Origin of the sequence: Acidisarcina sp. (genome assembly GCA_035539175.1) — a bacterium.
Classification (GTDB): domain Bacteria; phylum Acidobacteriota; class Terriglobia; order Terriglobales; family Acidobacteriaceae; genus JANXZS01.
This window is the reverse complement of record DATLIY010000010.1, coordinates 56918-114588: the sequence shown is the minus strand read 5'-3', so window position 1 is coordinate 114588 and position 57671 is coordinate 56918. Positions and strand designations below refer to the sequence as shown.

40 protein-coding genes and 1 tRNA gene (2 of these 41 running past the window's edge) are annotated in these 57671 nt (G+C 56.3%); 29 read left to right on the top strand and 12 right to left on the bottom strand.

Features of this window, described 5'->3' with window-relative positions; genetic code table 11:
- Positions 1 to 170, bottom strand: partial view of a DEAD/DEAH box helicase gene (locus VM554_14250; protein ID HVJ09536.1) — the 5' portion only. It extends 955 nt beyond the left edge of the window; the window shows 170 of its 1125 coding nt (coding positions 1–170); the start codon lies at positions 168 to 170; the stop codon falls past the left edge of the window.
- A gap of 569 nt (positions 171 to 739) precedes the next feature.
- Here VM554_14250 and VM554_14245 point away from each other — a divergent pair.
- The 4 genes from VM554_14245 (at position 740) to VM554_14230 (ending at position 8151) form a co-directional block, all read left to right on the top strand.
- Positions 740 to 2647, top strand: a complete 1908-nt coding sequence (locus tag VM554_14245; GenBank protein HVJ09535.1) for a CRTAC1 family protein — start codon at positions 740 to 742, stop codon at positions 2645 to 2647.
- A gap of 66 nt (positions 2648 to 2713) precedes the next feature.
- Positions 2714 to 3871 (top strand): Gfo/Idh/MocA family oxidoreductase, encoded by a 1158-nt coding sequence (locus VM554_14240; GenBank protein HVJ09534.1) that lies wholly within the window; start codon positions 2714 to 2716, stop codon positions 3869 to 3871.
- A gap of 184 nt (positions 3872 to 4055) precedes the next feature.
- Positions 4056 to 6413 (top strand): glycoside hydrolase family 31 protein, encoded by a 2358-nt coding sequence (locus tag VM554_14235; GenBank protein ID HVJ09533.1) that lies wholly within the window; start codon positions 4056 to 4058, stop codon positions 6411 to 6413.
- A 118-nt stretch (positions 6414 to 6531) separates the two neighbouring features.
- Positions 6532 to 8151 (top strand): SpoIIE family protein phosphatase, encoded by a 1620-nt coding sequence (locus tag VM554_14230; protein ID HVJ09532.1) that lies wholly within the window; start codon positions 6532 to 6534, stop codon positions 8149 to 8151.
- Positions 8152 to 8171: 20 nt separating this feature from the next.
- Here VM554_14230 and VM554_14225 read toward each other — a convergent pair whose 3' ends face one another.
- The 3 genes from VM554_14225 to VM554_14215 form a co-directional block, all read right to left on the bottom strand.
- Positions 8172 to 9953: a CRTAC1 family protein gene (locus VM554_14225; GenBank protein ID HVJ09531.1), complete on the bottom strand. Its 1782-nt coding sequence runs from the start codon at positions 9951 to 9953 to the stop codon at positions 8172 to 8174.
- 217 nt (positions 9954 to 10170) lie between these two features.
- Positions 10171 to 10506 (bottom strand): hypothetical protein, encoded by a 336-nt coding sequence (locus VM554_14220; GenBank protein ID HVJ09530.1) that lies wholly within the window; start codon positions 10504 to 10506, stop codon positions 10171 to 10173.
- 94 nt (positions 10507 to 10600) lie between these two features.
- On the bottom strand, positions 10601 to 12760 hold the full coding sequence (locus VM554_14215) for a patatin-like phospholipase family protein (GenBank protein HVJ09529.1): 2160 nt from the start codon (positions 12758 to 12760) through the stop codon (positions 10601 to 10603).
- Positions 12761 to 12965: 205 nt separating this feature from the next.
- On the opposite strand from VM554_14215, the gene VM554_14210 reads away from it, so the two are divergent.
- From VM554_14210 to VM554_14185, 6 genes are all read left to right on the top strand, one after another.
- Positions 12966 to 13511, top strand: a complete 546-nt coding sequence (locus VM554_14210; GenBank protein HVJ09528.1) for a DNA starvation/stationary phase protection protein — start codon at positions 12966 to 12968, stop codon at positions 13509 to 13511.
- Positions 13512 to 13913: 402 nt separating this feature from the next.
- Positions 13914 to 17282 carry a TonB-dependent receptor gene (locus VM554_14205; protein HVJ09527.1) on the top strand — a complete coding sequence of 1123 codons (3369 nt, stop codon included), beginning with the start codon at positions 13914 to 13916 and terminating at the stop codon, positions 17280 to 17282.
- 83 nt (positions 17283 to 17365) lie between these two features.
- On the top strand, positions 17366 to 18907 hold the full coding sequence (locus tag VM554_14200; GenBank protein HVJ09526.1) for a CehA/McbA family metallohydrolase: 1542 nt from the start codon (positions 17366 to 17368) through the stop codon (positions 18905 to 18907).
- Complete coding sequence (locus VM554_14195; GenBank protein HVJ09525.1) at positions 18904 to 19917, top strand: hypothetical protein; 1014 nt, start codon at positions 18904 to 18906, stop codon at positions 19915 to 19917. The genes VM554_14200 and VM554_14195 overlap by 4 nt, the downstream gene beginning before the upstream one ends.
- Before the next feature lie 165 nt (positions 19918 to 20082).
- Positions 20083 to 21063: a peroxiredoxin family protein gene (locus VM554_14190; protein HVJ09524.1), complete on the top strand. Its 981-nt coding sequence runs from the start codon at positions 20083 to 20085 to the stop codon at positions 21061 to 21063.
- Positions 21064 to 21145: 82 nt separating this feature from the next.
- The gene (locus VM554_14185) at positions 21146 to 21715 is read left to right on the top strand and encodes a carboxymuconolactone decarboxylase family protein (GenBank protein ID HVJ09523.1); all 570 of its coding nucleotides are present in this window, start codon (positions 21146 to 21148) and stop codon (positions 21713 to 21715) included.
- Between the two features lie 107 nt (positions 21716 to 21822).
- Here the strand turns inward: VM554_14185 and VM554_14180 are convergent.
- Positions 21823 to 21915: transfer RNA gene (locus VM554_14180), tRNA-Ser, on the bottom strand.
- Between the two features lie 183 nt (positions 21916 to 22098).
- Here VM554_14180 and VM554_14175 point away from each other — a divergent pair.
- Positions 22099 to 23457, top strand: a complete 1359-nt coding sequence (locus tag VM554_14175) for an APC family permease (protein HVJ09522.1) — start codon at positions 22099 to 22101, stop codon at positions 23455 to 23457.
- Positions 23458 to 23472: 15 nt separating this feature from the next.
- On the opposite strand, the gene VM554_14170 is transcribed toward VM554_14175, so the two are convergent.
- Positions 23473 to 24036: an inorganic diphosphatase gene (locus VM554_14170; GenBank protein HVJ09521.1), complete on the bottom strand. Its 564-nt coding sequence runs from the start codon at positions 24034 to 24036 to the stop codon at positions 23473 to 23475.
- 76 nt (positions 24037 to 24112) lie between these two features.
- Between VM554_14170 and purS the strand changes: the two genes are divergently transcribed.
- A complete protein-coding gene (gene purS / locus VM554_14165; GenBank protein ID HVJ09520.1) occupies positions 24113 to 24358 on the top strand; it encodes a phosphoribosylformylglycinamidine synthase subunit PurS in 246 nt (81 codons plus the stop codon).
- 77 nt (positions 24359 to 24435) lie between these two features.
- Positions 24436 to 26319: a glutamine--fructose-6-phosphate transaminase (isomerizing) gene (glmS, locus tag VM554_14160; protein HVJ09519.1), complete on the top strand. Its 1884-nt coding sequence runs from the start codon at positions 24436 to 24438 to the stop codon at positions 26317 to 26319.
- Between the two features lie 206 nt (positions 26320 to 26525).
- Here the strand turns inward: glmS and VM554_14155 are convergent, their stop codons facing one another.
- Positions 26526 to 27740 (bottom strand): hypothetical protein, encoded by a 1215-nt coding sequence (locus VM554_14155; protein ID HVJ09518.1) that lies wholly within the window; start codon positions 27738 to 27740, stop codon positions 26526 to 26528.
- Positions 27741 to 28240: 500 nt separating this feature from the next.
- Between VM554_14155 and VM554_14150 the strand changes: the two genes are divergently transcribed.
- Together VM554_14150 and VM554_14145 are read left to right on the top strand one after the other, a co-directional pair.
- Positions 28241 to 30448 carry a TonB-dependent receptor gene (locus VM554_14150; protein HVJ09517.1) on the top strand — a complete coding sequence of 736 codons (2208 nt, stop codon included), beginning with the start codon at positions 28241 to 28243 and terminating at the stop codon, positions 30446 to 30448.
- A 177-nt stretch (positions 30449 to 30625) separates the two neighbouring features.
- On the top strand, positions 30626 to 32218 hold the full coding sequence (locus VM554_14145) for a hypothetical protein (GenBank protein ID HVJ09516.1): 1593 nt from the start codon (positions 30626 to 30628) through the stop codon (positions 32216 to 32218).
- A 130-nt stretch (positions 32219 to 32348) separates the two neighbouring features.
- Here the strand turns inward: VM554_14145 and VM554_14140 are convergent, their stop codons facing one another.
- Positions 32349 to 35786: a TonB-dependent receptor gene (locus VM554_14140; protein HVJ09515.1), complete on the bottom strand. Its 3438-nt coding sequence runs from the start codon at positions 35784 to 35786 to the stop codon at positions 32349 to 32351.
- Between the two features lie 67 nt (positions 35787 to 35853).
- Entirely contained in the window at positions 35854 to 36537 is a 684-nt protein-coding gene (locus VM554_14135; GenBank protein ID HVJ09514.1) for a sugar transferase, read from the bottom strand.
- Positions 36538 to 36873: 336 nt separating this feature from the next.
- Here VM554_14135 and VM554_14130 point away from each other — a divergent pair, with 336 nt between their 5' ends.
- From VM554_14130 to VM554_14090, 9 genes are all read left to right on the top strand, one after another.
- Positions 36874 to 37923, top strand: coding sequence for a hypothetical protein (locus VM554_14130; protein HVJ09513.1), 1050 nt, complete (start codon positions 36874 to 36876; stop codon positions 37921 to 37923).
- 734 nt (positions 37924 to 38657) lie between these two features.
- Entirely contained in the window at positions 38658 to 39155 is a 498-nt protein-coding gene (locus tag VM554_14125) for a cytochrome c (GenBank protein ID HVJ09512.1), read from the top strand.
- A gap of 85 nt (positions 39156 to 39240) precedes the next feature.
- Positions 39241 to 40227 carry a hypothetical protein gene (locus tag VM554_14120; protein HVJ09511.1) on the top strand — a complete coding sequence of 329 codons (987 nt, stop codon included), beginning with the start codon at positions 39241 to 39243 and terminating at the stop codon, positions 40225 to 40227.
- Positions 40228 to 40233: 6 nt separating this feature from the next.
- Positions 40234 to 41559: a nucleotidyltransferase family protein gene (locus tag VM554_14115; GenBank protein HVJ09510.1), complete on the top strand. Its 1326-nt coding sequence runs from the start codon at positions 40234 to 40236 to the stop codon at positions 41557 to 41559.
- Entirely contained in the window at positions 41487 to 42677 is a 1191-nt protein-coding gene (locus tag VM554_14110) for an MFS transporter (GenBank protein HVJ09509.1), read from the top strand. The genes VM554_14115 and VM554_14110 overlap by 73 nt, the downstream gene beginning before the upstream one ends.
- Before the next feature lie 135 nt (positions 42678 to 42812).
- A complete protein-coding gene (locus VM554_14105; protein ID HVJ09508.1) occupies positions 42813 to 43511 on the top strand; it encodes a response regulator transcription factor in 699 nt (232 codons plus the stop codon).
- A 44-nt stretch (positions 43512 to 43555) separates the two neighbouring features.
- Positions 43556 to 45388, top strand: a complete 1833-nt coding sequence (locus tag VM554_14100) for an ATP-binding protein (protein HVJ09507.1) — start codon at positions 43556 to 43558, stop codon at positions 45386 to 45388.
- Between the two features lie 54 nt (positions 45389 to 45442).
- Complete coding sequence (locus tag VM554_14095; GenBank protein HVJ09506.1) at positions 45443 to 46966, top strand: hypothetical protein; 1524 nt, start codon at positions 45443 to 45445, stop codon at positions 46964 to 46966.
- Positions 46967 to 46970: 4 nt separating this feature from the next.
- The gene (locus VM554_14090; protein HVJ09505.1) at positions 46971 to 47705 is read left to right on the top strand and encodes a hypothetical protein; all 735 of its coding nucleotides are present in this window, start codon (positions 46971 to 46973) and stop codon (positions 47703 to 47705) included.
- 68 nt (positions 47706 to 47773) lie between these two features.
- On the opposite strand, the gene VM554_14085 is transcribed toward VM554_14090, so the two are convergent.
- Entirely contained in the window at positions 47774 to 48592 is an 819-nt protein-coding gene (locus tag VM554_14085) for a VOC family protein (protein HVJ09504.1), read from the bottom strand.
- Positions 48593 to 48717: 125 nt separating this feature from the next.
- On the opposite strand from VM554_14085, the gene VM554_14080 reads away from it, so the two are divergent.
- Positions 48718 to 49356 (top strand): TetR/AcrR family transcriptional regulator, encoded by a 639-nt coding sequence (locus VM554_14080; GenBank protein HVJ09503.1) that lies wholly within the window; start codon positions 48718 to 48720, stop codon positions 49354 to 49356.
- Between the two features lie 40 nt (positions 49357 to 49396).
- A complete protein-coding gene (locus VM554_14075) occupies positions 49397 to 50869 on the top strand; it encodes a TrpB-like pyridoxal phosphate-dependent enzyme (GenBank protein ID HVJ09502.1) in 1473 nt (490 codons plus the stop codon).
- Positions 50870 to 50981: 112 nt separating this feature from the next.
- On the opposite strand, the gene VM554_14070 is transcribed toward VM554_14075, so the two are convergent.
- Positions 50982 to 52037 carry a 3-deoxy-7-phosphoheptulonate synthase gene (locus VM554_14070; protein HVJ09501.1) on the bottom strand — a complete coding sequence of 352 codons (1056 nt, stop codon included), beginning with the start codon at positions 52035 to 52037 and terminating at the stop codon, positions 50982 to 50984.
- 343 nt (positions 52038 to 52380) lie between these two features.
- Here VM554_14070 and VM554_14065 point away from each other — a divergent pair, with 343 nt between their 5' ends.
- Positions 52381 to 53445 carry an aldo/keto reductase gene (locus VM554_14065; GenBank protein ID HVJ09500.1) on the top strand — a complete coding sequence of 355 codons (1065 nt, stop codon included), beginning with the start codon at positions 52381 to 52383 and terminating at the stop codon, positions 53443 to 53445.
- Positions 53446 to 53572: 127 nt separating this feature from the next.
- Here the strand turns inward: VM554_14065 and VM554_14060 are convergent, their stop codons facing one another.
- A complete protein-coding gene (locus VM554_14060; GenBank protein ID HVJ09499.1) occupies positions 53573 to 55597 on the bottom strand; it encodes a fused MFS/spermidine synthase in 2025 nt (674 codons plus the stop codon).
- Between the two features lie 147 nt (positions 55598 to 55744).
- On the opposite strand from VM554_14060, the gene VM554_14055 reads away from it, so the two are divergent.
- Together VM554_14055 and VM554_14050 are read left to right on the top strand one after the other, a co-directional pair.
- Entirely contained in the window at positions 55745 to 56971 is a 1227-nt protein-coding gene (locus tag VM554_14055; GenBank protein ID HVJ09498.1) for a DUF763 domain-containing protein, read from the top strand.
- 273 nt (positions 56972 to 57244) lie between these two features.
- Positions 57245 to 57671, top strand: partial view of a YceI family protein gene (locus VM554_14050; protein HVJ09497.1) — the 5' portion only. Its footprint extends 104 nt past the window's final position; the window shows 427 of its 531 coding nt (coding positions 1–427); the start codon lies at positions 57245 to 57247; the stop codon falls past the right edge of the window.

Sequence of the window (57671 nt, the reverse complement as noted above, 5' to 3'; positions counted from 1 at the left end):
AGAAAGCCGAGAGTCTTTCCCGTGCCCGTCTGGGCGGTGGCCAGCACATCCTTGCCCTCAAGCGCAGGGGGGATTGCTGCGGACTGAACTGGTGTTGGGGTTACAAAGTTGGCCATCGCGAGTTTTTTCTGCAGCGAGGCGGAAATCTGAAAATCTGTAAAAGCGGTCACTTTTTCCTTGGTCCCGTTACGCGCTGCCAATATTGGGAAAGGGCAGGGACGGGAAGAATGCGATCTCAGGAGTGGCTTCGTCCACTGTGAGAAGTCTGAAAGAATCGCATGGGTATCCGTAGTTGATTCCAACGGTCGACTCGAAGTTCACTGTCGAGTAACGGATCTGCCGTACGACGTCTCCGCGTAAAGCGTTACTGCTCTACGACAACGCTGCGCACAATTGCGAGCGGGAACGCTGAATGGGCTTGGGAGGGGTGTTAACGCAGACGGTCTTGGCTTTCCACAGCAAGAACGGCTCACAACCAAATCACTGAGCGCAAAAACAGAATACCATACTTCTTTCTTTCCATGGGTTTCGGCTTCATTGCGGGCTGGTTGGGTCGCAATGCCGGGATGCTTCGACTCTTTCAGGAAGATGTGGCAAAGGCTTTTATCTGCGTGGTTTAGCCCTGCTAGCCAAGGTACGCGGGAATTGGCAGCCAGCCCTTGGGCAGGACACGTACAATAGCGGAGTTCCAGATTTTTCCACATGAGGGGTTTCTGTCGCGTTGACATGCCTGCAACCAGTGAAGACGGGCCTCGCAGAGGTGTCCGTGGCTCCATTCCGGCGTATCGGGTTTCTTGTCCTTGCAGCAGCGGTTTTTCTATCCAGCGGGGTGGCCTTCGGCCAGGCGCAGATGCCCAAGCCAGACACTTCCGGCATGGGAAGCAATGCCTCTGCGGGAGCGCACTCTGCGGTATATGACGCGGAGCGGAGGCCAATTACCGCTGGCGGCTTTGTCGATTCCGGTCCCGTTTATTTTCACGACATCTCCAGGTCTTCTGGCCTGTCAACGTGGAAGTACACCATGGGGACTCCGGAAAAGAAGCTGATCATCGAGACCGATGGCTCCGGCGTGGGGCTGATCGATTATGACAACGATGGCTGGCTGGATATCTATCTGGTAAATGGGTCTACCTTCCCAGCCTATGAAGGCAAGGAACCGGCGCCGAAGGCCGCACTCTTTCACAATAATCACGATGGCACCTTTACCAACGTTGCCGAAAAGGCTGGCGTGACCAATGAACGCTGGGGGTTTGGCGTAGCGATTGCGGACTACGACAACGACGGCTGGCCGGATATCTTCGTCGCAAACTACGGCAAGAACAGGCTGTACCACAACAACCACAACGGGACCTTCACCGACGTTGCGGAAAAAGCGGGCGTTACGCTGGGAGGCTGGTCGTCCGGGGCTACCTTCGGCGATTATGACGGCGATGGCCGGCTGGATCTCTTTGTCGCCGGTTATGTGCACTACGACATGAACAATGCGCCTGTACCGGGATCGTCAGCAGTTGCTTTTCCCGCGTGCCAGTTTCGCGGCATTGATGTGATGTGCGGTCCGCGCGGGCTTAAAGGAGAACGCGATCACCTCTTCCACAACAACGGCGATGGCACTTTTACCGATGTCAGCGTGAAGGCAGGCGTCAGCGACCCACATGCTTACTATGGCTTTACGTCTATCTTTGTGGATCTCAACAATGACGGGAAAGTGGACTTATTAGTAGCTAATGATTCCACTCCGAACTATCTGTATCTCAACAAGGGCGACGGCACCTTTGAAGATGTGAGCTATGAGTCTGGATATGCCCTGAACCAGGATGGCCGGGAGACGGCAACCATGGGCATTGGGGTGGGCGATTGGCAGAACACCGGATGGGTGGGAATGGTAGACACTGACTTCTCCGATGACTGGAAGGTGGTCTACCGCAATGAGGGCGACGCAAACTTCAGCGATGTGAGCTACAAGGTGGGGATTGCTGACATTACCATCCCCTTCGTGGGCTGGGGAGCCGGACTCTTTGATTTTGATAACGATGGCTGGAAGGATATGTTTCTCGTCAATGGTCACGTTTATCCCAGCGTGGATAAGCAGGATTGGGGCACAACCTTCGCGGAGCGTCCGTTATTCTTCCGGAATATCAAGGGGCAGAAATTTGAGTACGTGCCGCCAGTTAAGGGGAGTGGGCTTGCCGTCGTTGTGCCGGGCAGAGGCGCGGCATTCGGAGATCTCTTTAACGATGGCAAGATCGATGCAGTGATCAGCGTGATGGATGGCACTCCGGTGCTGCTGAGGAATGTGAAGGACGATCCGAATCACTGGGTCGAGCTTAAACTGATTGGCGGGCCTAAGAGTCCTCGCGATGCCGTTGGCACGACTGTTTACCTGAAGGCAAATGGAATGCGCCAAAGGGAAGATGTTATGAGTGGCGGCAGCTATATTTCTTCCAACGATCAGCGGCCCCATTTCGGCATTGGCGAGGCGACCGCCGTAGACGAGGTCGAAATCCGCTGGCCAAGCCATGTTGTCGAGAAGCTGAAGCTACCTTCGGTGGACCGGATCTTTACCATTGAAGAGGGAAAGGGCATTATCGGCGAGACGTGTGCCAAATGCGCTTCCGCAAGCAATAAGACAAAGACCGCGACCAGGTAATCCTATAATTCAGTAACTGTGACAGTGTCGAATCTGATTTTTGCTGTGTAAGTGAGGATGGGTATCATGCAGAGTTCTCTTCGTTCGCAGCTTCCTTCCTGCAGGCAATTGGTCCTGGGCTTGCTGATGGGCATCGTGCTTTTCAGCTTTCAGCGCGCATCCTGCCAAACGGCGCCCGTTACGGGACGCCCTGTCAAGGTTGCCGTCGTAGGCTTGGTCCATGATCATATTGCCGGATTCCTTCCTCAGCTACCTCGCCATCATGATGTGGAACTGGTTGGCATCGTCGAGACAAACTCTGCGCTGATAGCGAAGTATGAGCGCAATTTCCACCTGGATCCGCGGCTCATATTCTCCAGCATTGACGCCATGATCACGCAGCAGCATCCAGATGCGATTCTTGTCTACACCTCGATCGCGGATCACAGAAAAGTGATCGAAGCGGCGGCGCGTAATGGCGTCAACGTTATGGTTGAGAAGCCGCTGGCTACGAACCTCGCCGATGCAATCGCGATCCGGCGCACCGCGAGGGAGCACCACATCCAGGTCCTCGTGAATTATGAGACGACATGGTATGCGAGCAACCGTGAGGCCTTCGAGCAACTCCATCACGGCAGACTGGGAGATGTGCGCCGGGTGGTGATCCATGACGGGCACAAGGGACCGAAAGAGATAGGCGTAAGCCCGGAGTTTCTCAAGTGGCTGACGGATCCTCAACAAAATGGCGCGGGTGCACTCTTCGATTTCGGCTGCTATGGCGCGGATTTGATGACCTGGCTGATGGGGGGTCATGCGCCCCTCAGCGTAACTGCCATCACGCAAACGGATAAGCCGGAGGTTTATCCGCACGTCGATGATGAGGCAACCGTGATTCTGAAGTATCCGAAGGCGCAGGCCGTCATCCAGGCCTCGTGGAATTGGCCGTTCGACCGCAAGGATATGGAAGTATACGGAGCGACGGGGTATGCGATGACAGTTGGTCCGGACCGCATGAGACTGCGTTTTGCCGGGGAAGCTCAGGAATCGCAATCGGCGGCGCCTCCGCTTGCCTCGCCGCAGGATAACTCGCTCGATTATCTGGTCGCCGTTCTTCGTGGACAGGTAAATCCAAACGGCAGTTTGACCGGGCTGGATACGAATCTTGTGGTGATGCAGATTCTGGATGCTGCCCGCGAGTCGGCGCGTACAGGGAAGACAATCCAGTTGACGCCGCTTCCTGAGTGATACCAAAGGGAAGCGATAGCCAGGCTGTCTATTGCCGGGTCTAGAGGGTTGGCGAGGCGGCATCCATTGGCCTTGACAGGCATCGGGTAGAGATTCACAATAACTCACCGGATAAATCGTTTTATTAGACGATCTATCCCCGAATGCTTCTCCAATCCAGTAAGTCAATCGTGGAGTCTCGACTATGCCACGCCCCACTCTGAGCCTGAAGATCCTTGCCGTAACCATTCTGCTCACCCTCCTGGCTCCCGCCTGGGCGCAGTGGACACCCGCCAACCCAGTCCTGGATTTTGCGAAGCAGTCGGACGGCGTTCTGATTACGCAGGCGGCGGGCGCGTTGCGTCTTCAGGTTTGCTCCGACGGCATTCTCCACCTGACGTACGCTCCACGAGTCGGAGCAGCACAACACCCGGATTTGGTCGTCATCAAGAAGGATTGGAAGCCTGGCGAGTTTGAGGTCAGCTCAGACGACAAGCAGATTACGCTTGCGACGAAGAAACTCAAGGCCGTAATCGTGCGCGCAGACGGCACGATCACCTATCAGGATGCAAGCGGTAAGAAGCTGACCAACGATGCCTACCGCTCTCTGACTCCGGTTACGGTGAATGGCGAGAACACGCTGCATGCTGAGACGTTCTTCGATATTTATGGATCACATGAGGCGTTCTATGGGCTGGGGCAGCACCAGGCAGGGGTCTGGAACTATCGCGGCGAGGAGGTCGATCTATCGCAAGAGAACACGAACATTGCGATTCCGCTGCTGGTTTCAACCAATGGATATGGAATCTTCTGGAACAATCCATCGCGCAGCCGGATGAACAATCGCTTCGTGCACAAGCTCTATCTAAGCTCTGAAGTTGCGGATCAGATTGACTACTATTTCTTCTATGGCCCGGAGTTTGACAGTATCGTTGCAGACTATCGCGAACTGACAGGAAGCGTCCCTATGTTTGGCCGGTGGGCCTATGGCTTCTGGCAGTGCAAGAATAAGTACACGTCGCAGGAGCAGATCCTTTCCGTTGCCTCGAAGTATCGCGACTTACATATTCCCGTCGACAACATAGTGCAGGACTGGTTCTGGTGGACCACCATGGGCGAGCCTGCGTTCAACAGGAACTATCCCGATCCGAGCGCGATGGTTCAGGAACTGCATCGGCAAAATTTTCACCTGATGATTTCCGTGTGGCCATTTTTTGAGAAAGGAGATCCAGAGACTGCGCAGTATAAGTACATGGATGAACACAATTGGTTTCTCGCACGGACGCAGGTTGGCGGCTTCCATCCTGCAGGCATGGCGTTGTACGATGCGACCAATCCAGAGGCACGGGCTTACTTCTGGAGCCTGATGAATAAGAATCTACTGTCGCGGGGCATCGATGCCTGGTGGCTGGATACCGATGAGCCGGAAACAGAAAATCGCGAGGCGAATCTTCTGGAGACGAATCAGACTTTTCTGGGTAATGGAGCCCGTTATGCGAACCTCTTTCCGCTGCTCCATACCCAGGGCGTTCATGACGGACAGCGCGCAGCGACCGATCAAAAGCGCGTCTTTATACTTTCGCGATCCGCCTTTGCGGGTGCGCAGCGCAACGGCATAACTGCGTGGTCGGGAGATGTGCTTTCAGACTTCGTAACCTATCGCCGCCAAATCTCTGCCGGCCTGAACTACGCAGTTTCCGGGATGCCTTACTGGACGACCGATATTGGTGGGTTTATCTCCGGAGGCGATCTGAAGGACCCACACTTCCGAGAGCTGTTTCTTCGCTGGTTTCAGTTCGGAACCTTTTCCCCTATCTTTCGCGTTCATGGAACCCGCAACCCGGATGAGAACGAGCTATGGTCCTATGGACCTGATGCACAGAAGATTCTCGTCAGTTACGACACGCTGCGGTATCGGATGATGCCGTATATTTACTCTCTGGCGTGGATGACGGCCAGCCAGAACTATACCCCGATGCGCCCCCTGGTTATGGACTTTCGCACGGACGTGAAGGCGCAGAACATAGGGGACCAGTTTCTGTATGGTCCGGCGATCCTCGTCAATCCGGTAACCGAAGAGGGGGCTACTTCGCGCAGCGTTTATCTGCCACAGGCCACGTGGTTTGATTTCTGGACAGGGGAACGAGTAGAGGGCGGGAGGACTTTGCAGGCCAGTGCGCCGCTGGACCGTCTTCCGCTTTACGTTCGCGCAGGGTCGATTCTTCCTCTCGGACCAGAGATGGAGTACTCCACGCAAAAGCCGGCGGATCCTATTGAGCTGAGGATTTACGCTGGTGCGAACGGAAGCTTTACGCTCTATGAAGATGAGAACGATAACTACAATTATGAGAAAGGATTAGGCGCAACGATTCCCCTGCAGTGGAGCGACTTCTCGCATACGCTGCGTATTGGGGAGCGCCATGGCAGCTTTCCCGGGATGCTAGCGTCTCGCACCTTTCACGTCGTTTTGGTTGGCCCAAATCACGGTGCAGGGATTGCCGCTTCCCCCTCAGCAGATAAGGTTGTAAGCTACGCGGGGAAGGCGATCGAGGTAATTCTCTAGATTTGAGTTACGAATCAACCCGGAAGCCTGCGTGGCCTTCAGGTTTCCAGCCGGGCAACAGCATATTTTCATTCTCGCAGTTCACGCGATCGCCTCAGCGATTAAGATCGTGCGTATCATGAGCGAAGTACCCAGTACGCTGCTGTTGTTGGTGGAAGGCTCCTCTAAGACAGAAGCCATCATCCATCACTCGCCATTTACCATTGGCCGTCTTCCGGATCGGGATATCGTACTTTCCTACCCCTACATCTCGCGCACTCATGCGGAGATTGTCTATGAGAATGGCCACTTCGATCTGGTGGATTGCGGGAGCCGCAGCGGTACTTATGTCAATGGAAGACGCGTGGAGCGCCAGACCCTCACTCCCGACGACGTGATTCATATCGGCTCGCTGGAGGGCCCGGTTTTACGCTTCGGGCCGGGACAAGGCTCCCGCTCTACTTTGCGGAACCTGCTGCAGCAGATGGGGCAGGAATCGCGGCCGGAGTCGCAACTGGAGAAGCTGAGCTGGTTCCTCGAGGCAGCACGCAAGCTGAACGGCGTGGGTGCAATTCACGAGATCCTGGTCTCGTTGATCGAGACCACGCTCCAGCTTACCCAGGTGGAGCGTGGCTATGTATTTCTGAAAGACTCCGCCGGGCATCTGCGCCTGTCCGTCGGAAGGAACATGAACGCGGAACCCCTGGAAGAAGATTCGACCATCTCGCATTCTGCGATTCAGCGGGCGATCGAAAGCGCCTCCGAATACATCGTGACCGATACGCTCTCGGAGGGGGCTGGGTTGCCATCCCAAAGCATCGTCGCCCAGAGCCTCCGAACCGTGATCTGCATTCCGCTTCGCAGGAGGTCGACGAACCAGGAGGCTCCAGAGCGTGAAATTCTGGGCATGCTCTACCTAGACAGCCGACAGCAGCGGGGCAGCCTCACGCGCATCGACAGCGATTTGCTGAAGAACATTGCTACCGAGGCGGCGGTGCTGGTGGAGAATGCTTCCTTGGCAAGTGCGGAAGAGGCGGCCCGGCGGTACCGCGAGGAGCTGAATATTGCAGCTGAGATCCAGCGTGGGCTGATGGTTGTGCGCATGCCGGAGCTCCCCTATGCCCGCGTCCACGCCGACAGCATACCCTGCAAAGAGATTGGCGGGGATTTTTACGATATTCTCGCGGTGGATGGCGGTCTCTACGTTATCGTCGCGGATATATCGGGCAAGGGAGTCTCTGCTGCTCTGCTGGCCTCCACTCTGCAAGGGCTGGTGCATGCGCAGATCCTTGCGGGGCAGCCTCTATCGAACATCGCCATGTTTGCCAACCGCTACATTTGCGATAAAAACATTCAAAAATATGCGACTCTCGTCCTGCTGAAGCTGACGCCTCACGGCTCTCTGGAATACCTCAATTGCGGCCACGTGAAGCCGTTCCTGCACCGTTCCGGCGAGGTCCTGTCCTTGCCCCATGGCAATCTGCCAGTCGGTTTGATGCCCGCGGCGGTCTATAGTTCGGAGATTGTTCGCATGAGCCCGGGGGATCGCGTTCTGCTGGTTACAGATGGCGTGACAGAAGCGGAGGATCCTGGAGGGGAGTTTTACGGAGACGAGCGGTTTCAATCCTCGGTGATGGCCGGGTCCAATATTGGGGAGCTGTTTCATCAGGTGCAGTCCTTCATGGCCGGAGCCCCGGCTTCGGACGACTGCACGATCCTTGAAGTCTGCTACGGCGATTGTTCCCCGGAGGATGCATGAGGGCTTTTCAGCAGGGGCCTTTAACTTGCTGCGTGCGCTGACGCCTTCGGTGCGGCGGGCTCCGAGGGACACGCCTTCCCACCGCACATCTCGGCGGTGATGCCTTTTCCCTCGGTGACGGTGAGGATCCGGTCCAGAGCCGTTGGCTTGATCTTCTCTACGGCTCCGCTGGGCCAGTGAATCTCAACGCTCTCGATCGCCGCAGCATCGCCCAGGCCAAAGTGAACCCGCATATCGTTGGAAGAGAGATAGCTCCCACCGCTGAGGACATCTCCGCGCTGGCGGATACCTCCCGCGGTCAGGTAAACAGTGGATCCAACAGCGTCTCGCGGACTCTTAGGCCCGCCGATAAGTTTCAGGTCGATCCAGTGGTGATGGTCTGTATTCACGTTGCGTAGGAGAACTGGGACCTGATCCATGTTGGCGATCACAACGTCGATTTTGCCATCGTTAAATAGATCGCCAAAGGCCGCCCCTCGTCCGACGCTTACCGTGGCCAACCCCGTTCCTTCTACTGGAGGAATCAGCTCGAACTTCCCATCCTTTGAGTTGTGAAAGAGCAGCGGCCGCTGACCATACGTGGTGCCCCATTCGGGATGCTTGTCTACTTCAGGGTAGACGTGACCATTCGCAATCAGCAGATCCTTCCATCCATCGTTGTCGTAGTCGAGGAATCCATCCGCAAAGCCGACAAAGGGAATCGTGGTTGCTCCAACGCCAACGTTATAGCTGACGTCGGTGAAGGTTCCTCCTCCATCGTTCCGAAATACCACGTCGTAGTCGTCCGAGAAGGTGGTGCTTACCAGGTCCAGGTGTCCGTTGTTTTCGTAATCCCCGGCAGCAATTCCCATATTCGCTACTTCGCGGCCATCTCCATTCAGCGCATAGCCGCTTATATAGCTCTGGTCGTCAAAGGTTCCATCGCCTTTGTTGATGTAGAGGTAGTTGGGTGAAGTATCGTTGGCAACCACAAGGTCCGGCTTGCCGTCGCCATTGACATCGACAAATAGAGCCCCCAACCCATAGAAGCGATCCGGGTCGCTGACTCCCGCCTCTTTGCTGACATCGGTGAAGGTGCCATCGCCATTGTTGTGGAAGAGATGATCCCGCTCTCCAGTGAGTCCGCGAGGGCCGCACATCACAGGTGTGCCGCGGAAGGAGCAGTTTGCATAGCCAACCGCTTTGCTCCCGCCGATCGGCAGGTTTTTCAAGTCGAATTGCAGGTAGCCTGCGACGAAGAGGTCCAGCCGGCCATCGCCATCGTAGTCGCCGAAGGTAGCGCCGGTGGACCAGGTGCCGACAGTGACTCCCGCCTTTTCCGCTACATCGGTGAATGTTCCGTCATGGTTGTTGTGGTAAAGACGATTCTTACCGTAATTCGTGACGTAGAGATCGGGCCAGCCGTCGTTGTCGTAATCTCCAACCACAACGCCGTAGCCCCAGCGATCATTCGTTACGCCCGCTTTGGCAGCGACATTCGTGAAAGTGCCATCGTGATTGTTACGAAATAGCGCGGCCTTCGGTGGTTCTTCCTTGCCATCGAGTGCCTGAAACGTCGATCCGTTGACGAAGTAGATGTCGAGCCAGCCATCGTTATCATAGTCAAGTAACGCTACGCCGGGGCCTTTGGCTTCCAGGATGAAGCGTTTTTCCGGTGTGCCGTTCTTATGGCGCCAGGTGGTCAGTCCGGCCTTTTCCGCCGTATTCATAAAAACTACTGGACCAGTCTTTACGAATCCTCCGGCAGTTATGGGTCGTTTTTCGGAGTCGAACACGGCCTCAAAGGTTCCACCTGTAGCCATGCCGCCGCCAGTCCCTGCAGGTTTCTGGGGAGCCTGGGTCCATCCATGGACGGGGAATAAGGAAAGGAAGCAAAGAGCCAGACTGGAAAGCGAAGCTCGACCAGGCACGAATGAAGTCCCCTCGCTGCTAAGTGTACTGTATCGCGTACCTGCTCTCAGGCCGCTATGCCGCGCTGGTGAATCGAAGTCCCGAGGCGGACTTTCCGGACGGATACAGTTACTGCGCCCGTATCCTTTCCTTCAGGCTCTTCGCCAGCTTTTCGATCTCGTCCGCCTTCTTGATAACCGCAAGTGACAGAATATCTTTGTTGCTTTTGGATACCTCCAGCTTCAATTCCTGCGCGAGTTGCAATAGCCGGTTTGTGTCGGCCTGGATCTGGGCTTGACGCAGATCTTTCTCCGGCGCTGCCGCAGTTGCTTGCGCTGCGGGATTGGCGTCATGCTTATCGCCGACTGGCTCTTGCGCAGCCGCGGCCTGTGCCCCGACTACCAGGAGGACGAGGACCGCAAATATCGCGAACCACGGCCGCATCTTGCAACTCAAACTTCGCATCTCCCTTTCCTCCTTGAAATTATAGGAGGATCGGCCGGATCTCCCAAGCAGCGCAAGGACAGCCGATCGGCCGAAAAACGCAGACGCCGTGGCACTACTTCGATGTGCTGCATGGATCGATCCCCGTGGCAGGCCGTGTCGTATCTCCCGCAAGGAAGCGCGTAACGCGTTCCCAGTTCCGTTTCCTGGTGAGCTCGCCCTGCCAGGCTTCCGTAATCGCATCCTTTTGCTTGGGGCTAAGATGCCACGAGAGAGGCGGATACGGATCGCAGAATTGGAAGACGGTATGCTCAATCACAACTTGCCGGGACTGATTGGCTGCCCAAAGCCGAGTCAACAGGTCGGACTCCACCTGGTTGTGTGCGAATTGCGCCGAGTAGCGCACGTTGAGCATCGCGTCCAAAGGTGCCAGCGCCTGATAGAACCATCCGCGAGGTTTTGGGCTGGCGAGGCCGCGATTGGGAGCGCCACGAATCTCAAGAAACATGACCCTCTGGATAGGGTTATCCGGCGCGGCCAGCGCGCTGTCCAGCCATTCCACCAGTGCGGAAACCCCATAGTTGTCGTAGTAGCCCCCGTCTGCAATGTGCAGGTGTGGCGCGGGTAGATCTGCGCGTGCCGCTGGAGAGATGAACGGATAGGAGGCGGAAAGGCGTGCGGCGGTGACAACCTTCACGTCCTCTCCTGCGGCAAAGTTCTCGCTATAGAGATCCTGGTATCCGGCGGGAAATGCCTTCGCTTCGCCGGTGGGTTTGTCCGTGGTGGAGAGCTGCAGGCGCTCGCCAGTCTCCACCACGGTCGCATTGAATATGATCGCCGGACGCCAGCCCTCGCGCACCCCCGCCCGCCAGGCGGAGAGCGGCTGGGCAAGACTGCTATTGCGCGTCAGTGCATTTTCAAAGGCCATTCCACGATCCAGCTTTCTCCAGGAAAAGGGGATCACGGTGCGCCAGAGATCGGGGTAAGCCAGTCCCCATGCAATGTCGTCAAGGCTTGAAGCTTCCGCGCGTTGGCGAATCGGCGCCAGATCTGCCGGAAGCGTGTGTGTCCCGGGATCATATCCATCGACGAAGTACATGGCACCGACGCTTCCGCCGGATACGCCGCTGATCAGGCGCAAAGATCCGGCGAAATCATGGCACCCGCGCGCCGCCTCCTGTCGGCACTTCTCCTCCAGTCCGGTGAGCACCTGCGCGGTCCAGGCCGCGGATTGGATGCCGCCTCCGTTGGCTGCTACAACGATCACGCTCGTCCTGTTCCCAGCCCGAAGTGCGGTTGCAGGTGGCAGCGGTTGGGTCTCGCTTGCGATCCGGGCAATCACGGGAAAGAAATGGTCGGAGGAAGAGAATTGCGCGGTGACCAGGAACAGGACGAACAACGGCAGGAGCACGGGCATTCGATAGCGGTCGAAGAAGAAGCTTAAGCCCGTGAGGCCAAAACATAAGATGGTGAGCAGCAGCAAAAGATAACCGAGCGTTGGAATGAGCGGTGGATTCCCGATGTTGATCCACTTCCCGATTCCGATGGCGATATAGAGGGTGAAAAAGCCTACGCCCGAGCCTAACGCCAGAGCGTGCCCCGGCAACAGCACACGGCCACAACGCCAGCCGGGCAGGCGATGTGGATCGTGATAGATCTGGCCTTCTAATTTGCTTGCGGGTACGCTTCGCCAATCCAGAGCCAGCACTTTTGGCGCGTTGGCTGGTGAAACCGTGTACCCCGCACCCAGCCTCGCCAAAGCTGGAACTCGATCGGCGATACCGGCGAACAGATCCACGATCCTTAGCGCGCGATACAGCAGATAGACGGCGATGCTGACTCCAAGCAATCCGCTCGAAAGAAACACAACCATCGACGGACGAGATTGCGACGTGGTCCAGAAGATGGCGCCAGCGATTGCCGGTAGTGCGAGCAGGCTGAAGCAGAAGACATGCAGTGGACGGGGAGGGAAACCAATGTGCAACCGCGGAACCTTAAATCGACGCGCTGCATAGAGGACGATGAGCCAACTGGTAACCATGATGGCCCAGGCGGTCGTAAGGGCAGGGATCGTGATGCCCCAGAGGTCGGCCTGCTGCAGATCGAAGAGGTTTGCCAGGAGGGGCTTTGCGCTGGTGTCGAGAGCAACGAGCGGCAGCAGGAGCAGAGCGGCAGCCGTCAGCAGTGGCACCCGCAGCAGGTAGAGATAGGGAGAAAGCTCAGCCAGTCGCTTCAGTCGTCCTATCAGCCGTGCTAGCGTCAGGCGGAAGCTCACGATTAGGCATTGTATCGCTTCTTTCTCGCCGCAATCGGTTTCAGGCCACTCTATCCCCTAATTCACCATCCCAACTTCTGTCCGCATGTTTGGTCAATTTTCTTCCTCAGATCCTGCATGGCGCGGAGCGTAAAGAGTATGTTACATATCGTGCACGCCTGACAGGGCGATGCTGAACCTCCCTTATAAACCAAGGAGCGAAGTCATGAAGAAATCAACTGCGACGACGCAAGACCTCGAGCGCAAACAGCGTGCTCCGTTAGCCACGCCAACTGATCTGGATGCAGCAGCAACCAGAGATATCGCCGGCACCATGAATGCTATTCTCGCGGATGTATTCGCTCTTTACCTCAAGACGAAAAACTTCCACTGGCACATGAGTGGACCCCACTTCCGTGACTATCATCTGCTGCTCGACGAACAGGCCGACCAGATCTTTAACATGACCGATCCTATTGCCGAGCGCGTGCGTAAACTGGGTGGGAACACAATCACGTCCATCGGTCACATCTCTCGCCTGCAACGTGTTCTGGATAATGATGCCGAGTACGTGGAGCCGGAGGACATGCTTGCTGAACTGCGGGAGGACAGCAAAGCTCTTGCTGCACGCCTGCGCGAGGCTCACGGCGTCTGCGATGATCATGAGGATGTCGCCACCGCCAGCTTGCTCGAAGTCTGGATTGATGAGACGGAGCGGCGTACCTGGTTCCTGTTTGAAGCAAGCCGTCACGCGGACTCCACTGAGCATTGAGATCTAGAAGATCTGCAGGCTGCTTTCCGCCACCGTGCCGCGTATCTTCGGCACGGTGGCGACACCAATAAAATAGCCGCCCCTCATTGCTTTGAAGATGCGCGCGGACCGATTCAGCATTGCGCCGTCCCTGCAGCAGACACTGACAATCCTTCTATCTAAAAATACTGACAGTCAATCTATCGCATCGATTCTGTATCGAGGGAGAGTCTTTCCTTTCTTTTCTGTCTATAGGCCTTCCGTATTCACGCCTGGTTCAGTGTTCGTTTACACGGCAGCAACAATGGCCGGTTACTCTCCTGTTGAAAGACACTGTTAGCCAAGCCGCTGCTGGCGAACTAAGCCATCGCTCCCAATCAGCAGCCAGAACTCCAATTGAAAAACTGCCGGAGGCAATTTGTAATGATGCAATTATCCAAATTTCTGCGTATATCTTTGGCTGTGTTCCTGCTCTTTGCAGCGGGAATGCGCTCCAATGCGCAAATCAATACCGCCAGTCTGACCGGATTGGTAACGGACGCGAGCGGAGCAGTTGTTGCAAAGGTTCCCGTGACCGTTCAGGGACAGGCGACCGGGTTTACTCGCACCACTGAGACAGATAACGCTGGTTACTATACCTTCTCCAATCTCCCCATTGGACAGTACAGCATCAGTGTCAGCAAGGATGGCTTCGCCACTGTCTCCCAGCAGGTGCTGTTGCAGACTGCCGAGAAGGCCCGTCGCGACTTTGCTCTGCAGGTTAGTGGTTCGCAGCAGACTGTAACCGTCACCTCGGCTGGCAGCGATCTCTCCCCGGGCGATGCGTCGCTGGGCACCGTCATCAGCAGCGAGACCATCGAGCAGACGCCTCTCTACCTGCGCAATTGGGATGATCTTCTGCGAATCGTCCCCGGCGTCCAGATCTCTCGCTACACGCAGCAGAGCGGCGCTACCAGCGCAGGCCGCACGGGCGACTTCAACGTGCACGGCGTACACTCGCTGCAGAACAACTTCCTCCTCGACGGCATCGACAACAACACCATCTCTGAAAACGTGCAGGAGCTCTCGACGGAAGCGGCTCACCCCTCGGTGGACGTAATTCAGGAATTCAACATTATTACTAATCCCTATTCCGCGGAGTATGGACGGGCCCCCGGCGCTGCGGTTTCCGTTAGCACCAAGGGTGGAACCAATCAGATCCACGGCCTTGCGTATGAGTACCTCCGCAATCGCTACTTTGACGCCAACGATTTCTTCTCCAACCGCAACCATCTTAAGAAGCCGGAGAACAATCAAAACCAGTTCGGCGGCAACTTCGGCGGTCCCTTCCTTCATGACCGTCTCTTCGGTTTCTTCAACTACGAAGGCACTCGGATCAAGCAAGGTGTCTCGCGCATCGCGACTGTGCCGCTTCCCAATGAGCGAATCGGCGACTTCAGCACGGCAGCAGCGGCAGTCGCGGGTGTAGGCGCATATCCGATCATCTACGACCCCACTACCGGCCTTCCGTTTGCGAATAACCAGATCCCTTCGAGCCGCATCGATCCTGCGATCGCTGGCCTCATGGCGCTCTTCCCCCTCCCCAACGTGGCCGGCACCAAGAACAACAACTACGTCCGCAATGCGCTGGCGGTCGATAATACAAACAGCTATGACGGTCGTGTGGACTGGACTGCGTCCGCAGCCGATAACGTCTTCTTCCGCTATAGCTATTCGAACCGCTACCGATTCATCCCTGGCTATCTTGGTGGTATCGCGGATGGCACATCGACCTCTGCATGGGGCCGCCAGCATCTCAAGTCGCACAGCGCTGTCATCGGCTGGACGCACGTCTTTTCACCCAAGGTTGTGAACGATTTTCATCTTGGCTTCGTGCGCAACTACTCGGCGGCGCAGCAGGATCCGTTTGGCAAGAACGCTGCAAATCAGTATGTGCCCGGTATCCCCAACAATCCTGCAACCGCGGGAGGCGTACCCCTCACCTCATTCACCAATTTCGCATTCATCGGCTCTCCGGACTTTCTTCCCAAGTCGCAGGTGCCGCAGCAGTATGAGTGGGTAGATTCAGTTTCCCTCTCGTTGGGTGCGCATGCGCTGCGTATCGGCGGCACTCTCTTCGCGCCTATGCGTAATACCTTCCAGGATGAGCCCGGCACGCGCGGTGATCTTGGATTTACAGGCATCTTTACCTGCCAGCGCGGTGGCGCAAATAATCAGTGCCAGGGTAAGACCAACGTCACCAGCGGTCTTTCCTATGCGGACGGACTCCTGGGCTATGTGCAGTCTGCACAGCTTACCAATGTTCATTTTGTAGACCAGCGCCTCTGGATGGCCTCGGCATACGTTCAGGACGACTGGAAGGTTACGCCCAAGCTGACGCTGAACCTCGGCCTGCGCTACGACTTTGCTACGCCGGCGCTCGAAGGCCGCAACCAAATGGCAAACTTCGATCCAACGGCTAATGCTGGAGCCGGCGGCCTCGTCTTCGCTAAGAGCGGCTCGATGGAGAAGCGTGCACTGGTGGAGGTCAACAAGACTGACTTCGCCCCGCGTATCGGCATCGCCTATGCGGCGACTCCGACGACTGTGATCCGCGGCGGATACGGAATCTACTACTCTGCCTTTGAGCGTTTTGGCAGCGAAAACCAGCTCGCGTTGAATCCTCCGTTCCTCATCAACAAGTCACCAAGCGTCGCATCCAACGCCACAGCGCCGGTTTTCTTCGCGAAGAACGGGTTCCCCTCGAACTTCCTCGATCCATCCACGATCAACCTCAATCAGCTTCCGACGTACCACCTGCGTACTATGAATCCGCACGATCCAACACCGAACGTGCAGCAGTGGAGCTTCGGTTTGCAGCATCAATTCGCCACGAACTGGACCGGCGAGTTGAACTACGTGGGAACCAAGTCCACGCACCTTGATGTAATTCACGACCTGAATCAGCCAGCGATCACGAACCGTACCTCCAGTGGTGTCACGCCCTTCCCGAACTTCGGATACATCGAGTACACCAACTCGATCGGCTTCGGAAACTACAATGGGCTTGAGGCTACACTGACCCGTCGCTACAGCAACGGTCTCAGCCTGCATGCTGCATATACTTATTCGCGCAGCCTCGATAACACGCCGCAGGAGCTCGAGAGCAACTCCGGTGCGCCGCCGGATGGCAGCAACTTCTCCTCCTGGTATGGGCCCAGCGACTTCGACATTCCGCACCGTGTCGCTGTCAGCTACCTCTATGAGCTGCCCTTCGGCAAGGGCAAGAAGATGCTAACCAGCGGTCCGCTGTCCTATGTGGTGGGAGGCTGGCGCACTTCCGGTGTCTACACGTTTTACAGCGGCCACCCGTTCACGGTGAATTCCGGTGGCACACTGGCATCTGCTCTCGATAAAAATGGCCAGGCCACGGCGACTCCGATGCTGATCGGCACGCCGCACATGGTCAAGAACCCGAACTGCTGGTTCTTCGCTTCGCAGAACAAGCAATGCACTACGCTTGCGCCTGGTCTTACGGATGCCTATGCGCTTCCAGCCGTGGGCACATTTGGTAACAGTGGCCGTAACACTTTGCGCGGCCCTCACATCAACGTATTCGACGCTTCGCTGCTCAAGGAGTTTCCCATTGGGGAGCGGACCAATGTGGAGTTTCGCTGGGAGGTCTTCAACGTCACGAATACGCCGGAGTTCGGCCAGCCCAACAACAACCTGAGCAGTGGTGCCGTCGGCCAGATCACTACTCTTTCAGGAGATCCGCGCGTGATGCAGTTTGCGCTGCGGCTGTCCTTCTAACCTTCCGACTACCTGAAAGGGCCGCAGCGATGCGGCCTTTTCTATTCGTATCGCTGTTGTTTCCGGTATTCTCCTTGCAAACCATGAATGCTTCCCGTCGGCATATCTTGATACCGCTCTCTCTTCTGCTGCTTTTCTGCGCATCGTTTTTCTGTACTTCGGTTGCGCAGGCACAAGCCGCAACTTCCAAGCCAGACCTGGTGCTCAAGGGCGATGTAGTAGGCAAACAGAACAATACCTATGTTGTCGTTCCCTTTAAGGTTCCTTCTGGGACGCACCGCGTCACCCTCCACTTCTCCTATACGGGACGCGAAGAGCATGCGGTACTCGATCTGGGCATGCGGGATACGGTGGGCCTGCGCTGCTGGAGCGGTGGCAACAAGTCCGTGCTTACCGTCAGCCTCGCGGATGCCACGCCTTCCTGTCTCGCGGGGCCCATCACAGCGGGCACATGGTCCGTGTTGATTGGGGTTCCTAATATTCGTCCCCAGTCTACGGCACACTTTACCGCGGAGCTGTATTTCACCCGTACTGGTCTGGTAGCCGACGAACCGGCAATGCTGCGTGCGCCCATCCGCAGCGGGCCGGCATGGTATCGAGGCGACCTGCACATGCACACCGCGCACAGTGATGGCTCCTGCGCTAGCCAGAGCGGGGCGTCCGTGCCCTGCCCCGTATTTCTTACAGTGGAAGCAGCGGCGCGGCGCGGCCTTGACTTCATCGCGCTCACCGACCACAACACCACGACGCATTACGAAGCGATGCGCGAACTCGCGCCGTATTTTGACAAGCTACTGCTCATTCCCGGCCGCGAAATCACGACCTTTCACGGCCATGCCAACATCTTCGGGACTGAGGATTTCCTTGATTTTCGCCTTGGTTCACCTGCCGTGCCGGATATGAATACTCTGCTTCGCCGTTCGCAGGCTCTGGGTGCAGTCTTCTCAATCAATCACCCAGGAGCGCCTACCGGCGAACGCTGCATGGGGTGCGGCTGGAATCCATCGCCTCCCGCAGATATGCGCCTCGTCTCCGCGGTAGAAGCGGTCAACAGCGGCTCGGAGCAAGGCCCCTACTCCGGCATACCCTTCTGGGAGAAGCAGCTTGATTCCGGCTTCCGCCTCACCGCTATCGGTGGCAGCGACAACCACAATGCGCCGAAGCCTCTGGATCAGGTCGGCTCCATCGGCAGCCCAACCACTGTTGTTTATGCCGGAGATCTCAGTACTCCCGCCATTCTTGCCGCCATTCGCGCAGGTCACGTCTTCATCGATCTCACCGCATCGCGCGACAAGTTGCTGGAGGTCCGTGCCGGGAGCGGCGACTCAGTTGCTTCCATGGGAGACGAACTTGCGGCGAAGTCAGGTGCACAGGTTCACTTCGAGATCCACACGGTCCACGCTGAGGGAGGCGAACTGACCTTGCTCCAGGATGGATCTCCGCTCAAGGATGCGCAGTGGAAGCTCAGTGCAGCAGATACGACAAGCAGCTTTGACTGGACCAGTGACGACAAGCGCCATTGGATTCGCGCGGATGTTCATGGGCCCGATGGCAAGCTGTGGCTGCTCGGCAATCCCATCTATGTGAACTGGGAAGCAGCAACGAAATCAGGTGAGGCGCAATGAAGAAGATTCGCGGTAGCATCGTCGGCCGGCTTTTTGTTTCAGCCATCCTTTTTGCAGCCGCTGCAGTGTCTCTTCCCGCACAGAGCAGAAATGCGGCACACCCTGGTGCTCGCGTCCTGATGGATGCGCACAACTGCTATCCCTACTTCGAGTGGTGGAGCGATCGTATCGATCGCGCTCTTTCCGCCGGCACGCCGCTTGCGATTGAGCAGGACCTGCTCTGGCATGTCGATCGAAAGAGTGGTCGCGGCTGGTCGGTGGTCTCGCATGGCGCTCCTTCGCAAGGGAATGAGCCAACCCTTGAGAGCTACTTCTTCAACCGCGTCCGCCCCGTTGTAGAGAAGGCATTGGCGCATGGCGATTCCAGCAAGTGGCCGCTGATCACGCTCAATCTCGATCTGAAATCGGAAGAGCCGGAACATCTTGCGGCCATCTGGAAGATGCTGGAAGCGCATAAGGATTGGATCACCACAGCAGAGAAAACCGCGGATCTACATCAGATCTCTACTCTGACCGTGCGGCCCATCCTCGTCCTAACCGGCGACTCCGATGCGCAGCAGAAGGCTTTTTACGAGGATTTGCCCATCGGAACTCCGCTTCTGGTCTTCGGCGCAGTCCACACGAATACCAGCGATCCCATGGCCGCACCAGAGATTTTGGAGCCCGCAGCGGCAGACAACTACCGTCGCTGGTGGAACAATCCGTGGCGCGTTGTCGAAGCCGGGGGGCAAACCAAGGCTGGAGATTGGACCGCCGCCGATGACGCACGCCTCCGTGCCCTGGTGAAGCATGCCCACGATCACAATCTCTGGATTCGCTTCTATACGCTTGATGGCGCGACGAAGCAGGAGTTGAGCTGCAACGGCTGGTTCCACGACTATAACTTCGGATCCAAGGTGGCTGTTGTGCAGCGATGGCGCGCTGCTTATCGAGCAGGTGTCGATTACATCGCCAGCGATCAGTACGAGCAGCTCGGCCAATTCCTAAGGCAGTCCCAAAGTAAGCGGTGATGAGTCAATCATTTCTGTAACCTTTTTCTATCTGGGGCATCATTCAGGTACAGGAAGGTGGATTGGTGAATGCCTCGTGGGAGAGCAATTCCATTTTTCAAGGCAGGGATTGCATGCTGTCTTCTTGTCTTAACAGTCATTGCGCGCGCGCAGAATACAGAAACAGTGCCAGGCCTTACTGAAGGCCAACAGATTCCATCGATTTCCGCACCAGACCAGAATGGCTCTACCCAGACCTTTGCCAGCCTCAAAGGTCAGCACGGCCTTTTGCTGTTGTTTTCCCGCTCCGCGGATTGGTGTCCCTACTGCAAATTGCAGCTCGTGCAATTACGGCAGGCAAAACAGGAATTTGAAGCCAAGGGTATCCAAGTAGCCTCCATCACCTATGATTCGCAGGCGATCCTGAAGACCTTTGCAGATCGCAAAGGCATCACATATCCCATGCTGTCCGATCCGCAGTCGACAATCATTCGAGCCTTCGGCATCCTCAATCCAGACGGGAAGGGCTTTGCAACGGGTATTCCTTATCCGGGTATCTACTACATCACGCCTGACGGTGTGATCCGGAAGCGCTTTTTTGAGGCGCAGTATTCGGATCGTTTTACGCCAAACAATGCATATACGGTCCTCTTTGGCGGTAACGCGCCAACCGTGCAGCCCGCCATGATTCGTCATGGATCGCATGTAACCCTGCAAATTACGCAGTCCGACGCCGTCGTCGGTCCTGGCAGCAGAATAAAGCTACAAGTGAGGATCAGTCCGGCTCCAAAGGTGCATGTCTATGCCCCGGGTGCGGCAAAGCTTGGATATAAGGTTGTGAATCTGGCACTGGATCCGAGTCCGGGTTTTCATGAGATGCCAGCAACATATCCACCAGGAACGATCCTGGAGTTTCCGCAACTCAGAGAATCCGTACCCGTCTATAGCAAGCCTGCGGTCATCGGTCAGGATGTTGTAGTGGCCGCTACGAAAGAGTTCATCCGCTCCATTGGCCAGGGAAAGGAACTTGAGATCTCCGGAACTCTTTCCTACCAAGCCTGCGACGATCACCAGTGTTTCAATCCTGTCCGTGAGCCAGTGAAGTGGATGGTGAAAGTAGAGCCGCTAGACACGGCGCGGGCGCCAGAGGCGATTCGCCATAGATAAGGCGAGTTTTTTGTTTTTCCAATAACAACAGGCTAGGGAATCTATTATCCCTGGGGCCTGCGAATTCAAAGGAGTCTTAACTATGAGCGATACTGCACGTCTAGATCTTCCCGCACTGACCATCGATAGCGCCGAGGGCGCCGCAAAGGCGCTTCTTGTGAAAGCCAAAGCGGAGTCGGGATTTGTTCCCAATATGTACGCCAAGATGGCGAATGCGCCGGGCTTGCTGGAAACCTATTTGCTGGGGTACCAGCGCTTCCGTGAGGAAAGCGGCTTCACGCCAGCCGAGCAGGAGGTCGTGCTGCTGACGATCAGCCGCTTTCACGCCTGCACCTATTGCATGGCAGCACACAGCATGATCGCAGACAAGATGTCGAAGGTCCCTGCCGATGTACTGAAGGCTCTCCGCGACGGCAGCCCCCTTCCGGATGCGAAGTTGGCCATGCTATCGGAATTTACTCACATTATGGTGGAGCAGCGAGGAAAACCGACACCGGAGCAAATGAAGGTTTTCCTGAATGCCGGTTACAGCGAGCGTCAGGTGCTTGAGATCATCCTGGCAATTGCCGTGAAAACTCTGAGCAACTACAGCAACCACTTGTTCCATACTGAGGTGGATGCGGCGTTTCGCAAGTATACGTGGGAAGGCTAGAGACGCTTCCAAGGCAGACGTGAATCTACGACGTTAGTGGCACTCTGGACTGTGGTCAGCAATTTCCAAGGTTCTCGAATGCCCTTGGATGTTTCTGGAAGGAAGGCTGGCGGAGAGTGGGGGATTCGAACCCCCGATAGAGCTTTTGGCCCTATAACGGTTTAGCAAACCGCCGCCTTCAGCCACTCGGCCAACTCTCCGGTTCAGTCTCACCCGATTATATAGCAGCATCCTCGATGTGCCCCTGCGGCGGGCCTTCTTTTCTCGGATTTGCGCCTGCCCGGAAGCAGATCGCGTGCCTTTGCATCCCCGGGGAAGGGAAATGGCAGGTTGCGGGCAAATTCCTGGCGCGTTGCAGTACATTGCAAGAGATGCCCTCGACCTTGCCGCAGCATACACCCGCGAAGTTTGCCGCTCCTGCCAGGGGAGGCAAGCTGCGGCTTCTTCCCCTGGTAGCAGCCACCTACTTTATGGTCTCGGGTGGTCCTTATGGAATTGAAGACATCCTGGGCGGCGCGGGGTATCAGAGGGCCCTGGTAATTTTGCTGCTTCTGCCCTTTTTCTGGAGCCTGCCCACAGCATTGATGATCGGCGAGCTGGCAAGTGCAGTTCCCGCCGAGGGTGGTTTCTACGTCTGGGTGCGGCGGGCGCTGGGGCCTTTCTGGGGCTTTCAGGAGGCATGGCTCTCGCTGGCTGCCAGCGTGTTTGACATGGCAATCTACCCTACGCTCTTCGTGCTCTACCTGGGAAAGCTTGCGCCCACGTGGACGGCGGGAAGTCGCGGTACATTGTGGGGACTTCTGGTGGTCGTTGCCTGCAGCCTGTGGAATCTGCGGGGAGCGCGTGCGGTGGGTGACGGGGCTGTGGTGCTCTGCGTTCTGCTGCTCTCGCCGTTTGCCGTGCTGGTGGGGATGGGCTTCTGGAAAGGCATACACGGCGCGAGCGTCTGGCATCAGCAGCCAGCTTCCGCGGCGCTCAGCACGGCGATCCTGGTGGCCATGTGGAACTACATGGGGTGGGATAACGCATCGACTGTGGCGCAGGAGGTTGAGGATCCGCAACGAAACTATCCGCGTGCGATGCTGATGAGCGCGGCGGCAGTTGCACTGACCTACCTGTTGCCTCTGGCCGCGGTGGCTGCTGCGGGTATCCCGCCGGATCGGTTCTCCACTGGCTCGTGGGCTGATGCGGCGGCCACCATTGCTGGACCGTGGCTGGCGATCGCCATCGTGGCCGGCGGGCTGATCAACGGATTCGGCATGTTCAATGCGCTCATGCTCTCCTACACGCGCCTGCCGCTCGCTATGGCGGAGGATGGGATGCTGCCAAGGTGGCTCGGCATGCAAAATCGCCGCAGCGTGCCAGTGGCCGCGATCCTGGTATGCGCGGTGGGGTGGGCTCTCGCTCTCGGCTTCAGCTTTGAGAGGCTCATCTCCATTGATCTGATCCTGTACGGCGGCAGTCTCCTGCTGGAGTTTGTAGCCCTGATCGCATTGCGGGTAAGGGAGCCGGAGCTGCATCGACCGTTTAGTGCGGGGAGCTTCCCAGTCGCGTGCCTGCTTGGAGTTATGCCGGCAGTTCTCCTGCTGTTCGCTGTTTACAGCGCGCGCGGGGAGCGAATGGCGCACATGCCGGCATTGGTATTTGCGCTGCTGGTCGCCTGCGGCGGCCCGCTCGGCTACTGGGCTGCGCGAACGCGGCAAAGGCGGCAACCCGTATCGGGCTCGCCGCCTTTGGAGTGAAAGCAGAGATCCGCGCTACTTCTTTAACACGGCGTCGATCATCGGCGGTTTTGCGGCTTTGCCATCCTGAAATTGCTTCGCAGCATAGAGAACGCGGTCCCGTGCATAGGCGGCATTGTGCCAGCCCTTGACTTCAACCCGCTTGCCCTCCAGATCCTTGTAGATGGAGAAGAAGTGGGTGATCTCTTTCAGCATGTGGGGATAGATTTCAGAGTAGTTCCATACATCCGCATAGCGAGGATTGTTCTTGCCGACGGCGAGCACCTTTTCGTCCAGAACGCCCTGATCGAGCATCTCCAGCAGCCCGATGGGTCTCACCTCCATGACGCAGCCAGTGAAGCTGGGAGCATCAACCAGCACCAGAACATCCAGGGGGTCTCCGTCATCGCTCAGCGTGGAAGGGATAAAGCCATAGTCTCCGGGATAGTGCACCGGCGAATAGAGGTTGCGATCCAGCCGGAACACGTGGAGTTGCTTGTCGTACTCGTACTTGTTTATGCCTTCGGAAGGGATCTCGATGACGGTGTTGATGACTTCAGGTACCTTGTTGCCAATCGGCAATTCCAGATAATTAACCATTTCCATCCTGTCTTGTTGTGTCCGCTGACCGGTCCAAAGCCGGAAAATGACACCAGAGGTTATATAATCGGCCACGATGAAGGCTCATGTCTACGTTACGATGAAGCGGACCGTGCTTGACCCCCAGGGTCAAACGATCCAGAGTGCACTGAAGAAGATGCAATATAAGGGGATTGAGGACGTACGGCAAGGCAAATATTTCCTCATTACCCTGGATGCTTCGATGGATGCCGGGGCAGCCCGCGCGGAGATCGAACGGATTGCCGAAAATGTTTTGACCAACCCGGTGATCGAAGAATTCACCTATCGGCTGGAAGAGTAGGCAGCCAGTAGCGGGCTCCCGGCTCGCCGGTGGAATTCCTGGGATAACTTTTCACAACCGCCCGTACAATGAACCTCATGTGCGGAATTGTTGGGTACGTCGGTTCGAAGGAAGTTGTTCCCGTCATCATCGAGGGGTTGCGCCGCCTGGAGTATCGCGGCTATGACTCGGCAGGGATTGCTGTCGGCGTGGATTCCGAGGGCGCTCTTGAGGTTCGCCGCGCCCCGGGAAAGCTGCGCAATCTGGAAGAGGTCATTCGCCAGCACCCGATGCAGGGCACCTATGGCGTAGGGCATACCCGCTGGGCTACGCATGGCCGTCCTACCGAGGAGAATGCGCATCCCCATCGCGATTGCAGCGGCAGGATCGTGGTCGTCCACAACGGCATTGTGGAGAACTACATTGCGCTGAAGCGCGAGCTGATGGCCGAGGGCCACAGTTTTGTAACTGAGACTGATACAGAAGTGATTGCTCACCTGGTGGAGCAGGAGCTGAAGTCGGCAGTGGCCTCCGGCAAGAGCATGCTGCTGGAAGATGCGGTGCGCCGCGCCGTGCGCCGGCTGACCGGTGCCTTTGCCATCAGCATCATCTCCGCAGACGAGCCGGACAAGATCGTTGCCGCGCGGAACGGGCCGCCCGTTGTGATCGGCCTCGGGGAGGGGGAGAATTTTGTCGCCTCCGATGTTCCCGGAATCCTGCACCATACCCGCAATCTCTATTTCCTGGCCGACGGTGACATGGCGATTCTGACTCCGTCCGAGGTCCGGCTGACGGATTTCGATGGCAATCCTATCGAACGCCCGGTGAACCGGATTCAGTGGGACCCGATCCAGGCAGAGAAGGGCGGCTACAAGCACTTCATGCTGAAGGAGATCTGGGAGCAGCCGCGAGCGATCCGCGACACCACCCTGGGACGGATCTCGCTTGAGACGGGCAGGATCTTCCTCAACGAGATGAAGATCAGCGATGAGGATTTCCGCAAGACGACGAAGATCAATATCGCCGCCTGCGGCACGAGTTGGCACGCGGCGACGGCGGGTAAGTACATGATCGAACGTCTCGCCCGGGTTCCGGTGGATGTGGACTACGCCAGCGAGTATCGCTATCGCGATCCAATTCATGATCCGGCGGCGATCGGCATGCTGATTACGCAATCCGGCGAGACCGCGGACACGCTGGCCGCACAACGCGAGATGATTGCGAATGGGTCCAAGACAGTAGCCATCTGCAACGTGGTTGGAGCCATGGTGGCGCGGGAGGCTCACGGCAACATCTACACCCACGCGGGGCCGGAGATTGGCGTTGCCTCGACCAAGGCTTTTACCGCGCAGCTGACCGCACTCTTCCTCTTCGCCATGCATCTGGCGCAGGTCCGCGGAACGATTTCACCAGAGCAGAGCATTACGTTGGTGGAGGAGCTGAGCCGGGTCCCGGGCAAGATAGAAGAGGTTTTGCGCACATCCGATCCGCTGTGCGAAGAACTGGCTAAGACATTCTCCACGGCGAGAGACCTTCTCTACCTGGGGCGCGGCATCCACTACCCCATCGCGCTCGAAGGTGCGCTGAAACTGAAGGAGATCTCCTACATCCACGCGGAAGGCTATCCCGCTGGCGAGATGAAGCACGGGCCCAATGCGCTGATCGATGAGACGCTTCCGGTGGTGGTATTGGCCACTAGGGACGATCGTGACGAAGGCTCCAGCCTGCGTTATGAAAAGACGCTCTCGAATATCCAGGAAGTGACGGCGCGTTCCGGGCGGGTGATTGCAGTGGCGACCGAAGGCGACACGCGCATTGGTCAGCTTGTGGAGCGAGTGCTGTTCGTTCCACCCGCGCCGGAGTTGCTGCTTCCGGTCATCGAAGTAGTGCCGCTGCAGCTCCTGGCGTACCACATCGCAGTGCGACGCGGCTGCGACGTAGACCAACCCAGGAATCTGGCAAAATCCGTAACTGTGGAGTAGGCGGCAGGGTCTTGGCGTGGGTGGTGGTGGTGGTGGGGGGGGGCGCGGTGGATACCACCACCACCCACCACCGCAGTGAGTGGGGAATCCGAGGTTCTTGCACTTCGCCAACTGGCGTGAACGGAGATTTCCCAGGGGTAAATACCCGCGCCATCATTACCGGGGAGGAAACTGCTGGCGGGCTCTCCTCCCGTGCATATCCTGACTTACCAATAGTCAATAGCCACAATCCTGCTTGGCCCGGGATGTCCTTCGATCACCTGTGTCTCCACCACCGCCTCCAGATTCACAGTCTTCCGGTTGCGCGACGCATCTTGAAAGAGGGCTTTGAGAGACGCGGGATTTGCCAGAAGCTGTCCCGCCGCCTCGGTTCCTTCCCGGGATAGTCCCGCCGCCAGAACGACTGGCTGGTCTAGAGTGGTGTCGTGATATCTGGCGATCACCGCATAATCTTTCGCCAGGGAAGAAGGCGCCTGCGTGAACGACACAGACCACTTCCGGGTGGGGTCTGTGTGATCCACGATGGACATAATTGCGCCGTCGATTACGAATCCATAGCGCAAAGACCGCGTCAGGCGCATAGTCCAGGCGTTATCCAGGGCGCCGACCAAGACCACCGGCCCCTCGCGCAGCTCGGGAAAGCTCGTTTCCGAGGCCAGCGTGAGTCGGAAATCCTTGTGGCGATTTTCCAGGGCTCCACCGATGCGGATCAGCGTGGACACGCTTGACGTTCCCAGGTGCCCTGAGCGGCGCAGTTCGTCGTAGACGCTGGGGGGAGCCGGTATGTTCAGCGTTGTCGAAGCATCAGTATCCGGCGCTCCCACGCACAGAGTAACCCGGCCGTTGGAAGCCAGCATGGGCGCCCAAAACTGGTCTGTCACGGATGGCCGAAGATAGAAATAGCCTCCCAGGGCCAGAGCTACGGCTTCGACCAGGAGAATCCCCACAACGAAGCGCCAAAAGGAGGGCGGAGAGCCTGCTGCCTCCGGGGGCTTCGTCTCAATGGGCATAGGAGGCAGGGGTGGTTCGAGTGGGGCAGGGGTGCCCGGTGCTGGCTGGAAAAATGGGATGTAAGAACCAGCATTTAGCCCAATCACCAGCTCATATTGATGGGCGGGTTGCTGGTAATAAAGAGCAATCCGCTTGCGGACCTCGGCAGCACTGCGGCGGACTACCGGGTCCTGATTCGTGTCATAGTCCGGCTCACGATGAAAAACTTCTACACCGAGTAGCCGTTCTTTCAGCGTCTCTTCCCGTCCATCCAGCGTCTGCTCTACAAGAAAGCGTAAGAGATTTGGGTAGCGCTTGCTGCTGAGAAAATGCGGGCTGGCAAGTAATTTTGCCAGCTGGTCCCGGACCATTTGCCGTTCGGCATCTGTTTGTGGGCGCCACTCATTTTGGGGACGTTCCGGAACGGTCACGTACTCCATCCTTTCGACGCTCTCTGCAAGGCTGCACAATTTGACGTAACAATCGCTTGGTACGGTGCGACGTACCAAGCACTTGTTACGTCCGCTTTGTGGGCTATTTACAGCCACGATCTTACACTGTGGGCTATTGGTACGTCTTCGAAAGTACGCACCATACTACCGTAGCAATCTTGCCTGTCGTTCTTCGCGACACCTAAATTTCGCCACGATCAAAAAACAGCTTTGGATGTGGCGGCAAGCGGTTCCATGGGGCTCTGTACGAGTACTTTCGCAATGACGCCCTGGACGCTACGCCCTATCTCTTTGGCGCAGGATCGATCGTACGCAAACCTGAGGTACGCCAGAACCAGTATGGCGGCAGTATCAGTGGCCCGCTATGGAAGCAGAAGACCTTCTTTTTTGGCGATTATGAAGGATTCCGTCTCATCCAGGGCCGTCCGCCAACAGAGATGCTGGTGCCTACCCTGGCCCAGCAACAGGATCCGGCTTCGATGCTCCCTGCAGGCGCCACAATGGATCCGATTGGCTTGAAATACTTCAAGCTCTTTCCCAAGCCCAACCTCGGCAATGACATTTATATGACGGCTCCGGTGGGCAGCATCTTTGCGCACATCGCGGACCTGCGCATCGATCACAACATCACGTCGCGCGACCTGCTCTTTGCCCGCGTTGACTACAACAAGTCACACGACTACATCCCCAGCGCCTTCCCTGATGTGCATATGGATGGAATGGATATCAAGCCGGGTGGCCAGTCCTACACCATGGCCGGGGGCATGTGGGTAACGGCAATCAACTCCACGCTCAATTACACACACATCTTCAGTCCGCGGCTGGAAGCCAATTTCCTGGCAGGCTATACCTTCAACAACATTCATGGCAGCGATCTGAATCCGAATACCCCGATCAACCAAAATTGGGGACAACCCGGTGTCAACCTTCCCAGTGGTTCGCTTCCTGCGGGCGTGCCGCCGGAGCCCAATGGTCTGGGCATGATCCAGTTCGCTACCATAAACTCCTCGCTGGGCAACAGTGGTTACTTCCGTCCTCAACAGCAGACCAACAATACCTTCACCTACAAGGGCAGCGTGCATTGGACACACGGCAATAGCAATCTGGTTGCGGGTGCTTCCTTGATTCGCCGCCAGTGGACGAACTGGGGCTCGCAAGGCAGCCTCGGCAATTGGCTGGTGATGGGGCCTGCGGAGTTGTTGCAGGGAAAGTTCATCAGCGTTCAACGCGAAGTTGACATGATCTGGCCGCAGTACCGCACCTGGGAACCGTCCTTCTTTATCGAGGAGTCCTATAAGCTGCGCTCCAACCTGACGATCAACGCCGGCCTCCGGTACGACATCTTCACGCAACCGACCGCGGTCAAGAACCAACTGGCGAACATCAATCTATCTACCGGCAAAATCATGGTGGCGGGACGGGACGGCGTATCCAGCACAGCCAACGTGAGGAACGACTACTCCAGCATTGGACCTCGTGTTGGTTTCGAATGGGCAGTCAATCCCTCCACCACAATTCATGGCGGGTATGGCATTGTTTACTTCCCGCCTTACGAGGGAACTCAGTTTAAGGTTGCTCCGTTTGCCTACACCTTCGGCACATGCAACCCTGCAACCTGCGTCGATGGACAGGGAAAGCACTACAGCACCCTCTCGGATGGCCTGCCTACTGTCACTCGACCGAGTATCGATCCAGCCTCCGGCCTGGTCATGGGTGGCGGCCGTGCTGAGAACCTGAAGGATCTCGCCATGCAGCAGTACAACATCGGGTTCGATCGCAAGGTAGGAGCCAAGGATATGGTTCGCGTCTCCTATGTCGGTTCTCTGGGGCACCATCTCTCTCGTCAGTTCCCCGACGCGAATGGCCCCCTGCCGACTGCCGATCCAAATCCTCAGGTACACCGCCCGCTCTACAACGTCGCTCCGAATCTGACCACGGTGCAATATACCGACACTGAGGGCAGCTCGAACTACAACGCCATGCAAGCCGATTACTCGCATGCCATTGGCCACGGGTTAAGCGGCAACTTTACCTATACTCTGGCGCATGCACTGGACAATGCGCGCGAGTGGAATCGCGACTCCTCCGGCTTTGGCAGCGTGATGGCTCTCTCCAGCACCCGCGACTACGGCAACAGTAACTTTGACGTTCGGCAGCACATCGTCGGAACGTTGCACTACGCTTTGCCGCTCGGCAACGGTACCTCTGGTCTGCGCAGCACGATTGAGAAGAACTGGCAGTTCAACGTGATGAATGTGTGGGGAACTGGACTACCGTTCACGGTCCTGAACGCTGTCAACATCAGCCAAACCAATCCTGGATCGAATGCCACGGATCGCCCCAACCTGGTTCCCGGAGTCAGTCCCAATCCTGTCCACCAGGGCGTACACAACTTCTTCAACACTGCGGCCTTTGCCGCGCAACCAAAAGGAACCCTGGGCGACGAAAGAAGGAACCAGTACCAGGGACCGCATAGCCGTCACGTGGATGTCTCGCTCTTCAAGACCTTCAATCTCGCTAACGAAAAATCACTGCAGTTCCGCACGGAGTGCTTCAACCTGACCAACACGGCCAACTTCGCCGCACCGTCCGCTACGATGCCCTCGCACACCTTTGGACAGCTGACGCAGATGACTGTGGGCTATACACCGCGTGAGATTCAATTCGCGCTGCGCCTGCAGTTCTAGATCGCTGATAGCGGAGGAAGGGGAGACTACACCTTTTTTGTGAGAGTCATCCTCCCTCCGCTGTGCAGCACACGGGCTCCAAGATGCACGATGCAGTTATAGCGTGGGATCTATGCCATGCAGTAAGCTGCGACCGAACCATCAGAACCCCAGAAACAGTTTTGAAAGGAAAATAACATGATGAGGAAGAAAAACCTTGGGCTGCTGGCAAGTGCAGCCTTGGTGATGTTTGGAGCGGTGGCGTGTTTTGCGGCTCCTGCAGACGCGTCGGCTTCGCCCGTTACGCCCAAAACTATGCCGCGCGTTGGCACAATCGATCCGCGCTTCCAGTCGTACAACATCGAGATGGTCGAAGTTACCGGCGGGCGCTTCTGGCGGCCATATGCCAGCAAGGCAGAAGTGAAGCAGCCGGAGGCAAATCAGCCCTCCGGAATGGACCCGTCTCTCTTTGAATATCGTCAGCCGATCAATCTCTACAATGCCCGCCTGCGCAAACTGGCCGCAGCACTGGGACCTGTCTATGTGCGCGTCAGCGGCACCTGGGCAAACACTACCTTCTTTCAGAACTCGGATGATCCGGCGCCAAACACCCCGCCCGCGGGCTTCAAGAGCGTACTCACCCGGCAGCAGTGGAAGGGCGTAGTCGATTTTGCCAATGCTGTGAATGCGAAGATTGTCACCTCGGTTGCAGTCAGCCCGGGCACCCGCAACGCTGAAGGAGTGTGGACCCCGGACCAGGCGCAACAGATCTTTGCCTATACCAAGTCCATCGGCGGCAGCATTGCGGCAGCCGAATTCATGAACGAGCCGACCATGCCGGAGACGGGCGGGGCGCCGAAGGGGTATGACGCCGCAGCCTTTGGCCGCGATATCGTCGCATTTCGCGCCTTCGCAAAGCACGACGCTCCTGGCATGCTGGTACTTGGCCCCGGTGGAGTTGGCGAGGGGTCGGCGCTCGCGTCAATGGCAATCTTTACGGGTATCATGAAGACCGAAGATATTCTCTCGGTGACCGGCCCGGCATTCGATGGCTTTTCTTACCACACCTATGGCGGTGTTTCCGCCCGCTGTAAGTCAGTAGGACTAGCGGCAACAACTACTGCCGAAGCAGCGCTCTCCGATGAATGGCTCTCACGCGGAGAGAAAAGCGAACAGTTTTACGGCGCTCTCCGCGACCGCTTTGAGCCGGGAAAGCCCATGTGGAATACCGAGACTGCACAAACTGCCTGCGGTGGCGACCGCTGGGCCTCCACCTTCCTGGATAGCTTCCGCTACCTCAACCAGTTGGGCAGCCTGGCCAAACGCGGCGTCCAGGTCCACATGCACAACACGCTGGCCGCCAGCGACTACGGTCTGCTGGATGAGAAGACCTACGAGCCGCGCCCTAACTACTGGGCTGCTCTGCTGTGGAGCAAGTTCATGGGAACCACGGTACTCGATCCCGGAGCCTCTCCTGCGTCCAGCCTGCATCTCTACGCACAATGCCTGCCGAATCATCCCGGCGGCGTAACCCTTCTGGCCATCAATGCCAGCAAGGATGAAGCGCAGTCGCTTGGAATTGCAACAGCGGCTGAACGCTATACGCTCACTGCCAAGGACATGATGGATAAGCAGGTTGAATTGAATGGCCTTGAGCTGAAGCTGGGCGCAGACGATGCTTTGCCTGAACTGAAAGGTGAGGCACCACACTCGGGTAAGATCGTGTTCGCCCCTGCGAGCATTACCTTTCTCGCCCTGCCAGATGCGCACAACCCAAGCTGCCAGCAGTAACCTGCTAGGCAAGGTTAAGTAACCCAGAAAAGAAGACCGGGGAAAGCGGATACTTCCGCTTTCCATTTGCATAGAACAAGGCGGTGGGATGGCTGAACGCATTCCACCGCCTTGTTCTATGAGGTTAGAGTCAAAATGAATACTTCAATGCAAACTGGATAATTCGTGGGTTGTTCGTTGTGGAGGTGATTAGTCCGAAGGCGCCTCCTGAGGCGAGGTTGCTGATCGGGCCGCCAAAATTCGGCGTATTTGTAAGATTGAAGAATTCAGCGCGAAAATGCAGTGCACTCCAGTCTCTAATAGGGAATGTACGCTCCAATGCCAGATCGATATTTCTCTGAATCGGTGCTCTGAGGATTCCGACCCCGCAATTTCCGAATCCGGTGCCATCGCCGATGACGGGAGCTGAAGTAAACGCATCTGGATTCAAGTAACCATTAAGCCGCGTATATACCGATCCCTTAGTGGCTGGATTGAGCCCGGTGCATTCGGCACGCATGAAGCCGGCAAGATTCCCATACACACTCCCTGCATTCGTATCGATCACCGTGATGGGCGTTCCGGACTGAATTACAGCAATGGTTGACACCTGCCAGTGCGAGAGCGCGCCTCTCAATAGCAATGGGCCAGTGGAGAGGGAAGGAGGCGCGTAGAGAAGGCTGAGTACTGCACGTTGCGCTCGATCGAAGTCGCTAAGTCCTCGGGCCTGGCGCTGGTTTGTCTGGTCATTGGTCAGAAAGCCTAATTCGAAATTTGAGAGTCCTCCCGACCCGCTGAGGGTGTCGAGACTCTTGGACCATGTATAGCTCGCCAGAAACTGCAGGCCGTGTGAGAGACGCTTCGTCAGACTGGTCTGGAGCGAGTTGTAGTTTCCATCGAAGGTTGTCTGGCAGATGTAGGAGCCTGGCCCGATTCCACTAAACGGAAGTCGCTGAACAATATTCTCGTTCGTATTTGTAGTTTCTCCATTAATGGGTTTTTGCGTACTGGCAAGCAGCGCCTGATTAAACTCCAGGCACCCGGCTATATGAGTCGATTTTGAACCGACGTAGCCTATCTCCCACAGTGCGTCGCTCGTCAGTTCGAATTGAAGGTTCAGGTTGTACTGCTGCACGTATGGGTCCTTAAGTCGCGGGGAGATGGCGGCAAGGGACAATCCCCCGCCGGGCACTCTAGGAAGAAATATCGGGAAGCTTGCGCTTGAGGGGAGTGCAGGGTTGTATGGCTGTTGCAGGGTTGCGCTTCCATTTTGCACGCCCTGTAAAGACTGCTTGAAGGAGAATGGTGGCTGGCCGACTGTTTGCTCTGCCAGGTCTCCAGACATGCGGTCGTAGTAGATGCCATAGCCACCTCGCAGTACCAGCCTCGAATTGTTCCGTAAACGTGCAGCAAACCCGATGCGTGGCGATATATCGGTGTAGTCCGCTGCCCACATACCTGCGTGAGATGACTTGATGACGCCGGAAGGAAGAGGCCCATGATAATTGCCTGGTAGCACAAAACCGCTGAGCGTACCCTCTGGGGGCGCAGTTGGAGTGGCTATCGATGGATCGAATGTTGGCAAGCGGCCTTGTGTCTCAGATGGTGGCCCGAACACCTCATAGCGTATGCCAGCGTTGAGCGTAAACCAGGATTGCAGCTTGACGTCATCCTGAACAAATCCGGAAAAGTCGGTATAACGTTCGTCCTTGCGGAATATGCCGGACGATCCCGTAACGGAAAAAATATTACTGATTGTGCTGCCGTTCTGGCTCGCGCTTTCGCCAAGAAGAAAGTCAGGAAGACTCCGGATCTCGAGAAAGCCGTCGCTCACAAAGGGAACATTCACATCAACCTGATGGCGCTTCGCCTCCGCGCCGAGCCTTATGGTATGTCTTCCCCGGCTGAGTGATACATTATCCTGCCACACATATGTGTTTGTGTTCTGCCAGTAGAAGGGCTGCCCTGCAGTACCGATTGTGAAGAGCCCATCGATCGTAAGGCCTGGAGTCTCTGGCAAGCCGGAAGGAGTTGCCATTCCAACGTCAGATGCATTGATAGGCTGAGCAATTACCGCGTCGCCATCAAATCTCATGTAGCCGAACCGCATGACATTTACAAAGCTCGAGCTAAATACGTGCGTGTCCGAAAGAACAAACATGTGGTTCTGGTCCAGCTCATTTGTTCCCCAGCCAGGCACAGTAGCGCCAAAGGGTGAGAATGGCTCGCCAGTCGAAGCGCGTGAGTAAAAGAATCTCCCATCCAGTTGGTTCCTTGCCGATAGCGTCTGGTCTGCATTTAGAGTGAATTGGTCTTCGCGATAGTCTGCAGGTATCGAGTACGTGGATTCGCCGATCGGTAGTTGTTGTGGATCGTTCGGCAGATTTGTCTGCGGGTTGGGAATTGCAAATTTACCATCTTTGAATTTGAAGTTGAGAAAAGCTAGAGCAACTGGATTCATGTTGGAGCCATCGCAGGCGATCTGTTGACCGCCAGCAAAGGTCAAATAACCGGGGTTGCCAGGATTGTTCGCAGGACAAAATTTCGCACCGAGTCCAGATGCAGACCGATCCACGCCAATCTGGGGAAGAACTGCCGTAACAAGAGAGAGGCTGGAATCGCCGTTTCTCTGTATCGTTCCTTGATAGCCTGCGAAAAAGAACGCCTTGTTGCGGCGGATAGGACCGCCGACGGTAAATCCAAACTGGTTCTGCTTGACAACAGGACGAGGCTGACCGTTCCTCTTTGCGAAGAAGTCATTCGCATTCAATACATCATTGCGCAGAAATTCCCATAGGCTGCCGTGATATGTATCGGTGCCAGTTTTGCTGATGAAGTCCACATTAGCTCCGGTACCTCTTCCATATCCGGCATCATAGCCGCCCGTTTGCACCCTGAAATCTTCGACCGTGTCAGGGGCGGGTATGGCCGTCCCCACTTCGGATTGGTAGCCAGAAGCAGAGTTCTGCGACAGATTGTTCGCGTCTATTCCATTGAACTGAAAATTGTTGGCGGTAGTTTTTGCGCCATTCGCCGAAACATTCTGGTTATTCCTTCCCAATGCGGCCGCATTGGGAAGTTCAACAACAACACCGGGCGATAGAGCAAGAATTTGCGTGTAATTGCGATTGGCAAGCGGAAGAGCCTGGACAGTTCGATCGTCAACTGCGCTGCCCAAGGTGGAACTCTCTGTCTGCAGTAACTCCGGATTGGCTGTCACCTGCACTGTCTCGTCTGCTTTTCCGATCGTGAGCCTAAGCCCAATCGTTGTGCTTTCACCTGCCAATACACGTACCGAGTGGACCACCTTCCGCTCAAATCCAGGTGCTTCTGCTGACACGCGGTACACACCGGGAGGAAGCAGAGAAGCCCTAAACAGTCCTTCATTTGAAGTCACTACCGAGCGCAATGCCTGAGTCCCATCGTTGACGACCGATACTTGTGAGCTGGGGACTGCGCCATTGGAAGGATCGGTCACTGTGCCCACAATAGCGCCCGTTCCCGGACTCTGAGCGAACGAGGTGCAAATGGTTACTAGGCTGGCAGCAAGTATCCCAATACAAGAGCTCTTCGCCGAATCTGCAATCATCGTGATTCCGCCTTCCCAAACGGACAGAAGTTGCAACCGAGTATCTATGACTCGTTGGCTTGTTTTGTCATAGATATGTCATGGGATTGTCACTTGTATCGGCGATCTGTGCTCGCGCTGGCTCTTCCGATGCGAAGCCAATACAAGCGATGATGGTATGGATCATCAATGCAAGATCGCTGAAGAGCGTGGCATTTTCCATATACTCCCAATCAAGCCATGCCTTCAGCGGCTTTACCGTATTCTCATAGAACCCATCCAGCTCATGAGTAGGAATGAGCTGAAGCATCTCTTCCTCCCGGTGGAATGCCAGCGTTGCCGCGCCTGTAAGACCTGGGCGAAAAGGCATTTCCATGCCTACGTGATGCGGAAGCTTTGGACGAGGCCCTACCAGACTCATTTCACCCCTCAGCACGTTGTAGAACTGAGGCAGTTCATCCAACTTGTGCCGTCGGAGAAAGGCACCTAGCCTCGTAATGCGGGGATCGCCGCGAACAGTGATTGCAAGGTTGCCTTCCAGTGTCAGGCAGCTCTTCATCGTTCGAAACTTGAAGATGGTAAATAGCCTGCCATGCCTTCCGGCACGCTGTTGCGTAAATATAATGGAATCCTTCGTTGACAACTTCACCATTAGTGCCAGGAAAGGTATGAATGGAGCGAGTAGCAGGATGGCAACAAGTGACGCCATGACATCCAGAAATCGCTTCGCTCTTGAGATGCTCCAAGAGCCTTCCCGTGCAACAGTAGCCACCTTTGACTCCTTCGCTTCCAATGTCTCCGTAACAAATGAGCATCAGTATCGTTGACAAACGCCAAATGATTTGTCATTGAGTTGTCCTCTTTGTGTCATTTTGCCTTTTGCCTTGTCAGACCAGAGCCGATCACGATCTATCTCCGTACTGATTTCAAGTCTTCATATTTATTGCTAACCTGTACGGCTACTCATCTATTGCCGAATCGTGACAAAGCAATGACATCACAATGACAGATGCGAATTATGTTCTTCCTATACTCAGCTCTATTGCTTTGGAGATACCTAAAGCAATGAATCGGGCGCGCGCAGCCTCTTTAGGAATGCGGTATAGATATGTTGCACCAATTCCAACAGATCGCATTTTGTCTTGCGCTTGCTGCTGGAGCCTCTTTCACTCTATCTGCGCAGGAGATGGAGGACCATGCCGGACATGTGCCGCTGCTCTCCGGAGGAATGGGGTACGTCCACAGCGTTAATGGTGGAGTGACTTCGCTGGAGCCGCAGATCGATCCAGTCCTAGTTGTACCGTTCGGGCGACATGTGCTTCTTGAATCTCGCGTCGACTTCACTGGCTTCTTTCAACATCAGAACCGAACTTACGGCACATTTAAAGGGAAAGTCTTCAAGACTATAGAGTTCGCACAGTTCGACTGGCTAATGAATTCGTACGTAATTGTTACGGCTGGAAGATACCTTCTTCCCTTCGGGCTCTACAACGAGCGGTTACAACCGATCTGGATCAAAGACCTTCAGGATGCTCCAATCACTGCGACCATTGGTACACGTCCGACTGGAGCAGGAGATGGCCTCATGCTGCGCGGAGTGGCTGTGCAGATGCCATCCTACACCGTCCAATACACTGCCTATTTTTCTGCGCCTAGCAACATTGAGCAGTTAGTTTCCGGGCGTGCTGCCGGCGGAGATGGAAGCCTCTATTGGCCAAAGCCGCGTGTTGAAGCGGGTGTTTCCTATCAACGCGTCCTTCAGAACCATCAGATCAACAGCGTCGCCACGTATGTCTCCTGGCAGCCCAAGGCTATACATCTCGACTTGAAGGCAGAGTACGACTATAGCTACAACGGGAATGGATACTGGCTGGAGACCTCTTATCTTTTCGAGGGGCCTACGATACCGTCCTTTTTGCGGCACATTCAAGTGGTAGGGCGCATGCAGCAGGTTGTGCCGTTGCATGGTGGTGGCAACAGCCTGCCACGTACCAACACGCAACGCACCGATGTTGGTATCAACTACTACCTGCGCGACGACATCCGGATAGTCTCGAGCTACGGAAGAAGCTTTAGCGTGAGCCGAAATATAAATGTCTGGAACGTTGGACTAACCTACCGATTCAGTCTTCCACTCTGGCGGGAGGGGGAAAGATGAAATCCTGTCTCGCATGCATTGGTTCCCTGATTCTTCTCTGCGTAGTGGCTATGGCAGGTGGCTCGTCGAAGATTGGTGAATCACCGCGCCAGTCCGTCAAAGAAAAGCCATCCTCAACGCGAACTAACCCGTCGAATACAGGCGAACAGGTCTTTATCGCGAACTGCGGACGCTGTCACGCGCTCCCGATGAGCCTTGCACCGCGGGTCACTGGAACGGTGATTATGCACATGCGGGTTCGGGCACGCTTATCCCGCGAGGACGAGCAACTTCTTCTCCGGTACCTAGCACCATAACAACACTCTTGTTCCATAAGAGAGAACATTTATATGAGCGGGATATGTGAGATATAGAGGACTCCATAACACTATGAATTGTTCCTGGTTAATTCTTACGCTGAGCCTTTCAGGTGTTCTTGTCCATTTGCAAACATCGTCGGAGGTTCATGAAACAAGTCGCAGGATAGAGGTCCATGCACATCGTTTCGCCTTTGTGCCTGCGGAGATCACAGTAAAGAATGGAGAAACTGTCACGCTGGAGCTTATATCGGACGACGTCTCTCACAGCCTAACGATTAGAGAACTGGGCATCAATCAGACCATATCTAAGGGGCGCACATCCGAAGTGACATTTACTCCAGCCACTACGGGAGATTATCGCGGACAGTGTGGAAGGTTTTGCGGAAGCGGTCACGGATCGATGCTCTTTACTATCCACGTGAAGTAGGCAAAGGAATGCGACGACGTACTTTTAAACTCATCGCCATCAATATTATTTGTCTTACCCTGGGGGGCTGCCGTGTTTCAACGCCCGGAAAGCGTGAAATTCAGTTGATGCAGTGGATAAAACATCACCTGACCGTTGGCAACAGGCAAGTGAGAAACCCGATGAAGGATGATGCCGAATCACTGGAGATGGGCAAGCATGCGTTTGGGTTCTACTGCGTGGTATGTCATGGGGCGGATGGCCAGAATACAGGTGTTCCCTTCGCGGCAAGAATGTCTCCCCCAGTTCCTTCTCTAGCATCGCAGGAGGTTCAGAGCTACAGTGACGGCCAGTTGAAATGGGTTATCGAGAATGGAGTTTCGCCTTCTGGCATGCCGGCTTCGCGCGGAATTCTGAGTGATGAAGATATGTGGGCAATCGTACTTTATTTGCGGCATTTACCACCATCGGGTTCTCTGGGAGAGCCACGAATCTATACAGGCAACGACGACAGCACAGATAGATAAGAGCTTTTCCGAGAGAGATGAAGTCGCCGGGATTGAGGCAGGAACAGATGAAGGCGAGGGCTACATGCTCAATGCAAATGGAAAGATGGCAGAAGGCATCGTGACTAGAACTGACAGTGACCCGCTGTTAGCGAATGCGGCTCTGCCGCTGCGGATTCTATATTTCCCCCTCGGTTTTCCGATCGAAGTTGCCACTAATTCACCTGCGGTCATAGAGGCAGCCAGAGAAAGCTGGAGACGTTTTCAGTTCAAGTTTGCGCTGCCACCCCTTGTGCTCCAGATTGGAGTAACCGAGGACTCAGGCGATCATGAAATACCTCCGGCTCCGCTCTGCAGACTTCAGTGGAACCTGCTCTTGAATATCGCAGACAGTCGTAACTTCGTAGTGTGCAATCTCAAGGAAGGTCGTTCTTTTGGTTGGGTTACGAGATCAACCGCGTACTCGACTTTGTACTTGAGATATCACATGCTGGAGGCTGCAGGGTACTCGATGATTGCTTCTCTGCGTGCTGCCCCGCTCCATGCTGCGTGCGTGAGCTTGGAGGGCCGGGGGGTGCTGCTATGCGGTGACTCGGGCGCCGGAAAATCTTCTCTGGCATTCGCGTGTGTTCGTGCAGGATGGACATATACATCGGATGATGCAACTTATGTTCCTTTAAACCGTGATGATCGTATAGTCGTCGGGAATTCACATCAGATTCGTTTCCGAGTTACCGCTGCTGAACTCTTCCCGGAAATAGAAGGACGAACCGTTACTCCCCGTGCGGTCGGCAAGCCCTCCATCGAGGTTCCTATGGTCGAGCTTCCTGCGTTGGCTACGGCCGATTCCGCGTCAGTCGAGTACATCGTCTTCCTCAACCGGCGCGATGTGGGAAGCCCGAAACTCCTTCCTCTAGCCAAGGAGCGGCTGTTGCAGCGATTCATCCATGATCTGATCAAAACAGTCGATTCCTATTCTGCGCAGGAGGCTGCAATTCGGCGGGTGCTCGAGGCAGAGACGTTCGAGCTGCGCTACAAGGATTTGGATTGGGCCGTAGAGCGGCTTGAACTACTCGCAAACTCTGGGCGGTGAACCTCGATGAACACACAAAATATCTGCAACAGAATTCCGGTTTCGCGAGTCCAACCCGAGTTTATTGCTCTGATGGCTGCACTCCAGCTCAAAGGTGCAAGTACAACGGCACTGCAGGAGTTGACTGCGAATCAGTGGAGCCAACTGCTTGAAGTCGCAGATCTAGCACATCTAACCTTATTTCTTTCTGAAGTGCGAAGTGACGGCTTCCCGCAATGGGTAGCAGAACGGCTAAAGAGAAATGTGGCCGACAACGAAGCGCGGTTTGAACGTGTCAAGAGAACTTACGAAGAGGCTGCAGCAGCACTGGAGAGAGCACATATCGAATTTATGGTGCTCAAGGGATTCACTCAATCTCCAGATTATGTAAAGAATCCTCGCCTCCGAACTCAATCTGATCTTGATTTGTTTTGCCCATTGGAAGGGTTGGAACGCGCAAAGACTGCGCTGGAAGGCATCGGCTATGAAGCGGAGAGGTCCATGGAATATAGTCGCGCCGATCATCTCCCTGCGATGATTCGCCGTGGGTCTTGGGCGTGGCGAGGAAATCCGTTCGACCCGGATATGCCGCTTTCCATCGAGCTTCACTTTTGTCTATGGAATGAACCTATCTTGATGTTACCGGTTGCGGACGTTGAACTATTGTGGAATCGACGAGTAAGCAGGACATTGGAGGAGATCAAGTTTCCGGCGCTAAACAGAATCGATCACCTCGGCTATCTTGCTCTTCACATTCTGCGCAATATATTGGCAGGGGACTGGGTTGTTCACCACGTCTATGAATTGTCGCGGTTCCTTCATGAACACGCGAACGATGATGGCTTTTGGGACGAGTGGACGGCTACACACTCCAATTACCAGCGTTCACTTGAGGCCATTGCTTTTGCGCACGCGAAGGCATGGTTCCGCTGTGATGTTCATCAGAGTGTAGATGCAGAAATCCTCCAACTCTCTCCGGGCGTGGCGCAATGGCTGCGCTTGTTCTCCGGGTCTTCTCTTGAAGGGATGTTCCGACTGAACAGAGATTGGGTTTTGCTGCATGCGGCATTGCTGTCAACTGCAAAGGAAAAGCGAGCCGTTCTATTCCGGGCTATTGTCCCAAAGAAGATTCCCAGCAGAAGTTCGCCTGCAATTGGGTTAAGGCATAGGCGCACCAGAAAAATAAGCACGCGTCCTAATATTCAGTACATTTCCTATCTGGTATCCCGTACCGTGACGCAAGCATATCTGGTACCTGCAATGCTTTTTCACGGCTTCGAATGGTGGCTGTTGCAACGGCAACTTGGCAAGCGGTTCTGGACCTTTCTCGGAGCATCTTTTTTTTTGACCTAGGCCTGTCCATCTACTTCTTTCTGTTCAACCTGTTTCTCATGAGTCATGGCTATTCAGAGATGCGACTTGGTTTCTTAACGAGTGCAATGGCGGCGGGAAATTTAGCCGGTGCGATCCCGGCGGGTAGGTTGATTCAAAGATGTGGGCTTCGGCTTACTCTGCTTTCCTGTATCTTGCTTGCGGTTTCTATATTCTCCAGTCGCGCACTGTGGCTTGAATTCGAGGGGCAGCTTGTTCTCGCTTTTGTATCTGGAGTTGCGCTTTCTATCTGGGCGATTTGCATTGCTCCCGCTGTTGCGCAATTAACAGATGAGAGGCAGCGTCCATTTGCATTCAGCCTCTTTTTTTCTCTGGGGATCGGTGTTGGAGCGATGGCGGGGCTAGCGGGAGGCAGGCTGCCTGGAATATTTACTGGTTTTCCCGTCATATCTCGTGCCGTCGAGCCGGAGCGGATAGTCTTACTTTTCTCGTGCGGCATCGCAGCGCTGAGCTTGATACCTGCGGCGCAGCTTAAGTTTCCTCGTCCCAGTATTCCTGCCCAGAACAGACCCTTCTTTTCTCCTTTTCTCGCTCGGTTCCTGCCTGCGATTGCTGTATGGAGTCTGGTGACGGGTTCGTTTAGTCCCTTTGCGAATGTCTACTTTGCTCACCACTTGCATCTTCCCCTTCCTCAGGTTGGGACGATCTTTTCAGTTTCCCAATTGCTGCAGGTAGTGGCGGTCTTTAGCGCTCCACTTGTATTTCGGCGGTGGGGCCTGGTGCGCGGTATTGTGTACACGCAGTGCGCGACGGCTCTCTGTCTAGCCTTACTTGCTTTGACCCACACTCCGTTGCAAGCCATGGTCGTCTATGTTGGCTTCACCGCGTTTCAGTGGATGAATGAGCCGGGAACATATAGCTTGCTTATGAATCAAGTGGATGCGGATCAGCGCGGGTGGGCGGCGGCGTCCAACAGTCTGGTTATCTCTGCAATGCAGATGGTCGCGGCAGCCTGCGCGGGGCTGGGTTTCGCCAAATATGGATACCCTATATCATTGCGCGGTATAGCAGCCATCGCGGGGATTGCTGCTATTTTGTTCTGGGTTCTGCTTGTCCCAAAGCGAAAGGAGTCCCCCTGACTGGATGTAGCAAAAGAATCCTTGTCCCCGGTCTGTCGTCAAATGTCATCAGATTGTCATTTCCGTGCGCCCGGCTATTCATCCGGCGGGATAGGGTTGAGAATTATCACGAGCATGGAGGAGTCGCGCGAGTTGATGACTGATTCCAATCAGAGCACCGGCACGATCCTCGTGATTGAGGACGACCCGAGGATGCAAAAGGTCTTGAAGCGCCTTTTTGCCGCTGAGGGGTACGCGGTGGAGGAGGCGATGGATGGCGTGCGGGGAATCGACGTGTTTCGCGCGGCTACTCACTCCGCTGTGGTTTTGGACCTGATGTTGCCCGGGGTTCCCGGTCGCGAGGTGTGCAAACGCATCAAAGCCGCATCGCCGAATACGCCAGTGATCGTGGTAAGTGCGGTGGCCGAGGTTGCGGATAAGGTTCTACTGCTCGAACTGGGCGCTGATGATTATGTGACTAAGCCATTCAGTCCACGTGAGTTGCTTGCGCGACTTCAGGCCGCTGTCAGAAGAACCAGAAAGCCCGCGCGTGCCGCCGCCCTAACGTTTGGGAACTGCGAAATTGATTTTCTTCGAATGTCGGTTCGCAAATCGGGCCAGTACGTGGCGCTCACAGCGCATGAATTTAAGCTTCTTAAATTTTTTCTCGAGAATCCTGAACGTGTGATAGGTCGCGAAGAGCTGTTGAACGATGTGTGGGGATATAACTTCTATCCCACGACACGCACCGTGGACAACCAGATCCTTAAGTTGCGGCAAAAGCTCGAAATCGACCCGGCGAATCCTCTACACTTCATTACGGTTCACGGCGCCGGTTACAAATTCGTTCCCTGAGGAATTCCCGGCGTGGCAAAACTCCTCGCACTTAGGCGGGTTCCATGTCCCCAATAAGAATGCGGGTCATGCTGCTGGTGCCACTGTTGCTTGTCTCAGTTGGCCTGACGACTGCGAGCCTGCTCGTCGTGCGCTCGCGAATAGAGCGGCAAATGTCGGAAACACTCGCCTCCGATGTGACTCATTCCGTCGCTACCTTTCAGAATCTACAGCATCAGCGCCAGGAGATGCTGGCGCGCGAAGGTGCACTGCTCGCTGACCTGCCCAGCCTGAAGGCACTTATGACGACGCACGACCGCCGCACGATCGAAGACGGCGGACAAGAATTTTTCAAGGTGAGCGGCGCAGATCTCTTTGCCTTGACTACTTCTGAGGGAAAGGTACTTGCGCTCTATGAGGGTTCTGGCGGTCTGGAAAATGCAAACAGGTATTCTCCGGAAGATCTTGTTCGCTCGCGACGCACTGCACTGGAAAGCTCGCTACAGCTCGAAAACAACCCCCGCTTCGTGGTGATGGATGGAAGGCTCTTCGAGTTCACATTCAAACCACTGTACTTCGGCAATCGTGCCAACGGCCAGATTCTGGGCTATGTGATCATTGGATATTCCGTAGACCAGAGTCTGGCGCATGAAGTAAGCGAGGCTGCCGCGGCAGAAGCTACATTTCTGGCGCACGGCATCGTCGTTGCCAGTACGCTGGACTCAACGCAGGAAATACGGCTGTCAGCAACGTCACAGGAGCTACTACGGAGCCCAATGCGGGTGGTTGAGCTGTGGCTGGGCCCGGAGCATTTCAGTGCGGTGGCTGTCCAACTCGCTCCGGGCAACAGCGACGATATTCAACTAGTCGTGCTCAAATCGTTCCGGCAGCAGGATGAGCTTTCTCGCCGGCTCAACCATCTCTTTCTCGGGCTTGGAGCGGCGGCTTTGCTGGTTGGCGTCCTTCTTTCGTTATCCATCACGCGGACCGTAACGCGGCCGATCGAAGCGCTTGTCTCCGGCGTAAGGGCATTGGGTACAGGCGACTATAACTATCGCCTCCCACAGACCGGGGCACGTGAGGTTCACGAACTCAGCTCTGCCTTTGGGCGTATGCGTGATGAAATTCGCAGAACGCAACAAAAACTCATCGAGTCAGAACGGCTGGCAACTATTGGGCGGATGGCTAGCTCGGTTTCCCATGATCTCCGCCACTATCTCGCCGCTGTTTACGCCAATGCGGAGTTTCTAGCCTCGGCGGTCGACGAGGAGGAAAAGACGGAACTGTTTGGCGAGATCAGGCTTGCCGTCAACGGCATGACCGATCTGATTGAATCCCTGCTGATGTTTAGTCGCACCGGGAACGCGCTTCAGCTGACACAAGAGTCGGTACTCCTACTGGTGGAGAAAGCCGTGGCACTGGTGGGGACGCATCCCGAAGCGGCAACTGTCAGGATCAATGTTGAGGCAAAGAACGGCGACTCCTTCGATGCCTGGGTAGACGCGAAGAAGATGCAGCGTGCGATCTTCAACCTGGTTCTGAATGCGTGCCAGGCTGCGAATCGTGGCGGCCTTCCGCAAGGAGTCGTCACCATCACACTCGGTCAAGCAGGGGAGCAGCTATACATCCGCGTGGCCGACAATGGAAGCGGCGTTGCAATGGCAATTCGTGGTAATTTGTTTGAACCTTTTGTGAGCGAAGGCAAGGAAAATGGCGTTGGACTGGGTCTTACGCTTGCCCACAGAGTCGCGGAAGAACACGGTGGGGCAGTCGCTCTCGTAAAGAGCGATCCTGGTGAGACAGTCTTTCTGCTTTCGCTCAACAAGCGCGCTCCAGGTATTCCACAATCCAGCGTGTCATCCAGAGTTGCAAGCTCTGCGGGTGCTAGCAAGGGATGATCCTTTTTATTTATTGAAGGCCTGCATATCGGACCTTACGAAAGGGGGACGAATATGTTCACAGCGTTTTCGACAGGCGCCTGCCGCCGGCTCCCGCAGTTGGGTGTCCTCTTCGTTCTGTCATCGTTGCAACTTGCTGCTCAGATAGGAACGTTGAACGAGACGAACAGGAACGCGCAGATCGAACAGCGAATCGATGCGCTGATGGACGTCCTCAACGCAACCCGTCTGGAGTTGCAGGAGTCACGCGCGGAGATACGCGCCTTGCATCAAGAGCTACAGGCGATGAAGCGAAGCGAGTCTACCTCGGGAGTCGAGGCTGACGTTGGCTCGGGCCGGCCAGCGAACGAACTTGCAGATGCCGTCGCCAATCTCAAGGAGAATCAAGAAGTGGTGCAGGCCGAAGTTGCTCAGCATGAACAGAGCAAGGTTGAGGCACAATCGAAATATCCTATAAAAATCACCGGGCTTGTGCTTTTCCACTCATTTGTAAATAAGGGCGCGGTGGACAACGTTGATGTGCCAGTAATCGCGTTGCATAAGACGCCTGAGGTTGCTCATGGCAGTACAGGCGCCACCCTGCGACAAACCGTTCTAGGCTTCGATGCCAAAGGACCTGTTGTCTTCGGGGCCGAGAGCCACGCCGACGTGCGCGTTGACTTCTTTGGCAACCAGCAAGGATCTGGCTATTTGCCCAACGAGGGCAGGCTGCGCTTGCGCACGGCTCACGCCGAACTGGATTGGCGCAAAACACACTTGGTTGCGATGCTTGACAAGCCGCTTATCTCACCATTTTCGCCGACCTCCATGGCAGTAGTTGGCGTATCACCCCTGGCCGGGTCCGGGAACCTCTGGACTTGGCTCCCGCAACTCAAGTTGTCACAGGATATGAGTTGGGGAGAGCGGCACTTTGGCATCGAAGCAGGAGTTATGAACGTGGCCGACCCAGCTGACATCTATAACCCTTCGGCTAAGAGCGTGAGCGCGGCACAGCGGAGCCTCTACCCAGGATCGGAACTGTTGCTGTCTTACACCGGTAAGCCATTCGGCCGATCCGCTATCTTTGGTGTTGGCGGATATTGGGGCCCCCACGACTATGGCTACCGTCAAAGTACCAATGCCTGGGCGGTTACTACGGACTGGAGGCTGGCGTTACCCGCACGGCTGGAGTTGTCGGGTGAGTTCTATCGCGGTCGCGCACTAGGAGGACTAGGAGGAGGCGCCTACAAAGACGTGGTGTTGGTAAAGACGCTTTCAGACCCGTATGCACAGATCGATGGGTTGAACGCAATCGGCGGATGGAGCCAGATAAAATACCGCATGTCCGACAAGATTGAATGGAACACTGCCTACGGACAAGACGGTGGTTATGCAAGTCAGCTACGCTCTGCACAACTTGATTCTACGAATCCAAATGCCGCACTCGCACGCAATCAGACGGCCTTCGGAAACATAATTTATCGGCCAAGCAACTACCTGATATTTTCATTTGAATTTCGCAACATAAGAACCTGGCCGATAAGTGGGAGCTACTTTACCGCTCAGTCTTATGTTCTTAGTACGGGTTACGAGTTCTAAGACTATGACAACGGCAACCAGGATGGGAGGTTTCGCTAAAGTACTCGTGCTGCTGCTATGCAGCGGGAGCATTCACGCACAAAATTTCGATGTTGCTGCGCAGGTGCGGTTGCTTCCTACAAATGCTGACCCGGCTGCTCACGCTTCCCATAGAATGCCAAGGAAACTTCTTTCGACGGTTATATGGCTGATGCCTCTCGATCCTGCATCTATTCCCGCACCCCACGTCTCTTCCTTTACGCTGGCGCAGAAGAACAAGCAGTTCACGCCTCACCTGTTGGTTATTCCGGTGGGTAGCACCGTGCAGTTTCCGAATCAGGATCCGTTCTATCACAACGTCTTTTCTCTGTTTAACGGGCGGCGCTTCGACCTCGGATTGTATGAGGCGGGCAGCACGCGTTCTGTGCGTTTCAGCCGCGAGGGCGTCTCCTATATTTTCTGCAATATCCATCCGGAGATGAGTGCGGTTGTGCTTACCCTTGCCACCTCATACTTTGCAGTGGTCGACGAGCATGACAGAGCTGTAATTCATGCCGTTCCTGCCGGGCAATATCGATTGCGTGTTTGGTCGGAAGGGGCGGAGTTCGCACGCCTTGATGCCCTAACTCGTGTGGTTCAAATCTCCGGCAATAATACAAACCTCGGTCTCATCGAGATTCCGCAAACGAGCGATCTAATGACACACCACAAGAATAAGTTTGGTGAGGATTACGACCACAACGCCGCGCCAGTCTATTAAATCTGGCCGGCATTGCTGCGATGGCTGCGTACACTCGAGGGTGTGCGCAGCCACCACCGCGAATAGTTTTACTTTTTCCTTGGTCCAAGAATAGAGAACATCGCGCTTTGCGGATCCTGGCCGAGGACGATCCACATCCCACCAGGCACCTCATGCGGGCCCATGAAAATCTGACCATTCTTTTCACGAATCCGCGTCGCCGCAGCATCGATGTCGTCGACGTTGAAGTAGTAGAGCCAGAAAGGCATCGGTGACTTGGTCCGATCACGCGTCATCATGGCCCCAACAGGATTTCCACCATTCTTGAAGATCCTGTAGACGCCCATTGGACCCATGTCCATGGTGCTGTCTTCCGTCCAGCCAAAGAGTCCGGAGTAGAAAGACCATGCTGATGGTCCATCGTTCGCGGAGAGTTCATTCCAGCCGACGGTGCCAGGCGAACCGGCAGGTGGACGTGGCGGTTCGCAATTCAGCGAGCCCTTAAATAATAGGAAGACTGCGCCTTGTGGGTCTTCTACCGAAGCGAAGCGGCCAACTCCGGGAATGTCCTGCGGTGCACAATGGAGCTTGCCACCAGCCTTTTCCAGCCGGCTGGCGTAGGCATCCACATCATCGACACCGATGAAGCCGACCCATGCGGGCCTCATGCCACCGGCGAGCATCTCAGGGGTGAGTTGCATCAGGCCGGCAACGCTTAGATCTCCAACCGAAAATAGTTTGTACGGTATACCGCCAGGATCGCCGGAGCCCTTTGCCTGCCAGCCGATAACATGGCTATAAAACGCCTCGGCCGCTTTGGAGTCAGTGGTTCTGAGTTCGTACCAGACGAAATCGCCATTCTTCAGATTCGTCGATTTGGTCACTTCCTGCTGCGTTGCTGTGCTCATCGCCGTCCTCCCCTCTTCGTTTTGACCATGGGCTCGCCGCCCTGGCCCCAATGCACATTTGCCGTTCTTGTGTACACTGTCCACAACAGGCTATCAAGGGAAATGTACACTGTCCACAAGGGCCCATGAATTCTCAGAAAAAGATAGTCCGCAAGACCTTTCGCCATGGTGATCTCAGGAGAGCACTGCTTGACGCAGGCATCGAGCTGGCGCGCCACGGCGGGCCAGATGCGGTTGTACTGCGGGAGGCGACCCGCCGCGCAGGTGTCGCTCCGAATGCCGCCTATCGGCACTTCGCCAGCCACAGTGATCTTTTATATGCAGTAAGGGCCCATGCCTTGTCAGAGCTGGCTCTTGCCATCGAGAGCGAGATCGTTGGAATACGGCGCACCAGGAATCCAGAGGACCTGGCGCGAGCTACTCTGCGCGCCGTAGGAACTGGCTACCTCAAATTTGCTCTTGCTGAAAGCGGCCTCTTCCGCACCGCATTCTCGGTTCCTGACAAGGTGGAGGAGGACCGTGACGTCACGAAGACCGGCAGGCGCGGCCTCAATCCATTCCAACTGCTTACGTCCGCACTGGACATGATGGTGAAGACAGGCGTTCTTCCAAAGCAGCGCCGGCCGGGAGCAGAGTATCTCGCATGGTCCGCTGTCCATGGCCTGGCCTTTCTTATTATTGAGGGCCCCCTGAGCGGAGCGTCCGACAAGAAGGTTCAGGCACTCTCGGAACGCCTCCTGCAGATGGTGGAAAGGGGTCTGTGACCAGGATTGGGATCTAGAACAGATATCGTAACAATGTAAGTTGCTAATCGGCTATGGATGGGGGACCTATACCTGGCTTACGGCTGCGCAGTTGGGCAAGCTCAACGTTGCTGCGCAAGGCAGCGCCGCCAGCCACGCTGCTAGAATGTTGCCCATGGACTCGATACAGTACAACCTGCCGCAGAGCCGCATTCCTCAAGCCTGGTACAACATCGTCGCAGATCTTCCAAAGCCTATGGCACCAGTCCTGCATCCGGGAACAATGAAACCCATTGGACCGGACGACCTGGCTCCGCTGTTTCCGATGAGCCTGATCCTTCAGGAGGTCAGCACAGAGCGCGAGATCGAGATCCCCGAAGAAGTGCGGCAATTGTACGCGCAGTGGCGTCCCGCACCGCTGTTTCGCGCCCGCCGTCTGGAGAAGGCTCTGGATACACCGGCTCGGATTTATTACAAGTACGAGGGGGTGAGCCCGGCAGGTTCTCATAAGCTAAACTCCGCTGTCGCACAGGCGTACTACAACAAAAAGGACGGAACGAAGCGTCTTTCCACGGAGACCGGTGCGGGACAGTGGGGCTCTTCGCTGGCAATGGCCTGCGCCTTCTTCGGCCTGGAGTGCAAGGTTTATATGGTGCGCGTCAGCTATGACCAGAAGCCCTATCGCCGCGCTCTAATGGAAGTTTACGGGGCGTCCGTGACTGCCAGTCCGAGCATGGAAACGGAGTCAGGCCGCGCCATCCTGGCGCAGAATCCAGAGTCCACTGGTTCGCTGGGCATGGCAATCTCAGAAGCCGTCGAAGTGGCTGCCAAGGACCCAAATACCAAATATGCGCTTGGCAGCGTGCTGAACCACGTATTGCTCCACCAGACCGTGATCGGGCTGGAATCGATTGAGCAGATGGCCCTGGCCGGCGATGAGCCCGACGTTATTGTGGGTTGCACCGGCGGCGGATCCAACTTCGCGGGGCTGGTGATGCCGTACCTCGGCCGCAAGCTCAAGGGACAAGGCCATGCGCGAGTTGTTGCCGTAGAACCGGCAGCTTGTCCGAGCTTGACGAAGGGCCGATTCACGTATGACTTTGGAGACACCGGGCATCTGACTCCGCTCGTTAAAATGCACACGCTGGGGAGCACGTTTGTTCCTCCGGGCATTCATGCAGGCGGCCTGCGTTACCACGGCATGGCTCCGTTGGTGTCGCATGTTATGGATCTTGGTTTGATAGAGGCTACGTCCGTGCAGCAACTGGACGCGTTCGCCGCCGGGATTCAGTTTGCCCGTGCAGAAGGGATCGTCCCGGCGCCGGAAGCAAACCATGCGATTGCAGGGGCTATCGCCGAAGCGCTGCGCGCCAAAGAAGAAGGCAAGGAGCGAACGATTCTCTTCGGCCTCAGCGGACATGGCCACTTCGACATGCAGTCATACATCGACTACCAGGCGGAGAAGTTAAGCAACTACGACTATCCGGAAGAGGAGATCGCCATGGCGCTGGCAGGGCTGCCCTCTGTTGGGTAAGCTGCCATGGGGTCCCTCTGATCCTCAGATTATTCAGGTTATTAGAATCAAAAGGACCTTGCTGCTCTCTACCGAGGGTAGCAAGGTCCTTTTGCGTTCGCTCGCAAGAGAGCTATCCGCGGGCCGATTTCACCGCATTGGCCAGGGTCTGGAGCGCAGCCTGCGTCTCGTCCCATCCAATGCATGCGTCGGTGATGCTCTGTCCATACACGAGGGGCTGGCCAGGAACGAGCTTCTGTGCTCCGGCAACCAGGTTGCTTTCGATCATGACGCCAATGATGCGGCGATCGCCGGCGGCCACCTGTGCTGCTACATCGCTGCAGACGGCGCTCTGACGCGTGTGATCCTTGCGGCTGTTGGCATGGCTGCAGTCGATCATAAGCCTCGCCGGAAGGCCCGCCTTCTCCATCTGCGCGGAGATCTGGTTCACCGACTCGGCGTCGTAGTTCACCAGCTTGCGGCCGCCGCGAAGGATGATGTGGCAGTCCGGGTTGCCGCTGGTGACGAAGATGGCGGATTGACCAGTGTGGCTATGTCCAAGAAAGGTGTGCGGGTTGCGCGCGGAGAGGATTGCATCGATCGCGATTTGCACATCTCCGGAGGTGCCGTTCTTGAAGCCTACAGGGCAGGAGAGGCCGGAGACCAGCTCGCGGTGAATCTGGCTCTCGGTCGTCCGCGCTCCAATAGCTCCCCAACTGACGAGGCTGGCCATGTATTGCGGCGAGATCATGTCGAGGAACTCGGTTCCCGCAGGGACGCCCATCTCCGCCAGATCGAGAAGCAAGTGGCGGGCGAGACGAAGCCCGTCGTTGATGCGATAGGAGTGATCGAGATAAGGGTCGTTGATCAGGCCCTTCCAGCCGATGGTGGTACGCGGCTTCTCAAAATAGACCCGCATGACGATGCAGAGTTCGCGGGAAAACTCCGCCATGGCTTTTTTCAGCAGCGTAGCGTATTCGCGAGCAGCCTTGGTGTCGTGGATGGAGCAAGGGCCTACGATCGCCAGCAGCCGCGGGTCAGCACCGCTGAGGATGTTGCGAATTGCCTCGCGCGCCTCAAAGACGGTGGAGGACGCCGTTTCGGTGATGGGGAGTTCTTCTTCAAGAAAGATCGGGGGAAGGACGACTTTGGTCCACTTTATGCGAAGGTCATCCGTGGGATAAAGCATAGGCCTCGTCCGATGGGGTCAACGAGTCCGCAGACTTCGGTGAACGAACCATCCAGTTTCCTTTTTCATTTCGGTGAGCGTAATTGCTCTGCACGCTCTGCTTTTACAGTATCAGTTTGCGGCTTGTAAGTGGCAGAGTGAGGGGCGGCAGCGGTATTTCTCCAAATGCTGCAGTGCTTTAGCCAGCTTGCCAGGGCTGCCAATCCGCACCGGCGGACAATCCGGATTTGCGGCTTAGGATGGTGGGCATGATTGTACGCGGGGACCTTCGCCTTCTCTGCGACCTATTATTCTCGCTGGCATCAGATGAAAGAAACGCGTAACCCGCGATAAGGAGCAGGAGATGGAATACCGCCAACTTGGCCACTCTGGTCTTAAAGTCCCCGTACTATGCTTCGGCACCGGTACCTTCGGTGGAGGGAATGAGTTCTTCAAGTCGTGGGGTGATACCGACGTCAACGAGGCTCGCAAGCTCATCGATATCTGCATGGAGGCCGGGGTCCACTTCTTCGACACCGCCGACGTGTACTCCGACGGACTCTCGGAAGAGGTTCTGGGCCAGGCGATACGGCACCTTCCTCGGGAGAGCGTCCTGATCTCCACCAAGTCGACATTCCGCTTTACGTATGGCGTGCCTACGGTCAACGGCCAGCCAGACCCGAACGCTGTAGGCTCCTCCCGTTATCACATCACGCGTCAGGTAGAGGGATCTCTCAAGCGCCTGGGCACGGATTACATCGACGTCTACCACATGCATGGATTCGATGCGACCACACCTGTGGATGAAACGCTCTACACCCTCGACAATCTGGTACGAGAGGGCAAGGTGCGCTATATCGCGGCCTCCAACTTCTCTGGCTGGCACCTGCAAAAATCCATTGAGATGAGCCGCCGGTATGGCTGGTCTCGCTACGTGGCGCACCAGGTCTACTACTCGCTCATTGGACGCGATTACGAGTGGGAACTGATGCCGCAGGCATTGGAAGAAAAGATTGGCGCGCTCGTCTGGAGCCCGCTGGGATGGGGCCGTCTGACGGGCAAGATTCGCCGGGGACAGCCTTTACCCGCAGTCAGCCGTCTCCATGCAACGGGCGACGCGGGACCGGTCGTCAGCGATGAGTTTCTCTATTCGGTGGTCGATGCGCTCGACAAGGTCGCCGCCGAAACGGGCAAGACGGTACCCCAGGTCGCGCTCAACTGGCTGGTCCAGCGGCCGACCGTCTCCAGCGTCATCATCGGCGCACGGAACGAAGAGCAGCTCCGTGCCAATCTGGGCGCTGTTGGCTGGAGCCTGACGGCGGCACAGGTGGAGACGCTCGATCGCGCCAGTCAGACACGGGCACCCTATCCTTATTGGCACCAGCATCAGTTCACCGAGCGCAACCCGGTGCCGGTCGTGAGGTACTAACTCGTGCAGTAGTGGCAGAATTTACGGAGAGTGCGCGGGGATGCTTTGTAGTATGTTGTGTCCCAGGTTTGTCCCGCGCACTCTCTCTTCTGCCCAACTCAGGGGATACGAATCGTTCCGGTATTCCTCACCAGTGAAGGACAGGCAGCAGGCTGGAGTAGTCATCGGTCCAGAGGCGGACCTTCGGATTCTTTGCCGTTGGCCGCGTGCGTCCGGCTAGCTGCGGCTGCTGGAAGAACGCGGAATTCCGGGTCACCAGTACCCATGTTGCGCTGAACTCACCCCGCGGCTCATTCGGAGCGCTCGAGATCGTTCTCGCCTCCATGCCGGCAGCCTGGGCAAGCTCGCCGACTTCAGGCTGCAGATCCACGTGCTGATTCGAGACATGGAAGGCGAGGATGCCTCCAGGAGCCAAGTGCCTCTGATACAAGCTGACGGCTTCTGTCGTCAGCAGATGCAGCGGGATGGCATCCCCGGAAAATGCGTCGATCACGAGAACATCATAGTTTTGTGGCGCTTCCCGCGTGAGGGAGGAGCGAGCATCTCCCTCGGCAAAACTGATCTCGGCGGATGAGTCACGAAGGTAGGTGAACAGGTTCTGCGCGATGGGGAGCACGGCGGGATTGATCTCGTAGAAGCGGATTCGATCTCCCGCCTTGCCATAGGCTGCGAGCGTTCCCGCACCCAGGCCCACGACACCGATGTTGCGCGCCCGGCCAGCGCAGCACAGGCGCAGCGCGAGGCCGACGCCGGAGTCTTCCGCGTAATAGGTCGTCGGAGTCTTCATCGACTCCGGCGAAAGGATCTGCGTGCCGTGCTGGATGTTTCCATTCGTGAGTGTGCGCAAGGTCGCTTCGGGGACGCGATACGTGTCCTTTACCCGGAGACTGCCATAGAAGTTCCGGGCCGCCATTACCGTATCCCGCTGGTATGTGGAGTGGAGCATCAAGACGAGGTATAGCAGGAGGCCGCTCCCCGTCGCCCACAGAACGCGCTGCATCGAGCCCTTGGGCCAGGTAACGGCGAACGCGAGCAGCGCTGTTGCAAGAAACGACAGCGCCAGATCGTAGTTGAAGGAAAAGAGCAGCGGAGACACGATTCCGATAAGGAAGGCTCCCAGCGCGCCCCCGGCAGCAAACATCAGGTAAAAGAGGGTGGACTCCGATGGCCGCTTTGGGCGCAGTGCGTAGGCCTCGGAGTGACAGAACAGGCAAGCGACAAACACTTCGATCAAAAAGAACAGGATGCCGATCTTCATCGGGAGAGTTACATCCACCTTGGAGAGCATGTAGCCGAGACTGGCCAGCATGACGACCAGCAAGCGCGTAACGATCCATCGGGGAAAGAAGCGGGGAAATTCGAAGGCGAGGATGATCGTCACCAGATACACCGCAAGCGGCAGGATCCAAAGCAGAGGGATGGCCGCAATATTTGCGGTGAGATAGCTGGTGACGGCGCTGAGCTGCATGGCCGCGCCCATCGGCAGGAGCAGCCAGAGCAGCTTGTGGCTGAGGGGCGCCGGGGGAATCTCGCTCTCCTGCACCACTTCTGTTGCGAACGAGGTTTGGGTTGCCGATTGCGTCTTCCACGCCAGAACTCCGGATATGAGGGCAAACACTGCAAAACCGCAGCACCAGATCAGTCTCTGCGCTCGAAGAGTGAAATAGGGCTCGACCAGCGTGGGATAGAGGCCGAGCGCAAGCAACGACGCCAGGTTTGAGAGCGCAAACAGGCGATACGGGATGCCGCTGGTGTGGAGGCGGGCCAGCCATCTCTGCAGCAGTGGGCTGGTTGCGCCAAGCATGAGAAAGGGAAGACCGATGGACGCAGTCAGGGTTGCCAGAATCGCCGTCGCCGGATGCCCCGACGTGTGGCTCAGGTGGATCCTGTTCGTGGACCAGGCGATTGCAGACACGGTGGCGAACAGAAGCAATCCGTAGTGGAAGCCCCACCGCGAGCGATGTGCCAGCCAGTGAGCATACAAATACGCCGCAAGCAGTGCGGTCTGGAAAAAGACGAGACAGGTGATCCAGACGGCAGCGGACCCACCAAAAACAGGCAGGAGTTGCCGGGCTGCAATCGGCTCAATAAGGAACAGTAAAAAGGACGCAAGAAAGACAGTGCAGCCAAAAAGAAACCGCGAATAGGGCATTCCCAACCTCAAGCATTCTTACCATAATGCTCGAGGCCTGACGGCACGGATTGCAGAACTGGGCACGCATGAGGCTCGTTTCCCCGCGCGAAGGGTGCGATTCTCCGGCCGCTTCCCCAGACGCCCCTGCGCGATCAGAATAGAAGTATGAAGCGTTCCGGCACTGCCGATCTTCCCCTGCACGGAGGACGTGTTCCCGCATGGCTCGGCGAGCGCATGACCCGGCTTGGCACGGTGATTGTCGAGCACATCATCGCTTCCTACGGGTCTTCGGGGTTTCTTACTCGTCTGAGCGATCCCTTCTGGTTTCAGGCCCTGGGCTGCGTCATGGGCATGGATTGGCACTCCTCCGGCATTACGACTTCCGTGATGGGCGCGCTGAAGCGTGGGCTGAATCCGCGCGCCTCCGATCTGGGTATCTACGTGTGTGGCGGGCGAGGGCGTCACTCCCGTCGCACTCCGGATGAGTTACGCGCCTTTTCCAGTCGTGTCGGGCTTGATGGCGATGCACTTGCGCGCACCAGTCGCCTGACTGCCCGCGTGGATAACAATGCCGTTGGTGACGGGTTTCAGCTCTATCTTCACTCCTTTGTCGCCAGCACGTCGGGAGAGTGGGCGGTGGTGCAGCAGGGTATGAATCCGGACAGTCGCCTTGCACGCCGTTACCACTGGCATTCGCCTGCAGTTCGCGATTTCACATCGAATCCACACACAGCCATTCTTGGCAGGCCCCAGGGAGTCATCCTGAATCTGGTGGATGCACGCGCCCTGAGCGCCCAGCAGGCTTTGCTGAACATCGTCCAGCAGCCGGTCGAGTCGTCCCTTGCGGAGGCCCGCAGGCTCACGATGCCGATGCACCACGATGTTCGTCCGGAGGATGTGGATCTCAAGCGCCTGGGTGCCGTGCTCGCCGTGGCGCATGAACAGCCTCTGCGCGACTTCGCTTCTCTTCTGCTGGTGGAGGGGCTGGGTCCTCGGACCCTCCAGTCGCTTGCTCTGATCGCCGAGGTGGTACACGGCGCGGCGAGCCGCTTTTCAGACCCGGCACGCTTCTCCTTTGCGCATGGCGGTAAGGACGGCCACCCCTTTCCTGTGCCGCTCAAAACTTATGACGAATCCATTGCAGTCCTGCGCGGGGCGCTCGACGCGTCACGCCTGGATTTTACCGAGAAGCGGGAGGGTTTGCGGCGGCTTGACGCCCTGACGCGAACGGTGGAAGAGCAGCGCGAGCCACTGGCGGATTTCAGCGCCGCTATCGCCCATGAGCGTGCCATCTCAGCCTCTCTGGATGGCCGCACGGTTCAGGGCCACGCCCCGCGCGCGCCAAGGCGAAGTCGCTCCTCTCCCCCTCAACTCTCACTGTTCGCGGAGTAGAGGGCTACCCCCGCAACGCTTTTGTGGAATGAATTCGTGCATCAGCCCTCGAGCTTGCGGCCAGCTTCCGGGGCGAGCCCATGATATTCATTCGCCGATGGTTGACTTAAAACTTGGGCTAGGAGTAGGTTGAGAGCCTCAGGAGGAGTTACCCGGGGGCAAAATGACCGGGCAGCTCAGTTCCCCAAGGCTGATGCGCCTGCATCGGTGGCACCTATCTCTGCAACGAACCGGATTGAAGTATCAGGACAAGAAGAAAAGGAGCTTAAGACTATGTCGCTGGTAACCTATCAGATTGATCCCACACATTCTTCGATTCACTTCAGCGTACGTCATATGATGCTTTCGAACGTGCGTGGTGAATTTACGAAGCTTTCCGGAACCGTCAAGTACGATTCGGATGCTCCTGCGAACACCACGATTGAAGTGGCGATCGATGCTACCTCCATCAACACTCGAGATGAGCAGCGCGACGGCCATCTGAAGAGCCCCGACTTTCTGGATGTAGAGAAGTTTCCGACACTGAACTTCCGCAGCAAGAAGATCGAGCCGCATTCAGGTGGAGGAAAAATAGTAGGCGATCTGACCATACATGGCGTAACCCGCGAAATTACGCTCGACGTGGAAGGCCCTACTGCCGAGATCAAAGATCCTTGGGGAAAGATGCGCTTTGGGGCATCCGCAACGACAAAGCTGAACC

What these genes read in the sequence shown, in the direction of transcription:
- VM554_14240 (HVJ09534.1), top strand. Translation starts at nt 2,714, where the DNA reads ATGCAGAGTTCTCTTCGTTCGCAGCTTCCTTCCTGCAGGCAATTGGTC.
- VM554_14235 (HVJ09533.1), top strand. Translation starts at nt 4,056, where the DNA reads ATGCCACGCCCCACTCTGAGCCTGAAGATCCTTGCCGTAACCATTCTG.
- VM554_14230 (HVJ09532.1), top strand. Translation starts at nt 6,532, where the DNA reads ATGAGCGAAGTACCCAGTACGCTGCTGTTGTTGGTGGAAGGCTCCTCT.
- VM554_14225 (HVJ09531.1), bottom strand. Translation starts at nt 9,953, where the DNA reads ATGGCTACAGGTGGAACCTTTGAGGCCGTGTTCGACTCCGAAAAACGA.
- VM554_14220 (HVJ09530.1), bottom strand. Translation starts at nt 10,506, where the DNA reads ATGCGAAGTTTGAGTTGCAAGATGCGGCCGTGGTTCGCGATATTTGCG.
- VM554_14210 (HVJ09528.1), top strand. Translation starts at nt 12,966, where the DNA reads ATGAAGAAATCAACTGCGACGACGCAAGACCTCGAGCGCAAACAGCGT.
- VM554_14205 (HVJ09527.1), top strand. Translation starts at nt 13,914, where the DNA reads ATGATGCAATTATCCAAATTTCTGCGTATATCTTTGGCTGTGTTCCTG.
- VM554_14200 (HVJ09526.1), top strand. Translation starts at nt 17,366, where the DNA reads ATGAATGCTTCCCGTCGGCATATCTTGATACCGCTCTCTCTTCTGCTG.
- VM554_14195 (HVJ09525.1), top strand. Translation starts at nt 18,904, where the DNA reads ATGAAGAAGATTCGCGGTAGCATCGTCGGCCGGCTTTTTGTTTCAGCC.
- VM554_14185 (HVJ09523.1), top strand. Translation starts at nt 21,146, where the DNA reads ATGAGCGATACTGCACGTCTAGATCTTCCCGCACTGACCATCGATAGC.
- VM554_14170 (HVJ09521.1), bottom strand. Translation starts at nt 24,036, where the DNA reads ATGGTTAATTATCTGGAATTGCCGATTGGCAACAAGGTACCTGAAGTC.
- purS (HVJ09520.1), top strand. Translation starts at nt 24,113, where the DNA reads ATGAAGGCTCATGTCTACGTTACGATGAAGCGGACCGTGCTTGACCCC.
- glmS (HVJ09519.1), top strand. Translation starts at nt 24,436, where the DNA reads ATGTGCGGAATTGTTGGGTACGTCGGTTCGAAGGAAGTTGTTCCCGTC.
- VM554_14150 (HVJ09517.1), top strand. Translation starts at nt 28,241, where the DNA reads ATGCTCCCTGCAGGCGCCACAATGGATCCGATTGGCTTGAAATACTTC.
- VM554_14145 (HVJ09516.1), top strand. Translation starts at nt 30,626, where the DNA reads ATGATGAGGAAGAAAAACCTTGGGCTGCTGGCAAGTGCAGCCTTGGTG.
- VM554_14140 (HVJ09515.1), bottom strand. Translation starts at nt 35,786, where the DNA reads ATGATTGCAGATTCGGCGAAGAGCTCTTGTATTGGGATACTTGCTGCC.
- VM554_14130 (HVJ09513.1), top strand. Translation starts at nt 36,874, where the DNA reads ATGTTGCACCAATTCCAACAGATCGCATTTTGTCTTGCGCTTGCTGCT.
- VM554_14125 (HVJ09512.1), top strand. Translation starts at nt 38,658, where the DNA reads ATGCGACGACGTACTTTTAAACTCATCGCCATCAATATTATTTGTCTT.
- VM554_14120 (HVJ09511.1), top strand. Translation starts at nt 39,241, where the DNA reads ATGGCAGAAGGCATCGTGACTAGAACTGACAGTGACCCGCTGTTAGCG.
- VM554_14115 (HVJ09510.1), top strand. Translation starts at nt 40,234, where the DNA reads ATGAACACACAAAATATCTGCAACAGAATTCCGGTTTCGCGAGTCCAA.
- VM554_14110 (HVJ09509.1), top strand. Translation starts at nt 41,487, where the DNA reads ATGGTGGCTGTTGCAACGGCAACTTGGCAAGCGGTTCTGGACCTTTCT.
- VM554_14105 (HVJ09508.1), top strand. Translation starts at nt 42,813, where the DNA reads ATGACTGATTCCAATCAGAGCACCGGCACGATCCTCGTGATTGAGGAC.
- VM554_14100 (HVJ09507.1), top strand. Translation starts at nt 43,556, where the DNA reads ATGTCCCCAATAAGAATGCGGGTCATGCTGCTGGTGCCACTGTTGCTT.
- VM554_14095 (HVJ09506.1), top strand. Translation starts at nt 45,443, where the DNA reads ATGTTCACAGCGTTTTCGACAGGCGCCTGCCGCCGGCTCCCGCAGTTG.
- VM554_14090 (HVJ09505.1), top strand. Translation starts at nt 46,971, where the DNA reads ATGACAACGGCAACCAGGATGGGAGGTTTCGCTAAAGTACTCGTGCTG.
- VM554_14085 (HVJ09504.1), bottom strand. Translation starts at nt 48,592, where the DNA reads ATGAGCACAGCAACGCAGCAGGAAGTGACCAAATCGACGAATCTGAAG.
- VM554_14080 (HVJ09503.1), top strand. Translation starts at nt 48,718, where the DNA reads ATGAATTCTCAGAAAAAGATAGTCCGCAAGACCTTTCGCCATGGTGAT.
- VM554_14070 (HVJ09501.1), bottom strand. Translation starts at nt 52,037, where the DNA reads ATGCTTTATCCCACGGATGACCTTCGCATAAAGTGGACCAAAGTCGTC.
- VM554_14065 (HVJ09500.1), top strand. Translation starts at nt 52,381, where the DNA reads ATGGAATACCGCCAACTTGGCCACTCTGGTCTTAAAGTCCCCGTACTA.
- VM554_14060 (HVJ09499.1), bottom strand. Translation starts at nt 55,597, where the DNA reads ATGCCCTATTCGCGGTTTCTTTTTGGCTGCACTGTCTTTCTTGCGTCC.
- VM554_14055 (HVJ09498.1), top strand. Translation starts at nt 55,745, where the DNA reads ATGAAGCGTTCCGGCACTGCCGATCTTCCCCTGCACGGAGGACGTGTT.